Genomic DNA, 55,889 nt, shown 5'->3' with positions numbered 1-55,889 from the left:
TGGTCACCCGGAAGCGCGACCCCGTCGGCGCCGCTGATCGCGTAGGAGTCGGGGACAGGGGTGTCGCTACCCGCGACGATGAAAGAGGCCCCGGTCCCCCCGTCGTCCTCGATCACATAATGGAGTATCGCCCCCGCCACCCGCTCGCCATCCGCGTCGAACGCGATGAGCAAGAGCGACCCTCCTCCGCTGCCCGGATCGGAAATCGTATGTTGCGCGCCGGAAGTCGCCTCGAGTCGCGCGACCGTTCCCGTCGCGCCGCGAACTGCCTCCAGCGCTTGCAGGAACGCCGGATCGGCTTCCACCATTTCACCGAGACGACGCTCCGATCGATTTTCCGCATACCGTTCCATGGCCTGGCCTTCGCAAGCGGGCCGCCGGCCCGACCGTATGACTATATCCCCCTGCCATCACAGTGGATCGCGACGAGCGACAAGAACGACGCGCGGTACCGGCATGTTTCCCGCAGTAGGGGCCGCACTTCCCGTTCTTTCCGAACTTGCGTCATGGAACGTCACCGGTTAGCCTAATAGTTCACCAGCGAACTATTAGCCAGCGAAATGTCGAGTCTCAAACCTTGTGTCGACGCGCTCTACGAGGGCGTCGACCGCGTCGCGGAGCGCATACCGGAGCTACCCCGCTGCGAAGTGTTCCTCGTGCGCCTGCTCATGCTCAACGCCGGCGCCCTGCTGCGGGACTTCGAGAGCAAGCTCAAGCCGCATGGCATGAACGACAGCGATTTCCGCACGCTGATGATGCTTTACGCGTCGGAAGAAGGCGCGACGCCGGGCGAGCTCTGCCTGCTGGCGGAACAGAAGCCGACGAACATGACGCGCATCGCGAACGCGCTGGTCAAGCGCGACTTCATTTCCCGCTCGCATGCCACGCACGACCGCCGGCAGGTGGTGCTTCGCATCACGGCCGCCGGTCGCCGCTTCGTCAACAAGCTGCTGCCGCCCATGTTCCCTCCGCTGGTCGAGTCCTTCGCGTGTTTCAGCGCGGCCGAGCGGAAGACCTTCGAACGCCTGCTGAAGAAGCTCGCCCTGCACCTCGATCCTTCCGTCGACGCGGATGCCACGCCATGACACCGATTCCGATCCGATCCGCCCTGCTCGCCGGCGCGATGGCGCTGGCCCTCGGCGCCTGCCACATACCGGCGAAGATCGACCGGCCCGCGCTGCGCGACGAAGCCCCGCTGGCCGGGGTGGACGCGGGCCAGCGCGCGGGCTGGCCGGCCGCCGACTGGTGGCGCGTCTATGGCGACCCGCAGCTCGATGAACTGATCGCCCTGGCGCTGCGTGGCGCACCCGATCTCGCGCAGGCGCGCACGCGCGTCGAATCCGCGCAGCAGAACATCCAGGTGGCCGCGGCGCAGGCCGGCCTGCGCATCGACGCCAGCGCGCAGGTCGCGCGCCAGCGCATGAGCGAGAACGGGATCATCCCGGCGCAGTTCCTCGGCTTCACCTGGTACAACCAGGCCGATCTGGGCATCCAGGCACGGTACGACTTCGACTGGTGGGGCAAGAAGCGGTACGCGATCGAGTCCGCGATCGACAGCGCGCGCGCCGCCGAGGCGGAACGCTCGGCGGCGTCGCTGACGATCCAGGCGACCGTCGCCGACACCTATTTCGGCTGGCTCGCCGACGAGTCGCGCGTCGCCCTCGCCGAGCGCCTCGTCACCGCACGCGAGCGCGCCCTGCGCATCGCCGAGCTTCGCGTCAGGCAGGGTGTCGATGTCCCCGATACCGCGCAGCAGGCTCGCGGCGAACTCGCGGGCGCACGCCAGCAGCTTGTCGCCCTGCGCGGCTCCGCGGCGATCCGCCGCGCGTCGCTGGCCACGCTCGTCGGCGTCGCGCCGGCGGCGCTGCCGACGCTCGCGCCGCGACCGCTACCCGACGTCACGCCCGGCCTGCCCGCCAACGCCGGCTCCGACCTCATGGCGCGCCGGCCCGACATCGCGGCCACGCGCTGGCAGGTCGAGGCGGCGCTGCGCCAGACGGACGCGGCGCGCGCGCAATTCTTTCCCGACGTCAGCCTGACCGCGATGGCGGGGCTGTCGAGCATCGACATGGACAAGGTGTTCTCGGCCGACAGCCGCGTTTTCGGCCTCACGCCCGCGATCCACCTGCCGATCTTCGAAGGCGGCGCGCTCGAGGCCAACCACGGCGTGAGCCGCGCGCAGCTCGGCGCCGCCGTGGCCCAGTACAACGCCACGGTGGCCAGCGCCGCGCGCGAGGTCGCCACGCAGGCCCTCGGCGCACGGCAGCTCGTCGATCGCCGCGCCCAGCAGGACACCCAGCTCGACGCGGCGACCACGCTGCTCGCGAGCGCCCGCGCACGCGCGGCGCGCGGGGTCCGCGACGATCGCGAATCCCTCGCGACGGAAGCCGCGCTGATCCAGCAGCAGGACATGGCCGCCGAGCTGCACGGCCAGGCGCTGTCCACTGACGTCGCACTGATCAGGGCCCTCGGCGGCGGTTACCGCGCCGAGCCCATCGCCTCCTCATCCACGCCTCGCACGAACGGAGCCCCGAGCCCATGAGCGCCATCCCCAACGAAACGCCGCGCGCGCAGGACGAGAGCGGCAACGCGCCGAAGGACAAGCGCAAGCGTGGCCGCGCGCTGCTCATCGCCCTGGTCGTGTTCCTCCTCGCCGCGCTCACCTGGTTCCTGCTCTGGCTGTTCGTGTTCTCGACCCGCGAGACCACCGACGACGCCTACGTGGGCGGCAACCAGGTCGGCATCTCGGCACAGGTGCCCGGTATCGTGATTGGCGTCTACGCCGACGACACGCAGCGCGTGACGGCCGGCCAGGTGCTCGTCCGCCTCGACCCGACCGACGCCGACGTGGCGCTGCGCAAGGCCAGCAGCGGACTCGCGCAGGCCGTGCGCCAGGTGCGCCAGCAGACGCAGTCGGCGGCCGGCGCGGATGCCGCGCTGGTCGCCCGCCGGCAGGACCTGAAGCGCGCGCAGGACGACCTCAAGCGCCGCATCCCGCTCCTCGCCGAGAAGGCAGTGGCGCCCGAGGAAGTGCAGCACGCCCGCGACGCCGTCACCAGCGCGCAATCCGCGCTCGACGCCGCGCAGCGGCAGGCCGACGCGGCACGCGCGCTCGTCGACGGTGCCGATGTCGAAGGCAATCCGGCGGTGGAGCAGGCCCGGGCGAACTTCCGCCAAGCCTGGGTCGCGGCCCAACGCAACGCGATCGTCGCGCCCATCGACGGCTACGTCGCGCAGCGCGGCGTCCAGGTCGGCAACAGCGTGCAGCCCGGCCAGCAACTGATGACCGTGGTCCCGCTGCACGATCTCTGGGTCGATGCGAACTTCAAGGAAAGCCAATTGCGCCACGTGCGCATCGGCCAGCCTGCGACCATCGAGGCCGACATCTACGGAAGCGGCGTCGAGTACCACGGCAAGGTGATCGGCCTGGGCGCCGGCACGGGCAGCGCGTTCTCGCTGCTGCCCGCGCAGAACGCCACCGGCAACTGGATCAAGGTGGTGCAGCGCGTGCCGGTTCGCATCGCGCTCGAGCCGAAGGACCTCGACGCGCACCCGTTGCGGATCGGCCTGTCCACCGCCGTCACCGTGGACATCACCGACGACAAGGGCGACGTGCTGCCAAAGCAGCCGTCCACGGTCGCCGTGGCGCAGACCCGCGTGTATGACGAGGTCGCCGCCAAGGCCGACGCCGCCGCGGATGCCATCGTCCGCGACAACCTCGGAGCCTCCACGCCTTGAGCGACGCCGCCCTCCCCGACACGCCCGCCAACGGCGGACCGAAGCCGCTGCACGGCGGCCCACTCGTCCTGCTGACGATCGCCGTCGCGTTCTCCACCTTCATGGAGATCCTCGACATGACGATCGTGAACGTCGCGGTGCCGCACATCGCCGGCAGCCTCGGCGTCGGCGCCAGCGAGGGCACCTGGGCCATCAGTTCCTACGCGCTGGCCAGCGCGATCATGCAGCCGCTCACGGGGTGGCTGGCGAAGCGCTTCGGCGAGGTGCGCACGTTCTGCGTGTCGGTGGCGCTGTTCGTGGCGTTCTCGATGCTCTGCGGCCTCGCCACCAACATGCCCATGCTGGTGATCTTCCGCCTCATGCAGGGCGCCGGCTCGGGCCCGATGGTGGCGTTGTCGCTGTCGCTGCTGCTGGCCAGTTATCCGAAGACCAAACAGGGCATCGCGCTGGCGATGTGGGCGATGACGGTCGTCGTCGCGCCGATCTTCGGCCCGATCCTCGGCGGCTATCTGACCGACAACTTCTCCTGGCCGTGGATCTTCTACATCAACGTGCCGGTGGGCGCCGCCGCGGGCGTGGTGACCTGGAGCATCCTGCGCCATCGCGAGACGAAGATCGTGCGCGCGCCCATCGACTCGGTCGGCCTCGCGCTGCTGGTGATCGGCGTGGGGTCGCTGCAGTTCATGCTCGACAACGGCAACGACCACGACTGGTTCGCCTCGCCGATGATCCTCACGCTCGGGCTCATCGCGCTCGTGGCGCTCGTGTTCCTCGTGATCTGGGAGCTCACGGCGAAACATCCGGTCGTCGATCTGTCGCTGTTCGGGCGGCGCAATTTCGCCGTGGGCGTCACGGCGCTCTCGCTCGGCATGCTCGCCTTCTTCGGCATCAACGTGGTGTTCCCGCTGTGGCTGCAGACCACGCTCGGCTACACGGCGACGTGGGCGGGACTCGCCACCGCCCCGGTGGGCATCCTCGCCTTCATCGTCTCGCCCTTCATCGGCAAGAACATCCAGCGCCTCGAACTGCGGGCCGTGGTGACGTTCGCCTTCATGGTGTTCGCCTTCACCTCGTTCTGGTTCGCCGGATTCAACAGCGGCGCCTCGTACGGCGCCCTCGTGCTGCCCCGCTTCATCATGGGCATCGCGATCGCCTGCTTCTTCATCCCGCTCAACCAGATCTTCCTGTCCGGGCTGAATCCCGACCAGATCGCCGGCGCGTCCGGGCTGGCGAATTTCTGCCGCACCCTCGCTTCGAGCGTGTCGACCGCGATCACGGTCACCCTCTGGCAGCACAGGACGGACTCCCACCACGCCTCGCTCACCGAATACGTGACGCACGCCTCACCCGCGACGACGGCGTTCACCCAGCGGCTCGACACCCTGGGGATTTCCGGCAAACCGGCGTTTGGCGTCATGGATCAGATCGTGACCCGCGAGGCGGCCACGCTCGCGGTCAACGATGTGTTCTGGGGATGCGCGATCCTGTTCCTCGCGCTCATCCCCATCCTCTGGCTCGCCCGCCCACCCTTCGGCAACGCCGGCGGTGCCGCGGCGCATTAATTCAAGCCGAGCTAAATCGATCCAAATGGAATCGGCTCGGATGTAAACGATTACGCGGGTCCGCGGCAACTGGTGCGGCGCAATACCTCGTGGTAGCTTTCGCCGCATGGCACAAACCCTACGCATCATTAAGAAGTATCCGAACCGTCGTCTGTACGATACGGAAATCTCGAGCTACATCACGCTGGAGGAAGTCCGCCAGCTGGTCCTCGACGGGGAAACTTTCGAGGTCCGCGACGCCAAGTCCGGCGAGGACCTGACCCGTTCCGTGCTGCTCCAGATCATCGCGGAGCACGAGGAGCACGGCCAGCCGATGCTGTCGCCCCAGCTCCTCTCCCACATCATCCGTTTCTACGGCGATTCGCTGCAGGGATTCATGGGCCCGTACCTGGAGCGCAGCCTGCAGGTCTTCCTCGACCAGCAGCAGCAGTTCCGCAACCAGCTCAACAGCCTGATGGGCCAGACCCCCTGGTCGATGCTCAACGAGATGACCGAGCGCAACCTCGACGTGTGGAAGTCGATGCAGCGCGGCTTCCTCGACGCCGCGACGGCCAAGCCGGCGGAACCGGTCCGCCCGGCGACGCGACCGGGCAAGAAAGCGGGCTGAGCCCGTCCGGCCGCCCTGGGCTTGCCCACGGCGGCGCTGCGGCGCACGATGCGCTGCCCCGCAATATCGCGCACGGACACAGGCCTCCATGCCCCGTAACGACATCGCCGTAGTCGGCGCCGGACTGGTCGGCGCCCTCGTCGCCACGCTCCTCACCCAGCGCGGGTTCCGCGTCACCGTCTACGAGCGCCGTTCCGATCCGCGCCTCGCGGGTTTCGAAGGGGGCCGGTCGATCAACCTCGCCCTCGCCGAGCGCGGATTGCATGCCCTGCGCGCGACGGGCCTGGCCGAAAAAGTGCTGGATCAGGCCGTGATGATGCGCGGCCGGATGGTCCACGACCCCGCCGGTCACAGTGGCCTGCAACGCTACGGCGTCGACGACTCCGAAGTGATCTGGTCGGTGTCGCGTGGCGGGCTCAACACCTTGATGCTGGATGCCGCGGAAGCCGCCGGCGCCACGATCCATTTCGACCAGGGCCTCGTCGCCGCCGATCTCGACGCCGGAACGCTCACGCTGGGCGCGCCGGACGGCACGCGGCGCACCGTCGACGCGCCGGTCGTCATCGGTGCGGACGGTGCCGGTTCGGCCCTGCGCGCCGCCATGCACGCGCATTCGCCGCTGGGCGAACGCGTGGAAGAACTGGGCCACGGTTACAAGGAACTGGAGATTCCTCCCGGTCGCGATCCGTCGGCGCCTTTCGCGATCGAGCGCAACGCGCTGCACATCTGGCCGCGCGGTCATTACATGTCGATCGCCCTCCCCAATCGCGAAGGCAGCTTCACCGTGACGCTGTTCCTCCCGAACGACGGGCCGCATCCGAGCTTCCGCACGATCGCGGGCGTCGGCGCCGCCGAGGCGTTCTTCCGCGCGGATTTTCCCGACGCGCTCGCCCTGATGCCGGATTTCGCGGCCGACTGGGCGGCGCATCCGGTCGGCACGCTCGGCACGCTCTACCTCGATCGCTGGCACATCGGGGGGCGCGCCCTACTCATCGGCGACGCGGCGCATGCGATCGTGCCGTTCCACGGCCAGGGCATGAACTGCGGCTTCGAGGACGCGGCGGAACTGGCGGAACTCTTCGCCGCGACGCCCGACGATCCGGCGGCCGTGTTCGCCGCGTTCGAGGCCCGGCGCAAGCCGAACGCGGACGCCATCGCGACCATGGCGCTCGAGAACTACGTGGAGATGCGCGATTCGGTCGCGGATCCGCACTACCTGCGCAAGCGCGAACTCGGCGCGCTGCTCGCGGAGCGCTCGCCGACGCACTACCTCCCGCGCTACCGCATGGTCACCTTCACCCACCTCCCGTATGCGTACGCGCTGGAGCGGGGTCGGGCGCAGGACACGTTGCTGGAGCAGTTGCTGAAGGGTCATGACAGCGTCGCTTCGGTGGATATCGACGCGGCGGTGCGTGCGCTGGAGGCCACGTTGCCTCCGCTGCCGCTTTAACGGTCTGCTACTACCGCGGCGCAGGAGCTGTCGCGGCCAGGTCCGCTCCCACAGGGGGCGACCCGCGCGCCATGGACTTCCTTGGCGTACCTCGCAACAATCGCCGGATGCCTGCGTCCGCCGAACCGCCGATCCTCCTCGAAGCCCGCGCGCTGTCGTTCTCGCGCCAGGACGAGCCGGTGTTCGGGCCGGTCGACTTCGCGCTGCGCGCGGGGGAGATCGCGCTCGTCGAGGGCGACAACGGCAGCGGCAAGACCACGCTGTTGCGCGTGCTGACCGGCATGCTGCGTGCCGGCGAAGGCGAGGTGCTTCTGGACGGCCTGCGTTTCTCGCTCGACACGATGGCCGGCGCCGTCGTCTTTCTCGGCCATCATCTGGGCCTCAAGTTCGACCTGAGCGCGCGGGAGAATCTTCGCGTGAGCGCGGGCCTGTACGGCCTTCGCGCCGGCGCAGACGCCGACGCCGCGCTGGCGGACACGGGGCTCGCGGGGTTCGAGGACGAACCGGTACGCCGCCTTTCCGCGGGTCAGAAGAAGCGCGCCGCGCTGGCGCGGCTGCTGATCCTGCCGGCGCGCGTCTGGTTGCTCGACGAGCCCTACGCCAACCTCGACCGCGACGGCATCGCGCTGGTCAACCGCCTGCTCGATGGCCACGCGAACCGCGGCGGCGCGGCGCTCGTCACCAGCCATGGCGCGGTGAGCTTCGCTGGCGGCGAACCGCGGCGCATCCGGTTGCACGCATGACGCCGGGCAGCACTCCCGCCGCCTGCGCGGCCCTGCTCCGGCGCGACCTCACCCTGGCCTGGCGGCGCCGCGGCGACATCGCGATGCCCGTGCTGTACGCGCTGATCGTCGCCACGCTGTTCCCGTTCGCCCTCGGACCCGAGCCGCAGCTGCTCGCCCGCATCGCCGGCGGCGTGGTCTTCGTCACCGTGCTGCTGGCGGTGCTCCTGTCGCTCGACCAGCTCTTCCGCGCGGACATCGACGACGGCTCGATGGAGCAGCTGATGCTCGCGCCGCAACCGCTGGCGTTGCTCGTCGGCATGAAGATCCTCGCGCACTGGATCACCTCGGCGCTGCCCCTGATCGTCGTCGCACCGCTGCTCGCGGGCATGCTGAAACTGCCCGCCGCCGCCCTGCCCGCGCTGGTGATGGCCCTGGGCATCGCGACGCCGCTGCTCAGCCTGCTCGGCGCCGTGCTCGTCGCGCTGACGGCGGGATCGAGGCGCTCTGGTATGCTTCTGGCGCTCATGTTGCTCCCGTTGTGCGTGCCGGTCGTGATCTTCGCCGCCGGGGCCGTGGCCGCCGCGCAGGAAGGGCTGCCGTGGATCGCGCCGATCGCCTGGCTGGGCGCCGGACTGGTCATGGCGGTCGTCCTCGCGCCGCTCGCCTGCGCCGCCGCGCTTCGCATCGCCATGGACACCTGACGCACGCAGCCGTGCGGCCCGTAGGGGGACGCCCGGCTTACCGCACGCAACCCCTCGAGGATCGATGGCTAACTGGGTTCCGCTCTGGCTTCACCGCCTCGGCTCGCCGCCGGTGTTCTACCGTTTCGCCGGCGCCGTGCGCCCGTGGGCGCTCGGCCTCGCGCTCGCCCTCGGCGCGGTGGCCCTCTATGCCGGCCTCTTCGTGGCGCCCGCGGATTACCAGCAAGGGGACGCGTACCGCATCATCTTCATCCACGTGCCATCCGCCTGGATGAGCCTCTTCATCTACGGCGCGATGGCGGTGGCGGCCTTCGTCGCGCTGGTCTGGCGCATCAAGATCGCCGAGGTCGTGGCGATGGAATCCGCGCCCGTCGGCGCCGCGTTCACCCTGATCACGCTCGTCACCGGCTCGCTCTGGGGCAAGCCGATGTGGGGCACCTGGTGGACGTGGGACGCGCGCCTGACCTCCGAACTCGTGCTGCTCTTCATCTACCTCGGCATCGTCGGCCTGTATCACTCGTTCGAGGATCGTCGCCAGGGTGCGCGCGCGGCATGCTTCCTCGTGCTGGTCGGGGCCGTGAACGTGCCGATCGTGCACTTCTCGGTGAACTGGTGGAACACCCTTCATCAGGGCTCGACCGTTCGCCTCGTCGGTCCGTCGCACATCGAGGCGAGCATGCTTTGGCCGCTGCTGACCATGATGGCCGCCACGAAGCTGTATTACATCGCCAGCCTGTTCGCCCGCGTCCGCGCCGACCTCATCGCCTCCGAAGGCGGCAAGGCGTGGGTGCGCGAGCTGCTGGTCCGCGAGGGAGGCGTCGCATGAACCTCGCCATGGGCGCCTACGGCTTCTATGTGTGGAGCGCCGTCGCCGTCTTCCTCATCGTCCTCCTGATCGACACGCTGGCGCCACTCGCCAGGCGCCGCCGGAACCTGCGCGACCTGCGCGCACGGATCGCGCGCCAGGAAAACCGCCGCCGGCCCGGAACCTCGCAGAGCAATGAATCCAACGCGTAAGCGCCGCCTCGCCATCGTCATTTCCGTCGTCGTCGCCGCCGCGATCGCGGTGGGCCTCGTCGTGTTCGCCCTGCAGCGGAACATGAGCTACCTGTTCACCCCGAGCCAGGTGCAGGAAGGCCAGGCCACGCAGTACCCGACCTTCCGCCTGGGCGGCATGGTCAAGGCCGGCTCGATCCAGCGCGCGGCCGACACGCTGAAGGTGAGCTTCATCGTGGTCGACGACGCCGGCGCGATGCCGGTGGAATACACCGGCATCCTTCCCGACCTGTTCCGCGACAACCAGTCGGTGATCGCCACGGGCCGCATGGACAGCGGGCGTTTCATCGCCAGCGAAGTGCTGGCCAAGCACGACGAGAACTACATGCCGAAGGAACTCAAGGACGCCATGGCCAAGGCCCACGAGAATCGTCGGATCGACGACAAGGCCACCCAGGACGCCACCCCATGATCCCCGAGCTCGGCCAGTTCGCCCTCGTCCTCGCGCTGCTCCTGGCCATCGCGCAGGGCATCCTCCCCATCGTGGGGGCGTGGCGCGGGAACGCGGCGCTCATGGCCGTGGCGCGGCCCGCCGCCGCCGGTCAGGGCGTCTTCGTGTTCGCGGCGATGGCCATCCTGATCTACGCATTCGCGACGTTCGATTTTTCCGTGGCCTACGTCGCCGACAACTCGAACCTCGCGCTGCCCTGGTACTACCGCGTCACCGCGGTGTGGGGCGCGCACGAAGGCTCGATGCTGCTGTGGGTCACCATCCTCAACGTGTGGTCGGTGGCGCTCGCCGCGCTGAGCCGGCACCTGCCGCAGCCGTTCGTCGCGCGCGTGCTCGGCGTCCTCGGCCTGATCGCCGTCGGCTTCCTCGCGTTCATCCTGTTCACGTCGAACCCGTTCGTGCGCGAACTGCCGATGCCGGCGGACGGCGGCGACCTCAACCCGGTGCTGCAGGACCCGGGCATGACGTTCCACCCGCCCGTGCTCTACATGGGCTACGTCGGCTTCTCCGTCGCCTTCGCGTTCTCGATCGCCGCGCTCCTCGGCGGCGAGATGGAGCAGGCCTGGGTGCGCTGGGCGCGCCCGTGGACCAATGTCGCGTGGGCGTTCCTCACCATGGGCATCGTGGCGGGCAGCTGGTGGGCCTACGCGGAGCTCGGGTGGGGCGGCTGGTGGTTCTGGGATCCCGTCGAGAACGCGTCCTTCATGCCGTGGCTGGTCGGCGTCGCGCTGATTCACGCGCAGGCCGTGACGGAAAAGCGCGGCTCGCTCCCGGCGTGGACGGTGCTGCTGTCCCTGTTCGCCTTCTCGCTGTCGCTGCTCGGCACGTTCCTCGTCCGCTCGGGCGTGCTGACCTCGGTGCACGCCTTCGCGTCGGATCCGCGCCGCGGGCTCTACATCCTCGGCTTCCTCGTCGTGGTGATCGGCGGCTCGCTGCTGCTCTACGCGATCCGCGCGCCGAAGGTCGCGACCGGCAAGCCATTCGCGCCCCTGTCGCGCGAGACCGGGATCATGGTCGCCAACCTGCTGTTCACGACAGCCGCCGCCATGGTGCTGCTCGGCACGCTGTTCCCCCTGATCGGCGACGCGCTGAACCTCGGTCGCGTTTCCGTCGGCCCGCCGTACTTCGGCTTCCTGTTCGTGCTGCTCATGGCGCCGGCGGTGCTCCTGCTGCCGTTCGGGCCCTACCTGCGCTGGGGCCGCGCGGAGGGCCGCCAGCTCACGGCGATGGCCCTGCGCGCCGGCGTGGCCGCGGTGGTCTGCGCCGTCGTCGCGGCGTTCTTCGCCCAGGGCCAGCTGCGCGCCATCGCGGGCGTCGGCGGCGCGGTATGGGTCGCCGCCGGCACGCTCGCCTACGTGATCAAGCGCTGGCGCGAGATGCCGCGCGGGCGGCGCTACCCCGCGGAAATGGCCGGGATGCTTGTCGCGCACGCGGGCGTGGCGATCTTCCTCATCGGCGTGATGCTTTCCGAATCCCTCAGCGTCGAACGCGACGTTCGGTTGGCGCCGGGTACGAGCGCGTCGATCGGCGGCTACGATTTCCGCTTCGACGGTGTCGAGGAAACCGAAGGCCCGAACTGGCGCGCCGACGAAGGCATCGTGACGATCCTCCGCGAAGGCAAGCCGGTGGGCACGATGCATCCGCAGAAGCGCACCTATTCGCGTGGGCAGGTGCAGACCGAATCGGCGATCGACGCGGGCCTGTTCCGCGACATCTACGTCGCGCTCGGCGAGCCGATGGATCCGAACGACGTCCAGGGCGCCTGGGCGCTGCGCCTGTACCACAAGCCCTTCGTGCGCTGGATCTGGCTGGGCGGCCTGTTCATGATGGCGGGCGGCTTCTTCGCCGCGGCCGAACGGCGTTTCCGCGCGAAGAAGACGGCGGCGGCCGACGTGCCGGCCGCCGCGCCGAAGGAGTCGCTGGCATGAGCCGCCTGCTGCCCCTCGTCGCGTTCCTGCTGCTCGCCGGACTGTTCGGCTTCGGCATCTGGTGGAACACCGGTCACGATCCGCACGACATCGCCTCGCCCCTGATCGACAAGCCGGCGCCGGCCTTCGCCCTGCCCGTGCTCGGCGAACCGTCGCGCACGGTGGACAAGGCCTCGCTGCTCGGCAAGCCGTACCTGCTCAACGTCTTCGCCAGCTGGTGCGTCGAGTGCGTGCACGAACACCCGATCCTGATGACCGGCGTGAAGCGGCTGGGCATCCCGCTCGTCGGCTTCAATTACAAGGACGAGCCGCAGGCCGCGACCGCCTGGCTCGCCGAACACGGCAATCCGTTCGACGTCGTCGTGGCCGATCGCGACGGACGCGCCGGCATCGACTTCGGCGTCTACGCGGCGCCCGAAACGTTCCTCATCGATGCGAAGGGCGTCATCCGCTACAAGCGCATCGGCCCGATCACGCCCGACGTGCTCGAGAACGAGATCCGCCCCGCCATCGCCGCGCTCGCGAAGGAAACGCCGTGATGCGTCGCGTCCTTCTGGTGCTCGCGCTGTGCATGCTGTCGGCCGCCGTGTCCGCGCAGGCGATCCAGCCGATGCCGTTCCGCGATCGCGCGGAGGAGGTCCGCTTCCAGAAGCTCAGCGCGGAACTGCGCTGCCCGATGTGCCAGAACGAGACGCTCGCCGACTCCAACGCGCCGATCGCGCACGACCTGCGCAGACAGGTGTTCGAGATGATGCAGGCGGGCCGGAGCGACGACGAGATCAAGGCGTTCCTGGTCGAGCGTTATTCGCAGTTCGTGCTGTACAAGCCGCCCGTCGAACCGTCGACGTGGCTGCTCTGGTTCGGCCCGCTGCTACTGCTCGCCGTCGGCGGCATCGTCGTCGCCGTGCAGGTTCGCCGCCGAGCGCGCCTGGCGCCCGCCGCTCCGCCGGCCAACGACAACGGGGACGACTGGTGACCCTCGCGTTCTATCTCACCGCCGCGGCCATGCTGGTCGTCGCGCTGGCCTTACTCCTCGTCCCGCTGGTCCGCCAGGGCCGCCGGGACGGTCGCTCGCGCGGCATCTTCGCGATCGTGGTCGCCATCGCGATCCTTCTGCCGACCGCCAGCGCCGCCCTGTACATGCTCGTCGGCACGCCCGTCACGCTCGCCGGTGTCGAGCCGCCAAAGGAAGTCACGCTCGACGACGCCATCGGCGAACTCGTGCGGCGCCTCGATGAGCGGCCCGACGACGCGCAGGGCTGGATGCTGCTGGGACAGGCCTACGGGATGGCCAAAAAGCCCGCCGCCGCCCGTGACGCCTACGGCAAGGTCCTCGCCATCGACGAGCGGAACGTGCCCGCCATGGTCGGCTGGGCGGAAGCCGATTCCCTCGCGCGCGACGACCACCGGATCGACGGGCGCGCCTTCGAGCTGCTGCAGCGCGCCGCCAACGCCGCGCCGGACAACCAGCGCGCGCTCTGGCTGCTCGGCATCGCGCAGTTCCAGAAGGAACGCTACGCGGACGCCATCGCGACCTGGCGCCAGCTGCAGCCGTTGCTCGACCCGGATTCCAACGTGGCCCACGCCGTCGCCCGGCAGATCGCCGTCGCCGAAAAACACATCGAAGCGGAGCCCGGCGCCCCCGCCACGGGTACCATCGACGTACCCCATTGAAGGAACGACCCATGGGCGACGCACGCCGCTATCACAGCCTCTCCTCGCCGTTCCGCATGAAGCGCGGCGGCGAACTGCACGGCGCGCGCGTCGCGTTCGAGACCTGGGGGACGCTTTCCGAAGCGCGCGACAACGCGATCCTGATCCTCACCGGCCTGTCGCCCAGCGCGCACGCGGCCTCGAACGCCGAGGATCCGACGCCGGGATGGTGGGAGCCCATGATCGGGCCGGGTCGCGCGTTCGACACCGACCGATTCTTCGTGATCTGCGTCAACTCGCTCGGCAGCGACAAGGGCTCCACCTGCCCCGCCTCGATCGATCCCGCGACGGGCGCGCCGTATCGCCTGACGTTTCCCGAACTCTCGCTCGAGGATGTCGCGAACGCGGCGTGGGAAGCGGTCACCGGACTCGGCATCGTCCAGCTCGCCTGCCTCGTCGGCTGCTCGATGGGCGGCATGGGCGCGCTCGCTTACATGCTGCTGCATCCGGGCGCCGCGCGCACGCACATCAGCGTGGACACCGCGCCGCAGGCGCAACCGTTCGCGATCGCGATCCGCTCGCTGCAACGCGAGGCGATCCGTCTCGACCCGCACTGGAACAAGGGCCAGTACGCGGGCGACGAATGGCCGGAACACGGCATGGGCATCGCTCGCAAACTGGGCGTCATCACCTATCGCTCGGCGATGGAGTGGAAGGGCCGATTCGCGCGCATTCGCCTCGATCCCGACGATCGCGACGAGACCTCGCCGTTCGGTTTCGAATTCCAGGTGGAGTCGTACCTCGAAGCTCACGCCAAGCGCTTCAACCGCCAGTTCGATCCGAACAGTTACCTGTACCTGTCGCGTGCCAGCGACTGGTTCGACGTGGCGGAGTACGGCGACGGCGACGTCATGCGCGGCCTGGCCCGGATCCAGGTGGAACGCGCGCTGGTCATCGGCGTGAGCACGGACATTCTGTTCCCGCTGGAACAGCAGGAAACGATCGCCAAGGGACTGGAAGCCGCCGGCGCGCACGTCGATTTCGTGGCCCTGGATTCGCCGCAGGGCCACGACGCCTTCCTCGTCGACATCGACAACTACAGCCGGGCCATCGGCGGGTTCCTGGCCTCGATCTGACCCCCGGTTTGCTATGATCGGGGTCGAAACGGGCCCCCACGTCTTCCCCACGAGGTTCCACCCATGATCACCGTCGACTTCCCGGGCAGCCGCAAGCTCATCGACGCCATCGACACCGCCGTGGCTCAGCCGAGCACCCCGGCCCTGACGGATTCCCTGCGCAACGCGCTGTGCCGCCTGATCCGCTCCCAGGAGGTCATCCTGCCCTCCTGCGTCATGGAGACCGCCGGCGACCACTACGCCCGCCGTGAACTCTACCGCAGCGACGAGCACGGCTACAGCGTCGTCGCCATGACCTGGGGCCCCGGCCAGGGCACCCTGATCCACGACCATTCGGGCATGTGGTGCGTCGAAGGGGTCTGGAACGGCGCCCTGGAGATCGTCCAGTACGAGCTGCTCGGCCACGATGCGGAGCGCTACCACTTCCGGCCGGTCGGCTCGATTCAGGCGGGCCCCGGCTCCGCCGGCAGCCTGATTCCGCCCCACGAGTACCACACCATCCGCAACCCCAGCGACGACGCGGTGGCCGTCAGCCTGCACATCTACTCGGGCCGGATGACCCAGTGCGCCGTGTTCAACCCCGAGGGCGACGACTGGTACCACCGCACCGAACGCAAGCTGGGCCTCGACCAGGTCCATTGATTGACGCATAATCGCGGGCCCCAGCCGAAATGGCGGAACCGGTAGACGCGGCGGACTCAAAATCCGTTTGTAGAGATACAGTGTGGGTTCGAGTCCCACTTTCGGCACCAAAGACGAAAATCAAGGAAGCCAGTGGCGTCCGCCGACTTTCGAGAACCCGCTCACAAGGCGGGTTTTTTATTGCCTGCCGTTCCTGGGGCGTCTCAGCGCGTCCAGCCGCAGCCGCTATTGCATGTGAGTAACTTTGTGCGTAAGGTATACCCGTACTCACCGCGAGCCCTCGGGTTACTCAAATGCTCACCGACGCCAAACTGCGCGCCCTCAAGCCCAAGGCCACGCTCTACCGCGTGACGGACTCAGGGGGACTGGTGATCGAGGTTCCGGTCAGCGGAGGTCTTCGCTGGCGCTTCCGCTACCGCTTCGAGGGCAAGGCGAAGATGCTGAGCCTTGGCACCTACCCCTCCGTGACGCTCGCCCAGGCTCGTCTCCGTCGCGATGCCGCTCGTGCCTCGCTGGCAAACGGGATCGACCCGAGCGCCAGCCGCCAGGAGGCAAAGCGCGCACGCTCCCTAGCCCTAGCCCCTACTCCCACCTTCCAGTCCGTCGCCGTGCTCTGGCTCGCCCGCCAACAGGTTGCCGAAGTCACGGCCAATAAGAACAGGTGGCTGCTTGAGAGCTTCTTGTATCCGGACCTTGGGCATCGTCCGATCAAGGAGATTACCGACCGGGAAATGCTTACGACCCTTCGGAAGATCGAGGACGCGGGCAAGCTGGAAACGGCCAAGCGGGCGAAAATCAAAGCGGGCCAGATATTCCGCTACGCCATGCTTGAGGGACTGGCTGAGCGTGACCCTACCGGCTCCCTCCGTGGCGCTCTCAAGGCACCCAAGGTCAAGCATCACGCGGCCATCGTGGACCCGCTCAAGATCGGCGAGCTTCTCCGTGCCATTGATGGGTTCTCGGGCCAGTACGTCACTCTCTGCGCCCTTCGCCTCGCTCCCCTCGTGTTCGTCCGTCCTGGCGAACTGCGTCGTGCTGAGTGGTCCGAATTCGACCTAGACGGGTCCGTGTGGCGTATTCCCGGAGAGAAGATGAAGATGAAGGCGGCGCACATCGTCCCGCTTTCGACGCAGGCCGTCGCCATCCTTCGCGAGCTTCAAGGCTTCACGGGGCACGGCCGCTATGTCTTCCCGTCGATCGCCAGCGGTGTCCGCCCCATGAGCGAGAACACGGTAAACAGCGCACTTCGCCGCCTCGGCTACACCGGCACGGAAATGACGGGCCATGGGTTCCGTAGCTTGGCCGCTACACGACTCAATGAAATGGGCTGGAACCCGGACGCCATTGAGCGCCAGCTAGCCCACGCCGAATCCAACAAGGTCCGCGAGGCATACACCCACGCCGCCCAATACCTCGATGAGCGCACGCGGATGATGCAAGCCTGGGCGGACTACCTTGACGGCCTCAAAGCCGGTGGCAAGGTCGTTGCATTTAAGTCGCAGGCGGGGTCTGCGGCGTAGGAATTCCGGCATGTGCCGGAAGTGGCGGGACGAGGTGCTGACACACCCCGCCCGCCTAACCACCACCACGACGATAGGAGTCGGGATCATGGCTACAAATAGTGTAACGGCACATTCGGATGCGTTGACGGCCCTTTCAAGGCCCTCCCCGGCAATTCAGGTTCTCTACGCCGAGACGTCGGATGAGCACGAACTGCTCGTCCTCTTTCGCCGGCTTTCGCGTTGTGATCAGCAGGCGGTCATGGCGGCGGTGCGTACGCTCGCCGCTGGCAACGTCAACAAGTCGAACTGAGGAGAGCCACCATGGGTAACGAACATGTCGCACTGAATGCCGCTGGCGTGCTTTCCGATCTCGCCAGCCTCTCTAACGTCGACCTCCGTGACCGCGTAGGCGAGTTCCTAAGCAAAGCCCGTGCTCTCTCCATGATGACCTGGGCAGATCAGGGAGAAACGTTCCGGAACCTCTCGCCGGACATCCAAGACGAGTTCATGTGGGCGCTGAGCGGGATGCTCGACGAAGTCAAAGCCGCGTGGGACCAACTCGGCGAACGTAAAGCCTTCAAATAGCCGATGCTCACGATGAGCACGGACCCGAGCCCGCCCTCACCGGCGGGCTTTTTTGTCACTGGGACCTGGCACGGATCGACCGTTGCGTGCGTCAACGTCAGAGTCTCGGCGTGTTATTTCCCCGCCTAATCCTATGATTTTCATAGGAAAGCAATTATCTGCGACAACCCCACAGGCATTACGTTGCCGGATGACCGTTGGGTGGCGGCATCTGATCGTCATCAGCGGCTCGATGCGCCGCAACGCCGCGCGCGGGCAGTTTTCGCAACTCCATGATAATACTACGGAAATGTGCCGTTCAGTATTCAGACAGGTGGGAAAACGACGGGGCTACTAGCGCGCAAGTGACTGCGCCAGTTCAGATAAAAAAACGAGAACGTAAACATTACCTACGGCGCCGAACGTTGTGGCCGTCCTGTCCACTCTTTACACCGACACCCTCTCGTCGGATCATTCCCCCCGCACACATCTGGACGCAATGCAACACAATATATAGTGGTTCGGTCGCATGTCGGCCACCAGATATGTGCTTATCGAGCAACCAGACCTCTCGGGGGCAATAAAAAGCCCCCACCGTTGGCGCGGTGAGGGCTGGGAGCTTTTTTCTACCGCTAAGTAGGCCGTGCTCTCCGGGCAACGGCGGCTTTATGGTAAGCACCCTAGCTTGCCTGCCGCAATACCCCGGACTGACGGCCGTTCATGAGGACTGCCCAATGTCTGAAGTTGCTTCCGGTTCGCCTAATTCCGTCGCTGCCGACGCCCCCATCCAATTTCTCCGGCTTCCTACGGTCTGTGCCCGTACCGGCCTTTCCCGTAGCCAAGTCTATCGCTTAGAGGCGGAAGGAAGGTTCCCACGCCGCGTAAAGCTGGCGCTCTCAACGTCAGCATGGGTGGAATCCGAAATCCAGCGGTGGTCGGCCGAGCGCATCGCGGCGTCCCGAGGTGGCGAATGAACGGCCGGTCACTGCGGTGCCCGCGCTTCGACTCCTGCAACGCGAACGTCTGCCCACTCGACCCGCAATGGCCGCGTGCCGAACACCGGCAGGGAGAGCGGGTGTGCGGGCTCCTGACCGAGTTGGCTAAGGTCGACGGTCAAGCTCAGGTGGCTACGGTCCTGTCATCTGAGCAGTTCGATACCTTGGTTCGCGAATGGCCCAAGGTCGAGGCTCGCTGGGGTGACATCCGTTATCGCCTAAAGAACGCGGCCAAGACGGGCTCCCGTATTGCCAACGCAAAGGCGCGTTTCCATACCCAACCACAAGGAACGCAGCCCGTACCCCTGCCCGATGTACCCCAGGACGTGCCGGGTCCTCACCGTGGGGCGCTAAGTGCACAGGAAGGTGCAGCATGAAGGAAGCCAAAAAAAGGGAGCGTAACAAGGGGCGAGGTAGAGGTGGTCAGCCTCCTTTCGCCATGATTCCCAACTACCTCCAAGATTCGGAAAATTGGCGAGACTGCGGGGGCACTGCGATCAAGCTTCTATGTGCGCTAGTACGCCAATATAACGGCCATAACAACGGCGACCTTTGTGCGTCGCTGCGTGTTCTCAGAGAACGCGGGTGGCGATCTTCGTCCACGCTTGACCGTGCAATTAAAGAATTGGAGCACTTTGGATTCATCGTGAAGATGCGCCAAGGCGGGCAGAACTGCGCCAGCCTGTTTGCAATCACTTGGCAGGTCATCGATGACTGCCCTGGAAAGCCATGGTCCCGAACCGTGCGTCCTTCGCATGATTGGAAGCAGCCTAAGGGACCGTTCAAGCCTAGCCGACGTGACTCCAAAAACGCGCCATCAAGTCCGCATTCCGGAGCGCCTAGGTACGGAATCCGGAGCAGTCGCATTTCTGTGGCAGCCTGATTGCTTCGAAATCCGAACTTGTTCCCGCATTTTTCGGGCTTTCCGTCACTCCGGAATCCGAACACCTATATAGATATCTACCAAGGGTACCGCGATATGAGCATCCACTATCCCCCCGGATACTACCCAACGGCCCCAATCGACGCGTCAGTTACGCGTCGGCACGCGTCGCTGCTGTCCGCATCGAACGCGGACAAGATGCGGACAGAAAATAACGCCCTAAGTAACGCTTTGACCGTTACTCAACGGTCGCCTGGCTGGAACAATCGCAAGCCGGACATCCAGCGCGTGCAGCTCGGTGCTTGCACGCTGCTAGCAGTCCCGTATCGCCGTTGGGCATGGCGTCGATATGAGCAGCGAGTCGCCGCAGAGCGACGGAAGGAAGCCTGATCCATGGCTGACGGCGGGCGGGCGGCCAACGACGAACTGGTAATCGAGGCGGTGGCGAGGCGAATCGTTGCCGCTTTCGGTCAAGGCAACCACTGGCAACCGGACTGGCATAGGGCATCCCCGTGGAGTGACAACGTCACGCAAGATCGCGCGGGACTGATGATCCTGCGACGTGGACGAACCGAGGAAAAGGCCGTCAGGGACAACGGCAAGATTCTCATCCCCGCCCACCGAACTTGGTCATCGCGTCATGTGCAGGTAGCTTTACCCAGGCGAGGCCAAGATTTCGACGCCCTAGCCGCCTTCGCATTCGCAAAGCTCGACGGGCCTCTAGAGTCCATGCTCATGCTCTACGCCACAGGGGATGTGCCTCGTTACTGGCCCACTGTCGAGCGGTATGCCCTGGCATGCGTTCGCAGTCCGTTCGCATCGGAGGCTGTGACGGACGCAGTGCAACGCATCCTGTGTGGGAGAGCGGAAATTTCTCAAGATGCGAGGGCGCGTACTCTCGGAGTGCGAGCGAGCACGTACCGAGCAGCTACAAGGCAAGCAGAGTCCAGGATGCGCCAATGGCTTTCCTTGGCAACTCGGAGTTACTTGGCGGCCTTGGGGTGACGTTTGACTAGAGCGGCCTGGTGCTTAGCTATCGCTTAGTCCGTATGCCAATCGGCGAACGTCGCCATCGAAACGTTGTAAGCAACGACGTGGGGCGACCCGGAAAGTGTGTCATCATCGTGTGAATACCGGCATCACACCGATCGCTCGCCTACTGCGCACCGTAGCCTGATATTTGATTTCCCCGTTGACAGACACGGTCGACGGCTTCGCGAAGGCGAAAAATTTATGCGCCCCTCCTGTCATCCTGCCCATGCGCGACCAGTCGTAGGGCGACGATCACATCCAGTTCGGCCTGACACCCGTATAGCTCGCACTCGCAACACGCTTGAGCATCGGGTTAGATCCAATGTCGGACCTTGAAAATAACGGTCGAACGGAACCAGTCTCTCCCGCTGACCCGATTGTCACTGGCGCCATTGATCATGTCGAACGGTGCCTATGTGCGGGTGATATCGCAGGAGCAGTTTCCGGCTTGGTAACAGTAGCCGGGCTCGCTATGGCGATTGGAAACGTCCAGGCCGCCGCGAAGGCCTATCGCATCAAGCTTCTCCTAGAGACATGGCCGCATCACAAGGCTGAGGTCGACTATCTTCTCGGGGAACTACGCTTCGACTTACGCTCGCGGGCGATGCCGCTTCCGTTGCCTAAGCCGTAACGCAAGATGGTGATCAGCAGGAGTTACAGAGGATCAAAGCCGACATCGTCGAGCGTACTCGCGAGCGCCAACATCGCCTCGCCGTAGCCGCCCGTAGGCTGGGTCCCAAGTGGCCCAAGCCGGTCAAGGACTCTCGCCGCCGCGATCACAACATCAACGAGCCCTGCCGCGTCTGCCTTGGCGACGACGAGTTGCGCACGAAACCTCGCCTCGTCGAAGTCCACAGCCAGAGCAGCGTCATTCATCGCAGCTGACTCGTGCACGATCTCGGCGATGGTCAGGATTTGGGCTTCTCTGGCGTCCATGGTGGAAGTCTAGCGGGGCCAAGGGGTTGCCGTCGAAACCTCGTTTCGTGCTGGCGCTCCGTCCACATTCTTGAGACTGGTCGCGCGTATCGTCCCGCACCATGTCCACCGTCACCTGGTACAAGCCGCCCGAAGCCCTTAGCGCGCCCCTGCCGCAGATATACGGTGCGGCAGAGAACGGCGTGCCATTCGTGATGATCCGCGAGCTGGCGCACGGCACCCAGTGGAGGGTGAGCCTTTTCCCGGACGGGGACCGGGACGCGTCGATCGAGGCGCGCGCGGGCTCGGAGCGGCAAGCAAAACGCATGGTGGAGCGGTGGGCCGCCTGCCGGAGGATTGAGCCTAAGCCAGTGAGCCGGATACACCGTGCACCTCTAGGGCTACCGCCCCGGAAGCCTAAGGGCGCTGAGGATCGCTCGTAGCGCCAGCCTTGATCGCGCAGAGACAGCGGCGTAGCGTGGTCAGGGCCTTCCCACCAGTCGCCGTTTATGAGGCAGTCTCCCGCCCTTGGCAGGGCCACCCGAGCCACCCGCGTGGCCGAGTACGTACGCATGTCCACAGACATGCAGGAGCACTCCATCGCCAACCAGCGGTCGGCCATTGAGCAGTACGCGGAAGCGCACGGCATGGTCATCGTTCGGCACTACGTCGACGAGGGACGTAGCGGCCTTGCTCTAGAGGGTCGCAGCGGCTTGCAAAGGCTCTTACAGGACGTAACCGAATCTCCACCCTACTCTGCCGTTCTCGTGCTCGATGTGAGTCGATGGGGGCGGTTCCAGGACGCAGACCAAGCCGCGTTCTACGAGTACATGTGCGTGATGCACGGCGTTAGGGTGATCTATGTGGGCGAACCGTTTGAGAACGATCGGTCACCACTGACGGCCATCCTCAAGAGCCTGAAACGGCACCTTGCCGCCGAGTACAGCCGGGAACTGTCGGTCAAGGTGTACGCCGGACAAGCCCGCCTCGCCAGACTTGGTTACCACATGGGGGCGACGGCCGGTTACGGATACCGCCGCATGCTCGTCGACGCTTCGGGCAAACGTAAAGGGCTGTTGGGGAGTGGCGAATACAAGGCGCTACTCACCGACCGCGTGATCCTAGTCCCTGGCCCCAGCCACGAGGTGCGCCTAGTGCGCGACGTGTTCGAGCTGGCGGCTCAGGGAGTGTCCACGTACCAGATTGCGAGGGGCTTGAATGACGCTGGACGCTATACAGCCTCAGGGAAGCCATGGCGTGAGCAACGTATCCGCTCGATGGTACAGAACCCTAAATATGCTGGCGCTTGCGTGTACGGGCGAACCACCCAGGCCATCGACCGGCATCGTGGCGAGCTACAGACGGTCGAGACACCCAACGCGTTCAAGCCGCTGGTGTCCACTGAGCTATTTCAGAGAGCAAATGACGCCCGAAAGCACCGAGGGGCCAGACGAAGCGACGACGAAGTGCTCGCGGATGCCCGAAGAGTTCTTGAGCAAGAGGGTCGGCTAACCATTGGCATCCTTGATCGTGCTCCCGGCCTTCTGAGCGGACAGGCGTACATGAGGCGCTTCGGCAGCCTGCGCCGGCTATACGAGCTGCTGGGATACGTGCCAAAGCGGGACATCAGCCATGCAGTAATCAGGGACAAGATACGTCCCTGGCGGGAGTCGCTGGTGGGGTTCGTTGCCGAGCAGCTACAGGACCGAGGATCAGACGTAAAGCGCCACGGCTGGATACTCAAGGTCGACGACGCATGGACCGTCGCATTCGACACTATGCAATCGCGACGCGGATACGGGCATAGGTGGTGGGACATCCGGCAGGTAAACGACAGTGCCGATATGACGGTCTTCGCTCGGATGGCTGCCGACGGGTCGGCCCCTCTCGATTTCATCGTCATGCCACGGGTTGCATTCGGTGGGATGGTGACCATAGGCAAGATGCTTGTAACGGTCTCGGCCTACACCTATCCCTCGCTGCGGGTGCTTCTTGACCTCGCGGAGATAACACGGAGGGACAGGCCATGTGGGTGAGCCAAGCAACCTTAGACGCCCAGCAAGCGGCCGTCCACGCTCGTGACCGGCACCTCGCATTCGAGGCAGCACATGCCGCTGATGAGCTGAGGGAGCTCTTGGAACCGCTCATCGAGGACGCGCGTTTCCAGGCCCTCCCGCTACACCATCCGTTCCGAGAGCAATGCCGATTGGCAAAGACGCTAACCAACTATCAGCAGCCGTCGACGCGAATCATGGAATGGCTGGCCTTATCCGGTGCCGTCAACGCTCTGCTGGCCCAGCCTGCTGCGACACGATGGCTTTCCACCCGACGACCCGACGCCTTGGCAAAGATGCGCCAGCTGCTAGCCCAACGGGACGGAAAGACACCCTGAAAACGACTATATAGGTAGGGACCTTGCCGCCCCAAGGCCCTACCTCGCCCGACGCCGTGCCGGGTAATGCACGGCTTTTCTTCCACGGTTGGGCGGACCGATCTTTCACGAGGCAACACTATGGGCGGCGGAAGCTCTCAACCCAAGAACACGACCACAACGACCAAAACGGAACTCCCTCCGTTTCTTCAGAACGCCTATCAAGGCTTCTTCCAGTAGACCAACGACGTAAACGCGAAGCCGTACCAGTCCTACGGCGGCCAGCTCAATGCAAACCTGTCCGATGGGCAGTACGCAGCGCTCGCTAACGCGGCTAACAACGCGCAATGGAACCCGCAGCAATTCGGGGTTCTCTCGTAGCTTCTGAACGGGAGCCAGACGGTATACGCCGGGGCTAACCCGTACGCGGGAAGTGGCAATCTCGATCAGGTCATCAACCAGTCGAACTCCGACATCCTGAGCGCCTACAACAAGTCGCAGGCACCGCAGCTTGCCGCGCAGTTCTCGCAGGGTGGTGCGTTCGGTGGCTCGGCCATGAACCAGGCCGTGCAGGACAGCCAGTAGACCCTTGCGGACCGTCTCGCAGCGAACACGACGAACCTGCGCTATCAGGACTTGCAGAACCAGCAGCAGCTTTGGCAGCAGGGCTTCCAGAACCAGCTAGCCGCCTCTCAGAACAACACGCAGAACATCCTCGGGGCATCCAATGCCCTTAACGGTGCGCAGGCCCTACAGGCTCAGTGGAACAGCCAGCTTGCGGGGCTGGGTCAGGTTCAGCAGGACTACGCGCAGGGCAACATCGATCAGGCGTACAACGACTGGTATCAACGCAATTACGGCTACGACCAGCAGCGTCTTGCGAACTACGGCAACGCGCTTAACTCGACGGCTGGGCAGTTCCAGGGCTCGGCAACGTCTGGCCTGAATCCGGCGTACAAGCCCCGCACGACTGGCGGTGCCATCGCTGCGGGTGCTGGCGGTGCTGCTGCCGGTAGCGCAATCGGTGCTGCCATCGCGGGCGGTTCAGCTGGCTCGGCAGTCCCCGGTTGGGGCACGGCCATCGGTGCGGCCGCTGGCCTCGCCTCCTACTACCTCTGAGGTCGCCCATGGAATACGTACTGGTGCTCGATGCTGGCGCTCCGTCAGCTCGTCTCAATGCGGGCTACGGAGTCATCGGCAGGGATGCTCCCGACGCCCCTCCCCGCTTCCTGTTCGTGACTTGCAGCGAGGTCGATACCTCGCATAACCAGTTGCTTCGGGTGAAGGTGAAGGAACAAGACCAGCCTGTTGTCTGGCTGCCGTACTCGCACGTCGTTGCGATCCAGGAAGGGCCGGGGACGGCTAAGGGGCCGGTCGGGTTCGGTCCGCACTAAAGAGTTCTGGCTGTGCCAAGCGGTGGGCGGGAGGATGCACTCGGATACCTCCCGCCCTGCACGTAACGTCGTCTGAGTGGACCGTTAGAAGCGAAGTGGAGGCGCGAACGTGCCATACCTCAGCAACAGGTAGATCGCTACACCGCATAAGACAATAGGAAAGATATAGCTCTGGAGCCAAACGTAATAGCGAGCGAACCACGACAGGGCGCTGAATCGCTGTCCGGCATGTTCTAAGCGTGTGATGTACAACTCGACGTTTTTTTCGAAGTCTTTGAAGTCCCGACGGTCCTCGTCTGTCATAGAGGCATAGTCTGTGGGCCAAGCTTGATCCTTCTCAAGTGCCCTTAAGCGCAGTAGGAGCCTGATTCCGCCGCCTAGGAAAATGCCGTCAAGATCCACATTGCTGCCAAACCGCGACCAGATGGATGCTTCCGAGAACCAGAGCCGGAAGGCTGCTAGATCTCCGACCCAGTTCACGGTTAGTGAGTAGGCGTGGTAGATGACCAGAACGAACAACACGGAATCGAAGAGGGAGGCGGGTAGCTCCATTCCAAGGACCTTGAGGTCATTGAGCGGGACATCGTACAGCTTCACGACGATAGAAGTAGCCGAAATTGCGACGGTTCGCGCGATGACCTTTTCAGTGGTCGGGGATATCAACTCCTTACCGCTAACTCGTGGCATCCCTATTCCTCGTCGTCGTGATTTGTGGCGTGGGTGCACGCTCGCCCGATCCCGCAAATATCTCTCTACCGTCAGCCCGAGCTACCTAAAATAGGCCCCGATAGGCCGACATGTCAGCGACATCAATGTCGTCGACACAGGAGGCATCACGGTTCCCTGGCTGCCCAGCGTAAGCCGCACTAACCTCCCTAACCTACCTATCAGACCGGCCTTTTGCCGGTCCCTAGCCTACCGCGCACGTACGAAGCACGGGTGACCCTATGGGTAGGTTGCACCAGCAGGTGCATTCCTTGTGGTGGGTACCTTCTACGCGGTCCTAGAGGCATATCTAAAGTAGAGTCGGATAGAGCAGCATGGCCGCACCATTGCTAGAGTAGTGACGGATAGTGTAGCGAGCCAGGGTCATCCTCTGGATGCTTCGAGTTTGTCCTTCTCTTGCTGAGCCAGCATGGCCTCTACCATTGTTGCTGATCCTTCACCCAGTTGCGCATCTAAGACAACGGCAGGGACACCGTTAACCTTGCGAATGCTTGCGGCGTACTCCCACACCTTATTGCTAAGCTCCGAAAACCTCTTTGCGTACTCGTAAATGGCGGCAGAGGAATAGCGGTACCGAGCCCTGGTGATAGCGAAAGGATCATCTAAGCTCGCGATCCAAGGGAGCGTACGCTCTGTGTTGTACTCAGCAGGATACAGAAAGGCCCCCACCGCCTTCCCGTCAATCGACATGGGATAGGCGACCCCATGGGCAATCTCATCCCGGCGACTGGAGCCACCCTCGAATGCCTTCGTGAGTTGGTCGAATGGCTTCCGAAAGCGAGGCTCGCTCCAGTAGTTGCCAAAGTAGATTTCTGCCGCGGCTTTCAGGGCGCGTCGCCTGCCTGCACTGCTCTCCACTGAACCAAACGCGCGACGGATCGCATTCACGCCGTTAGCATCTGTGACATTCGACACGACCAGAAAAAGCGCAGCAAGTGCAGACTCCGCAAGTTCCCATGCTGTCAGGGCAAAGCCCACGGCGTGGAAGATTTGATCAACGCTCGCGTCAACTGGTTCTCCGGGGCTGGTGGTGATCCGATCCCAGTACGACGGCGGGAAGAGAGCGGGGTGGGATTTCTTATCATTCATGCAGTTTCGAGATTCCTATTGATTTAAATCAAAGAATCAAACAGTGCCGGTCGTCGCACCTTCGTCGTCGCACAGTGAGCCAAAGTGCCACCACGTACAAGGCGCGTACGCTACCCCTGCACGCCCCAACCACTCGGCCGCCTATCCCTTGTAGATGGGTATATGTAGGCGTCCCAGAGGCAACGGCCAGGACTACTCTGATTAAATATCAAAGCAATCGGTCGACTGAGAACAACGTGTAAGAATAAACGACGCGAAGTACTCAGCCCCGCCACAGATTCGGGTCACATGGCCTTAGCGACCTTCTTAGCCATGCCTTCGAGGATGGCATCTGGTGTGCTGAGGTTGTTCGCCTCCCCTCTGTCACTGAAGAACGCCACCACTGAGGCGTCAGAGGCCCGAAGCACGCGAATCGAGACCCCTGCGCGTTCGCTTCGGAAGGTGAATGGTGCAACCCTGTAGTAATCCTGCACTTCGCCGTTGACCACGTACGCGTAGCCTTTTTCCTTGGCGTAGCTTGCAGCCTCGGCATCAGTGAACGGGGCCTTGGGGGGCACTGGGCGGTCTAGAGGGACAGCTTTCCTTCCTGGGGTGCCCGCTATAACCCGTGCAAAGATCGACCCAGCCGCGAGGCCGGAGCCGTCGCAATCTTCTTGTCCCTGAATCACGCAGTCCTTAAACATCACAACCGCAACGTCGGATGACTGAGGCACCTTGTCGCGCACCGTGACTGGCACGCCTGCACAACCACTCAATATCACCGACGCAGCCACGGCGCTGAGCAATCCCCTGTTCATTGCTTGCACTCCACCTTGAGAGTCTTTCGGTTGAATCCGGGTTCTTCGGAAACCATTCTGTAGCCTGATGGGCACTCTTTCTCGGCCCTCTTGTAGCAGACCGAAAACGACGTGCTAGAGCCGCATTCGATCATGACCACGGGCTGCCCCTGCTGATCACTGATGCGGGTGGCGGTTGAACAGCCGCCAAGGGCGAACGCGCACAATGCGACAGCGGCCCTCATCGGACAGGGGCCACAATGACAAGGCTGTTGGTTGCGGGATTCTGGCGGACGACGCCGGGACCGTAAGACACTACCCGCCCGTCCTTTAGCAAGACTTGATAGTCGGCCCGGTCCCATGACCAGCCACTCATGAGGCGGTTCTTATAGGTGAGCACCTGATAGCCGTCCTGCTCGCTGTAGCCGTCCGGCTTGCCCATCTGGCGTTCCACGGCCTGCCGGTCCATCCCGGGGTCGAGACGGCGCATCTTCTCCCCGGTGGCACAGGCAACCAGCCCGACCGCGACCAGCGCAACGAATGCGACTCTTCGCATGGTTAATCCTCCCCTGTTGACTCACCCCGAACGGATTCTAGACCCAGGCCACAACCGCGTGTTGTGAGTAATTTTGGGAGTAAGATACGACCGCGTTGCTCCGAGGCGTTGGGAGCCAACGTCGTTTAAGTCCCACTTTCGCACCAGAAACGAAAAACCGGGCAAGCCCAAGGCTTTTCCCGGTTTTCGAAAGACCCGCCCGCGAGGCGGGTTTTTTGTTGCATGGCGTAAGCACGCCTTCCGCCTTGTCCGCTAAGGCTCTAGCGCAACATGTGTCAGAGATGCCCGAGTAAATGCAGCGCGACACCTCCCAGGCAGCAGAGCGCGAGCGTGGCGATCATGCCCGCCTTGAACCGAAACAGCAGGATCGCCGCGAACACGGATAACAGCAGTGACGCGCGATCGAGACTGGCGAGGTCCGGTATCTGCAGCACGAGAGGTCCGAGCGAACGCGCTTCGACCTTCAAGAACAGCGTATGCAGGCCGAACCAGACGGCCAGGTTGAGGATCACGCCGACGACGGCCGCGGTGATGGCGTTCAACGCGGCCTTCAGCGTCTGGTTGTTGCGCAGCGCTTCCATGTAGGGCGCGCCGGCGAAAACGATCAGGAACGACGGAGTGAACGTGACCCATTTCGCCAGGAGTCCGCCCAACGTACCCGCGACGACCGGCGACAGCGCGCCGGGATGCCGATAGGCCGCCATGAAACCGACGAACTGGACGACGCTGATGAGCTGACCGGGTGTCGTTTCCGCCATGCCCAATCCCGCGAGCATTTCGCCCGGAGCCAGCCAGTGGTAATGCTCCACCGCCTGCTGCGCCACGTACGCCAGGATCGCGTAGGCGCCTCCGAACGTCACCGCCGACATCTTGGTGAAGAAATACGCGATATCGGTGAAGACGTCACCCGCTCCCGCCCACGCCAGGAGCACGACGAGTGGAGCAAGCCAGACGGCCAGCGACACCGCCAGAACCTTGAGTATCCGGCGATGGTGCGGCAGGACGTGCGTTGGAACCTCCACCGCGAAGGCGGCGTCGAGAGCCGGCAGCGGGCCGCTGTCCGGCGTGTCCATCGCGCTACCGGCCGCACCGCCTTGCAACCCCGCGATACGCAGACGGTGGCCGGCCCAGCCGATGGCCGCCGCGGAGGCGATGATCAGCGGGAACGGTACACGTAGGAGGAAGATCGCAACGAACGACAGTATCGCCACTGCTACCAACGCCCTGCTCTTGAGTGCACGCCGTCCCACGCGAAGCACCGCTTCGAGGACCACTGCCAACACCGCGGCCCTCAGTCCGAAGAACAGCGCGTGGACGGGACCCACGTCGCCATAGCTGGCATAAACCCAGCTCAACACACCCAACGACAGTAGCCCCGGCACGATGAACAGCAGGCCGGCGACGAGGCCTCCGCGCATCCTGTGCAAAAGCCACCCCATATAGATGGCCAGCTTGTGCGCCTCGGGTCCGGGAAGCAACGTGCAATAGTTGAGCGCGTGCAGGAACCGCGTTTCGCTAATCCAGCGTTTTTCTTCCACGAGGATACGGTGCATCACCGCGATCTGCCCGGCCGGGCCGCCGAAGCTCAAGGCAGCGACGCGAACCCATACCCATGACGCTTCGCGAAACGATATTCCGTGACGCAGGTGGGCGGGTGCTTCGGGCATGGCATCCTCGATCGAGCGGGTGGCATGACGTGGATGAACTCGGGTTCGACCATCGTAGTCAGTTGCGCGATGCCTGGCACCACGAAGGCGTCGCGACCTTCACGCCACGCCTGCGCCACGCGTCAGAAGGTATCTTCAGAAGGAGGACGAACCGATGACGACGAAAAGTAAGCAAAGCCTTTTCACGCGCATGGCCATGGCGGTCTCCAAAGCCGCCGGAAAACCGGCGACGTTCGCCGCAGCCGCGGGCATCGTGGTGCTCTGGGGCGCAAGCGGCCCGGTCTTCGGCTTCGGGGACACCTGGCAACTGGTGATCAATACCGGAACCACGATCGTCACCTTCCTGATGGTTTTCCTTATCCAGAACACGCAGAACCGCGACACCGAAGCGATGCAGATCAAGCTCGACGAGCTGATCAATGTGATGAAAGGCGCCAACGCGGCCCTGCTCGACCTGGAACAGCTCGACGAGAAGACGCTCGATGCGATCCGCCGGAATTACACGAAGCGAGCCGCCGAGGCGCGCAAAAACCTGGGTTGCGAGGATCGTCCGGGCCATGAAGCGGACGGGATCACCCACTGACTCCGGCGGCGCGGTGCGCTGACGAACCTCGTATGCGTCGGCGCCGCGCACCGCCACTAGCGCGTGGTCGCAGGCCGCAAAACGCCGCCTGCGAAGTCCTTCGGCGTCATCTAATCCCTCTGCACATGCCACGCGATGGGCATGTGCTTCGCGTCGCAGCCGCGCGAACAGACGAGGGCGTTGTACTGTCCGGCGAATTCGAGCTTCGTGCCGTCGGCAAGTTGCAGAACCAACGCGCCGCCGGCGGCCGGGAGGGGATCGCCGATCAGCTCGTTGCTGACGACGGCGACATCGACCGAGTGGGCATCCGGCCCCCACGTCCAGCTCGCGTCGCCGCTGTCGCCGCGTATGCGTATGTCGGCGGGGTTGCCCTTTTCAACGCTGATCAGGTGCCATTCGTCGCGATGACACGCGGTCGCGCCTAGCGCGAGCGCCGCCATTGTCAGTCCTGCGATGAGCCTCACGACATTCCTCCCCACGGTCGATCTCATCTCATCGGCCGTGCAGGCGGGAACTGAAGCGGTTCCGTCGGTCACGCCCACGTAACTCGTAAGAGTCCAAGGTCGTGACATGACTCCGGGGGGAGTGCTCGGTGGCGATCCACTAAGGCATTCCCGTGAAAACTGATGAAATCAGTGAATGTGTCAGACCGCGCACGCTTCGACGCCGGGCGCTGTCACCGCCGTATTGGCAGACCCAGACCTTCCAGGTGACGCTACGTCGCGAGACATTCGAGTGCGATGTCACCTACTGTCGCGTCGGGGCATCGCTTCGCTGGACACTGCACGCGACCGGCGACGGGCGGTTTCGCTCCGGCATCGCCCGGACGGGCGCCACGTCGATCCTGGGCGTGCCGCCGGACGACGTATCGCGCATCCTGCGCAACGACGTCACCGTCGCGCTTCAGGCCGAGGTGCTTTTTCACGCGACCACCTGGGATCGTTGAGCCGCCGTCGGCTCCCACCAGATTCTCGTGGCGGCTGCTACCGGAGGGGTGGGAGCGGATCGCATCCTCGATGGGTGCTTGCGGCGAGCCCGCCCGCTGCCGCGGGATCGCCGATGCGATCGATCAGGCGATGAAGCCTCCATCGATGTCGATGCTGGCGCCGTTGATGTAGCGGGCGTTCGGGCCGGCGAGGAAGGCGACCAGCGCCCCGACCTCTTCCGGCTTGCCGAGACGGCCTACCGGGATCATCGGCACGAGCATCTCCGCGTAGCCTTCGGTCATGTCGGTGGTGATCGGGCCCGGCTGCACGTTGTTCACCGTGATGCCGCGCGGACCGAGGTCGCGCGCCAGACCGCGGGTCATCGACTGCACGGCCCCCTTCGAGCTGCAATAGAGCGCCGCGCCTTCGACGCCGGCACGCTCGGCGCTGATGCTGCCGATGCTGATGATGCTGCCACCCTCACCCATGAAAGATGCGGCGGCTTTCGCACCCACGAATACGGCGCGCACGTTGACCGCGAAGAGGCGGTCGTAGTCGTCGACGGAAGTCTCCGCCAGCGGGGCATGCACGAGCAGGCCGGCGCTGCTGACGAAGATATCGAGGCTGCCGCTCTGGCCGGCGGTCTCGGCGATCGCCGCCACCAGCGCCTTGTCGTCGGCGCTGTCGACGCGCACGGCGCGAGCGCGGAGTCCACGGCCCGCTAGTTCGCCGACAAGGGCGTCCGCCGCGGCCGAGGCGCTGGCATAGGTGAAGGTGACGTGCGCGCCCGCTTCGGCGAGGGAGCGAACGATGCCCGCGCCGATGCCGCGGGACCCGCCGGTCACCAGGGCGGTCTTGCCTTCGAGAAAACGAATGGTCATGGTATGGCTCCAGTTATGGAACGAACAGTCAAGTAATGTGTGTAAAAAAGGGGCGTCGCCGCCCTGGGTTTCATAACGTCACCGTCCTTGATGGAAGGCGGGGCTTGGTCAGGCCCATGAACAGAGCGTAGCACTTACTTGACTGTTCAGTCCAGTTAATTATCGCAAGGCGCGCATGGCGATCCCGACGATGCCCTGGAGCGTGGACAGGTCGGAGCCCGCGCGGGCCGCGATCTTCAGACCCGACAGCGTGGCGAGCAGGAACTGCGCGGTGGCCGCCGCGTCGAGATCGGCCGCCAGCTCGCCCCGCGCGATGCCCTCGCGAATGCGGCTCTCGAACGCGAGGACCGTCCGGCCCGCGATCTCGTCCGTCACGGCCTTGACGTCGCTCGCAAGCGTGCCGAACTCCGTGATGGCGTGGATGCCGAGACACGCCCGGGCGGTGGTGACGGAGGTCGCGCTTTTCGCGAATCCGAGCAGCGCTTGTTCGATGCCTTCCCGCACGGAGGTCGAAGCGAACATCGCCGACAGCGTCATGCCGACGCTGTCGTTCGAATAGGTGCGGAGCGCTTCGAGGTAGAGGCTGCGCTTGTCGCCGAAAGTATCGTAAAGGCTCTGCCGGCCGATCTTCATCGCGTCGAGCAGCATGGGCGTCGAGGTACCCTCGAAGCCGTGCATGGCGAACGTGTCGATCGCCCGCTGCAAGGCGGTGTCCCTGTCGAACTCGCGGGGGCGCGCCATGGCATCACCGTTTCTGGAACGAAAAGTCCACAAAAGCATAGCACCGGCGACGCGGTGCCGCGAGGCTACAGCTCGCGCACGATCCGAAAACCGACGCGCGCGTTGCGCAGATCCGCCGGCGCGCCCTGCCGGTACGCCGAGCGAACCATGTCCGGCGCGCTGCCCCACGAGCCGCCGCGGATGACGTGACGCCCGCAGCCCGGATTGACCCATGCCTCGCCGTTGCGCGGTGCACGGATGTAGTTGTCGTGCCAGCAGTCGGCGACCCATTCGGACACGTTGCCGCCCATGTCGTACAAGCCGAAGGGATTGGCGGCGAAGCTCATCGTCGGCGCCGGGCCCCAGTAGCCGTCCTTGTAGCCGCCGAACGCGTTGCTCCAGCGGCGGCCGGAGCCGGAGCGATCGTTCCCGCCGGTCAGGTTCTCCAGCCGGGACGACGGTGCGCCATCACCCCACCAGTAGCGCGACGTGCTGCCGGCGCGCAGCGCGTACTCGAACTCGGCTTCGCTCGGCAGCCGGTAGGTCTTGCCGGTGCGCTTGGACAGCCAGTCCGCGTACGCCTTCGCGTCGTTCCAGGAAACGTTGATGACCGGGAGGCGATCCTGGCCGGGCTTGCCGGCGTAGTCGTCCTGCCAGGTCACGGTCGGATCGTCCCGCAGTCCACCGCTCTGCTCGTCGTAGATGCTGCCGCCGCCCTTCGACTGCGATTCGGGCACGTAGCCCGTGGAGCGCACGAAGTCGCGGAACTGACCGATGGAGATCGCGCTTCGCGCCATCGCGAAACCCTTGTCGATCGTGACTTCGTGCGCCGGCGCCTCGTTCGCGTCGTGCCCGGCCTCGCCGTCCGGGGAGCCCATGAGGAACTTGCCGGTGGGAATCACGACCATGGCGGGCGCCTGTCCGGCGGAGTCGACGAAGCGGTCGGCGAAGACCTGCCCCGGCTTGTAGCTGGCATAGAGGCGCGCGTTGGTCACGCGTTCGTTGAAATCGTCGATGCCCGCCAGATCCGGGCTGATCTTCTGCGCGTTGGCCGCCAGTTGCTGGGCCAGTTCGATGTTGCCTGCGTCGAGCGCGGAGCGCGCCTGGGCGAGCATGCCCGCGGCGTTCTGCCGGCGCATGCCCTCGATGCGGCCACGCGTGTCCTGCAGGGCTTGCGATTCGGGCTCGATCGCGGCGGCCTCGGCCAGCGCCGCGTCGGCCGTGCCGAAGTCGTTCTGCGCGACCGCGGCGAGCGCCCTGTCGAGCACGGTGCGCTGGACGTTGGTGATGCCCTGCTCCGCCACCGCGTTCTGCGGATCGATCTCGAGCACCTCGCGATACGTGTCGAGCGCGCTGTCGCCGCGCGGCTGCGTGGCCTTGCCTTCCTGCAGTTGCGACGCGGCCTTGCCGAGCATAGGCCGCACCTTGTCGAGCACCGCGAGCTTCTGCTGCAGCGGCGCGGCATCGGTGGACGAGGACGGCAGCGCCTTGAGCGCGCCGAGGGATTCGCGCGCGGCGTCGGCGTCGCCCAGCGCGATGTCCTGCTCGATTTCCGCCGCGAGTCGCGCGCGAACCTCGCTCAGGCCGGCGAGCGCCCGCTGGCTATCCGATTTCTCTTTCAGGGCGAGTTCGAAGAGCGCCGCCGCGCTGTCCTTGCCGCCCACCAGCCGGTCGCCCGCCAGCGCCTTGTCGCCGCGGTCGAGCAAGGCGGTGAGCTCCGGCGAATCCGGGGTCTTCTGCGCCGGCAGCTCGACATCCTGCGTCTTCTCCCTGCGCCGTGCCGCGATCACCGAGGCCGGCGCCAGCATGATCGGCGGCCCCGCGTCGATTTCGGAAACCTGCGACGGCGGCGCGGCCTGCGGACGCTGGTCGAAGCCCATCACCGTCGGTTGGCCGCGCAGGGGCGTGCGCGCCGTGCGCTGGGTGGGCTGGACGTGCAGCGCCTGCGGGAAGAAGTGATAGAAGAGCCCGAACGCGAGCACGGCGACGCCCAGCGCGCCGCCAATGGCGCGCTGTCGGCGGACGGTCTCGGTATTCGGCATGGTGGGCGGTTCCGTGCGGGCCTGCTATCGTGCGGTGCCACCTTAGGGAATCGCGCGCGACAGGGCAACACGCACCATCGGCGCGGCCCGAGCCTCACAAGGATCCTGCATGACATCGAGCGATCTCGCTCCCCACGCTCCCTGGATCGACAGCCGCGAAGCGCTGGACGCCTGGCTGGCACCGATCGGTCCGGGTACCGTCGTCGGCCTCGACACCGAGTTCATGCGTCGCAACACGTTCTATCCACAGCTCGCGCTGCTCCAGCTCGCGCACGACGGGCGCTACGCGCTGATCGACCCGCTGGCCGTGCCGCTCGGCGACGCGCTGGCGCCGACCTTCGCGGCGCAGCCGGTCGTCACCGTGATGCACAGCGCGGGTGAAGATCTCGAGGCGATGTCGCCTTTCCTTCCCGATGGTCCGCATACCCTGTTCGATACCCAGATCGCCGCCGCCTTCGTCGGCATGGGGCTGGGCATCAGCTATCGCGCGCTGGTCGCGGAGCTCGTCGGCGCGGAACTCGACAAGGGCGAGACGCGCAGCGACTGGCTGCAGCGTCCGCTCACCGAATCGCAGAAGCTGTACGCCACGCTGGACGTCGTCCACCTTCACCCCGTGCACGCCATCCTCGCCGAGCGCCTCGCCGAACGTGGGCGCACCGGCTGGCATGCGGAGGATTGCGCGCGCATGAAGCGCCGGGCGAGCCACCGCGAAGGCGATCCTCAGCCGCAGCGCGGCGTGAAGCCGGCCGCCGAGTGGCCGATGGAACGCCAGGCGCTGCTGCGCCGGGTGCTGCGCTGGCGCGAGACCACCGCGCGCGAGCTCGACAAGCCGCGCTCCTGGTTGCTCGAGGACGCGCAGGCGGTGGATCTCGTGGGGCGCCTTCCCGAGACGCCGGCCAGCCTCGACGAACGGACGCGCGGCACGCGCGCCCTGCGCTCGCCGCAGCGACAGGAGCTGTTCGATCTCCTGCACCGTCCGGTCGAGCCGGACGAAGTCGCCGCCACGGCGCCGATCGTCGGTCACCCGCTGGGCGACGCCAAACGCGCCATCAACGAGATGCGCAGCGCCGTCGATACCCTGGCCACCCAGCTCGATCTCCCGCCCGGCCTGCTCTGCGCCCGTCGCTCCATGGAAGAGTTCGTGATGACGAAGACATGGCCCGAGGCGCTCGAAGGCTGGCGCCGCGAGGTGCTGTTCGACCGGCTGTCGCCGCTGCTGCCGGACTGATGCATCCGACCCGTTGGCAGACGCGTTCGCCGCTGATATAGTTCGCGCTTCGTGGGGCGGTAGCTCAGCTGGGAGAGCGTCGCGTTCGCAATGCGAAGGTCGGGAGTTCGATCCTCCTCCGCTCCACCAATCATCCCGCCAGGAAAGCGTGCTCCGCGTCGTCGCGTAGCGCGCTTTCTTGCTTTTGGGCCGAAGGAACACCCTCGGGCGCCCGGTTCGTCCAATACCGCCCAGCGGCGCGGCGCGAGACTCGCGCCACCCCCAACTGCCGAGCCGCCCCATGACCGCGTACGTCGTCTTCATTCGCGAGAGCACCCAGGATCCGGACGAACTCGCCACGTACAACGCCACGGTGAAGCCGAGCTTCGAAGGCCACCCGATCGCGTTCCACGCGCTCTATGGCGATTACGAGGTGCTCGAAGGTCCACCGGTCGAGGGCGTGGTGATCGTGTCGTTCCCGACGATGGACGAGGCCCGCGCGTGGTACCACAGCCCGGCGTACCAGGCCGTCGCGCAGCACCGCTTCAAGGGCGCGACGTACCGCTCGATCCTCGTCCAGGGCGTCGACTGATCACACGGAGCCAGCCATGAGCACATTGCTGCCAGCAAGCGCTGAAGGGGAGAAGTTCGGACCCCTCCCCTTTCCCGTCACCTTCGAGATCGTCGTGATCCCGGTCGCGGACGTCGACCGGGCGAAGGACTTCTACGCGCGGCTCGGCTGGCGATTCGACATCGATTACCGGGACGAGCACGGCTTTCGCGTGATCCAGTACACGCCGCCGGGTTCGGGCTGCTCGCTGATGTTCGGTGAGAAGATGACGACCGCGACACCGGGCTCCGTGCAGGGCCTGCACCTGGTCGTTCCGGACATCGTGCGTGCGCACGACGAGTTCGCGCGCCGTGGCGTCGACGTGAGCGACATCTTCCACGACGCCTACGGTGTGTTCCACCGACCCGCCGGCGAGAACCGCATCAGCGGTCCCGCCGAGGGTCGCAAGAGCTACGGCTCGTTCCTTTCCTTCCACGACCCCGATGGCAACGAGTGGATCGTGCAGGAAGTCACCGACCGGCTGCCCGGTCGCATGTGAGTCGCGAACCGCTCACCAGGGAAGCGTCTTGCCCAGGTGGGTGAACGTGCCGGTCGGGCCATCGTCGGCCAGCAACGCCATGCCGACGCTGCTCTTCGCGCCGGTCGGCACGTCGATCTCGCCCTGACCGCCGTTCATGTCGGTCTGCACGTAGCCCGGGTGGATGGCGTTGACCTTGATCGGCGTGTCGCGCAGTTCGTAGGCGAGATGGATCGTCCACGCGTTCAGGGCGCTCTTGGAGGCGTCGTACGCCGGCACCTTGAAGCCATAGACCGGCGACGCGGGGTCGACGTGCATGGCCAGCGAGCCCAGCACGCTCGACACGTTCACGATACGTGCCGACGGCGACTTCTTCAGCAGCGGCAGGAAGGCCTGCGTGACGCCGACCACCGCGAAGAGGTTCGTGTCGAACGTCTCCCGCCACGTGGCCAGCGACTGTTCCGAGGGCGCCTTGCCGATGTCGTCGAGGAAGATGCCCGCGTTGTTGACGAGGATGTCCAGCCGTCCGAACCGGGCCTCGACGTCCGCGACGGCCTGCGCGATGCTCTTCGGATCCGCGACGTCGAGCACCAGCGCCTCCACGGGAAGGCCCGTCGAGGCCAGCGCCGCGACGGCCTCGTTCGTGCGTCCCGGATCGCGTCCGGCAAGCAACGTCAGCACCCCGGCTTCGGCGAGCTGCTTCACCGTCTCGCGGCCGATGCCGCGCGTGGCGCCCGTGACGAGCGCGATCTTCTGCGATGTGTTCATGCTGATCCTTCTCGGATGGGTTCGGGAGGAACGGCCGGAACGGCCGCCACCACCGGTCGACATTGGGACAGCCGTGTCACGGATAAAGTGGGCCGGAATCACCCCAGGTAAGGACGCTCCGCCGCGAACAACACGCGGCTGGCGAACGTGCGCCACGCCTGTGGCGCCCTCTCGCCGAGCACGGAGAGGCCGGCGAGGTACGCACGCGCGCGCAACTGCATCGGCACGCCGTCCAGTTCCGCCTCCGCCGAGGTCGCGCCTCCCTTGCGCACCGCGGCGATGAAACGCTGCACCTTGCCGACGGCGCCCGGCGTATCGAAGCCTTTCTCGACACCCTCCAGGACCTTGGCTACCGCGGGGTCGGCCGCGCTCACCCCATCGGCCAGCGCCAGCCATACCGTCTGCTCGTCGAGGCCATCGGCGGGCGCCAGCTTCGCGACACGTTCGCGCAGCGCCGCCGGCGCGCCAAGGGACGCGGCGGCCATTCGCAGCACATGGGCCTCGATCGGCGTCCCCCTGGCGGCCGTTACCGCGTCGTCGAGGCGGCCCCCGGCGAGAAGCACGAGCGAGCGATAATCGCCATCGGGCACGTGGACGGTGTCTTCGAGTCGCAGCATGGTGCCGATCCACGGCGACATGCGCGCGAATGCCTCTCCGTCACGCGCGGCGGCCGCCGGCTCGACCAGGCGTTCGACGCGGAATGCCTCCGGTGCGATCGCCTGGCGCAAGGCCGGGCTCCCGGCGAGGGCGACCCGGTACGCCGCGAGGGACTCGGTGTATTTCCCGTGCTGGCTGAAGCTGGTAGCCGCCGCGTTGGCGTACCACGGCGACGCCGGCCAACGAGTGAATCCCGCTTCGAACGCGGTATCCCGCGCGTCGCCATCGGGCAGGCAGCGCGTGGCGAGGTAGGACAGGTCGGCGGCGTCCGGCGACGCGTCGGCGAGCGCACGATGCTTCGCGCACACGGCGTCGCGCGCGGCACCCTTCGCGAGGTTCTGCTCGGCGCGCATCGCCACGATGTCCATCGGAAACCGCGCCCGGCGCGCGGCGAAGGCATCGCCGAAACCGGGCAGCTCTGCACCCAGCGCAAGCCAGTCGAGCAGGTACGTCGAATCCGGCGTGTCGTGGCGCACGTGCGCCAGGACGAGCGTCGCCAGCTCGCTCTTGTTCACGACCTGGTCGGCGTACGTCTCGGGCGTGAGATCGCTCGCGGCATCGAGCACGCTGCGGCTGCCGCCGCCGGACTTCGATTCGATACGCTGCGGCGGCGCTTCGAACAGCACCTCCGCCGACGTCGGCATCCAGCGCTGCGGCGTGGGAATGGCCGGAGGCACCGGGGCGACATTGCCATAGACGGCGGTCCATGCCCGCAGCATGCCCGCCTGGGCGACGTTGTAGACGACCTGCTCGGCGGAGCGGTCGACCGTCGCGGTGAACGATTCGATCGGCTGTCCGTCGAGCGCGTGCGTCTCGACCTGCACGTCGCCACCGCCGCGCACCGTCACCACCGCATGCGCACCCGGCTGAACCTCCGCGCGGTGGCCGTCGATCGTAGTCACGACCGTTCGGGCCAGACCGTTGTAGACGGTGATTTTCGCGCGGTCGACCATCCAGCCGAAGACGAGCACGGAACCGACGATCGCCACGGCGACGACGGTGCGGGCGAGCGCCGGCACGAAGCCGCTCGCGCCGAGAAAGCGGTCCCAGAAGCCTGGCTTGTCGACGCGCTGTCCGCGCTCGGTGCCGACGCGCAGCGTGTCGTACGCCGGTGGCGCGGAAGGAACGACGTCCGGCGCGGCCGGTGGCGCGACGCCGCGCGTCGCATCGGCGACGACGGCTTCGGCGCGCAGCAGTTCGTCGAGCGCCGCGCGGCGCAGGGCGCCGATCGTTCCGGCCACATGGCCGACCCAGCCATCGACGTGACGCAGCCAGTCGTTGATGTTCTCGCGGCTCGGCGCGTTGAGGCCCAGCTCGCCGAGCGCGACCGACCAGCTCTCGGCATCGAGCTCGCGAAGGATCGCCGCCCCCGGCTGCACCTGCGCGGCGATGTCGTACGCTCCATAAAGCGCGCGCCAGACATCGTTGGACGCCGCCATGATGATGCGCGCACCCTTCTCGTCGATGGCGCCACGCACGGTCGCCCGTCGCCATGCCTGTCCGAGGCCCGCCTGCGCATCGCGCAGGTTCGCTTCCGCGTGTTCCGCGTAGAGCAGGATGCCGAGCACGCCCAGCAGGTAATCGCGCCACGCCGCGGAGATTCGCCCCGCCGCCGAGACATGCAGGCTGCGCACCGACTTCATCGCGTCTTCCAGACGGGCGCGGAGTGCCTTGCGCTCCGCATCCACCGCGGCGATCGCGTCGGGAAGCTCGTTGCGCCGAAGGATCCTGCCGCGATGACGGATCACGCCATCGGGCGCGTCGTAGACGCGATCGCGCAGGGAACACAGCAGCGCGTGCTCGCGATCGACGGAGCGAAGGCGCTCCAGATCGTCACCGATCGCCGAGGGATAGAGTTCGTCCCGTTGCAGGGGACGCGACACGGGCACTTCCGCGTGCAGCTCGTCCACCCGGGTCACGTGCCGCGTGACGGGGAACCCGAGGTAGATCCCCCGGTAGTGGGCCTTGAGATGTTCGCGTTCGAATTGCGAATCGAGGCGATCGACCGTGACCTGCGACGCGACCGCCGATTCCGCTTCGCCGACCAGCTCCCGGGTCATGCGTTCGCGCAGGCCGGGCGCGTCGTCGAACACCGTCCACGCGCTACGGTCGTCGACCGGCGCGTGCAGGTAGACGCGCTTCGCATTGTGCTCGCGCTCGTGGTTCATCGGATGCGTCGACCACATGCGCGGCGGCTGCGCCAGTTCGCCTTCGAACACGCGGAACGCGGCGGCGCCGTCCACCGGGACGACGGGACGCGTGCCGTAGGCGGGATCGTTGTAGATCCGGCCCAGCCGCTCGGCGATGGCGTGGTGCACGGCGAAGAGATCGGCGGGCGGCAACTTCGCGGCGGCTTCGCCCCGCGCGAAGTTCACGGCGCGGTCCCAGGCGTCGTCGGCCACCTGCAGGCGATGCAACGCGCAGATCAGCGCATCGCTTCCCGTCAGCGACACGGCCACGAGGTCCGCCTGCATCTCCATCTCGCGGGAGAGCGCGCGCTGGGCCACGACGACGAGGCGGAAGGCGACATCCACGACCGCGCGCAACGCCCAGATCACGGTACCGAGCACCCAGCCGATCCAGGCGATGCGGAAGTCGAACCGGGACAGCTGACGCAGGAACGTATCGAGCGCGTCTCGCCGGCCGACGATGTGCGCCGCGATCTGCTGCGTCGTGTACACCCAGCGGCCGACCGCCATGGAGCGCTGCGCGAAGTGACCGAACTCGTGCGCGAGCACCGCCTTGAACTCGCTCATGTTGAGCATGTTCACGAGCGCCAGGCCGATCTCGAGGTTCTTGCGCGAGGGAAACAGGAGGTTGAGCAGCGACAGATCGTAGAAGACCGCCGCGTTCACCCTGCCCGACGCGAACACGCGATGCGCACGTGGCGCACCCGCGTCGTCCGCGATCCGGTCGAGGAACGCGAACAGGCGCGGCTCCTCCGCGCGGGTCAGTTCGATACCGTTGTTTCCCGAGCCGCCCTTCCTGACGAAGAAGAGCCCCTTGATCATGAAGAAGGCGAGGAAGAGGCTCGACGCTCCCACGCCGAAACGGAGCACTCCGTTTCCGCCGCCGATGCGGCTCAGCTCGTTGACGCCGATCAGGACGAACCACGCCGTGAGCGCGAGATACACCGCGATGAACAGCACCAGGCTGCCCACGGCGATCCACGCATGGCGTCGGTACGACGCGCCAGGACGCGTGAAGGCCGCCGGCACCTCGGCCGGCCCGGCCGGATAGATCGTTTCCATGATTGCCCCCCGACAATGACGACCGGAGTGTGCGGCGGCCCCACGCGCGCCGTCAATCACCTGCCCCGACAGCTATCGGTCAGGACAAAGCGGCTTCGAGCAGGGGACGGGCCCAGACCGGCGTGCGTCCGAGCGTCGCCACGTCCTCGGGCCATTGAAGTTTCCCGTGCCTTACCCGAGCCAGCAGGAGCGGATCGGGAACCGCGGCGCCGTGCGGAACATCGACGCTGTTGTCGTAGATCTGCAACGAGGCGATCGACGGCATGAGGGCGATCAGGTTCTCCATGGCGGTGAGGTATCGCTCGCGGATCTTCGCCTCGGGAATGTCGTGTCCGCCCGCCGCGACGCGCGCCCGCACGCGTGCGATGTGCTGTTCCGGCGAAGAAAGGCCACAAAACCACATGAGGACATCGTGCGTCCGCGCGGCTGCGGCGATGCGACGCGGGACCGTATTGCCGCCCAACGTCGTCTCGAAGGCGTAGGCGCTTCCCGTCGCCACCGCGTGGTCGAGCCGTCGCATGCCTTCCTGCCACGCTTCGGCGTTCGCGCGAACCTGATCGTACCCGCCCAGCGACAGCAGTTCGCGCGCGAACGTGTCGGGGTTGAACCAGTCGAGGCCGGCCTGCCGCAGCCGGTATCCGCCGATGGAACTCTTGCCTGCGCCGTTGACCCCCGCCAACACGTAAAGCGCCGGACGTCCGGTCAATGGCTATCCCCCGCCTTCACCTGGCCATCCAGTGTCGTGACGCCATTCATCAGGGCGCGCAGGCGATCGCTCGCGTCGGCGGCCTGCAACGACGCCAGCCGTTCGTCGAAGCGCAGACGCAGCGTGTCGAGCGCGGACGCCTGACGGACACCGGCATCCTCGAGGGCGTGGAGAATCTGACTGTATTCGTCGGCCGAAAGGATCACGGCCTCGGGTTCACTGTGGTTGGTGACCACCACCTTGCCCTTCCGTGCGATGGCGCGCATGACGCCACGCCATCCCAGCTTCTTGACGTCCGAAGCGGGCGTACGGGGCAGATCTTCGATCGCATCGAGCTTGAGCGTCAGTGCCATGGCGGCCTCCGCGTGACTTGAGGCCATTATACCCATAAAGGCCAATCTGGCCTATCGACACAGGAACGACGCCGACGGGGGCAGGCTCCGCTGCCAACGACCGGAGTACCGCCATGACGCCACTCGACAAACCCCTCAAGCGCGAACTCGTCGTCGACGGCGAGGTGTACACGCTATCCATCGATCCGGAGGGGTTGAAGCTGGTGCCGAAAGGAAAACGGAACGGCGTGGCGTTGGCCTGGAAGGACATTCTCAACGGCGACGCCGGCCTCGCCGCCGCCCTGCAGGCGTCCGTGGGCGGCTGACGCTATATCATCCGGCCTAGGCCCCATGGCCGATGGCCTGTCATGTCGCCTTGGCATGGTGTTTGCGGCGACAATATCAGGCTTGGCCGAGACTTCGAGATGAAGACGGCCTGACTTTTCAATGCCGCTGCCGGTCGTGCGCGTCCGGTAGCCGCCAAGGGTGAAGTTGGCAGGATGGGACTGATGTCGTTGATACCGCCGCGCGCCGCGCGCGCGCCCCGAGGGAAGCTCTGCCTTGCCCTGCTGCTGGCCCTGCAGGGTCCGCTGGCCCACGCCGTCGATGCTCCGGTCGGCCGCGACGCCCTGATGGCGCAGATCCGGCAGGAGCGCGATGCGGGGCGGCGCGTCGACGCCCTTGCCCATTGCCAGGCCCTGCTCGACCGCTGGCCGGACGATACGGAGGCACAGGCGCTCAACGTCACTTTATTGACGGAATTGGGCGCTTCGACGCGCGCCGGGGAACTGGCCTCCGCGCTCCGGCCGGCACCTGGCGTCGCGGAACGCTTCCACCTGGATGCCGACCATGTCGCCCAGGAGATCCGCTGGGCGGAGGGAGAACCCGCCGATCCGAAGCACCCTTACGCGGAAGCGGACCGCGCCGTCGCCGACGCGCGCCAGCTGGTCGACGATCCGCTGCTACCGGCCGACCTGCGGCAGCGCGCCGAATTCGACCTGCTCGTGGCGCTCGACCGCGCCGGCAGGGCCGAGGAGGCCGTCGCCCGTTACGATGCCCTGAAGGCGAAGGGCGTCGCCCTTCCGCCGTACGTCGAGCGCGCGGTCGCCGACGCGCTGCTGGTCAGGCGTCGCCCGGCCGAGGCCGCTCGCCTGTACGAAGACAGCATCGCGAAGGACCCGGGCCCCTACGACGTGACCGAGAGCGAGCCGCGCATCGGCCTCATGTACGCGTACCTCGAGTCCGGCCAGACACGGAAGGCGATCCAGACGATCGACGAGCTGGCCGCCCGGGAACCGACCTGGAGGCGTATCCCGGGTATCCGGCTACCCCTGCAGAACCCGCGCAAGGTCGACGCCGACCTCAACGCGGCGACGCTGCGCGAGTACGTGGACATGCCGGCGGAGGCCTATGCCCGCCTCGAGCCGATGCGTCGCGAAGCGCCGGCGAACGCGCAGATCCGCCGCGAGCTGGGCATGGTGGAACTCGCCCGCGGCTGGCCCCGCCGCGCGCAGGACGATTTCAACATCGCGGCGACGCTGGATCGCCGCGACCTCGGCGCGTACATCGGCGAGGCCGATGCGGCGCGCGTGCTCAACGACTACGAAGGCGTCGACGAGAACCTCGCCATGGCGCAGACCCTTGGCGACCGCAACGGCCGCGTCGACCGAGCCGTGAAGGCGTGGGACCGCGAGCGCGGCTGGCAGTTCGACCTCGCCACCGAGCAGGGCAAGGGCTCGAGTCCGGATTTCGGCGACCGCGACGGCACCACGCAGGCCACCATCGCCAGCCCGCTGATCGACGATCACTGGCGCGTGCTCGCGCTCGGTCGCTATTCGACCGCCGACCTTCCCGAAGGCGACGTCCGCCGCAGTCGCGTGGGCCTCGGCGTCCGTGGCTACGCGCGTGGACTCGAAGCGTACGTGCAGGCTCTGCCCGCCACCGACCGCTACGTCGGCAAGACCGCGCTCGAAGCCGGCTTCGACTGGTCCATCACCGATCACTGGGCCTGGGCCGCCGACTTCAGCACGGCGGGCGAAGACACCCCGCTGCGCGCGCAGTACTACGGCATCTCGGCGAAGACGCTCGACACGGCGGTGACGTGGCGCGCGAGCGAGCTGACCCAGGCCCGCGTCGGCCTGTCGCGCGATCGCTTCAACGACGGCAACACGCGCACCGGCTGGCTCGCCAACGTGATCCAGCGGCTGCATACCGTGCCCAACCTCACGATCGACGGCGGCGTGGAACTGGGCGGCTCGATGAACACGCGCACCGATCGCCCGTACTTCAATCCACGCCGCGACTACAGCTACGCGCTGACCGGCCGCCTCGAGAACCTGCTCGGCCAGTTCTACGAGCGCAACGTGACCCAGCGCGTCGACGTCGCCGTCGGCCAGTACGCCGAGAAAGGCTTCGCCACCGACTGGATGGCGACCGTGCGCTACGGCCAGACCATCCAGACCGCGCCCGGCTTCCGCCTCGGCTGGGGCCTGGGCTGGCACAACCAACCTTACGATGGCAGGCGCGAACACCGTGTCGTCCTCGACCTGACGCTGCACTGGGGAGAATGAGTACGATGCGCCCGCTGTTGATCCTGCTTGCCCTCCTCGGGCTCGCGCTTCCCGCGTTCGCGCAGTCGTCGCCGGAGGCGCCGGCGCGCCCGGCCCTGATCGTGCTCGGCTACCACGACGTCCGCGACGACGTGCGTACCGGCATCGATCGCGATCCGGATGCCCTGAGCACCGACCATCTCATCGCGCATTTCGACTGGCTCAAGGCGAACGGTTACAACGTCGTCAGCCTCCAGCAGGTCGTCGACGCGACCAACGGCGGCGCGCCGCTGCCGCGCGACGCCGTGCTGCTCACCTTCGACGACGGCCTCGTCAGCTTCTACACCCGCGTCTATCCCCTGCTGCGCGCCTACCACTATCCCGCCGTGCAGGCGCTGGTCGGATCGTGGATGGACATGCCCGCCGGCCAGCGCATGCCGTACAACGGTGCCGACTGCGACCGCTCGTGCTTCCTCAGCTGGGAACAGGTCGAGGAAATGCAGAAGTCGGGGCTGGTGGAGTTCGCCTCGCACTCGTGGCAGATGCACCAGGGCATGAACGCGAACCCGCAGGGCAACCTTCTGCCGACGGCCGCCGCGCTCGCCTACGACGCCACGAAACAGCGTTACGAGACGGTCGACGAGTACAAGGCACGCATCCGCGCCGATCTTTCCCGCAGCGCCGATGAAATCGAGAAGCACACGGGCGTGCGGCCGCGCGCCGTCGCCTGGCCGTACGGCGCGTACACGCAAATCGGCCGCGATGTCGCGCGCGACGTGGGCATGCCGGTGACCTTCAGCCTCGGCGACAGACTGCCCACGCTCGTTCCCGGCAAGACGATCCCGCGCATCCTGGTCAGCGACAACGTCACCGCGAACCGCCTCGGCTGGCTGATGCGCCATTCCACGCGTATCGATCCGGTGCGCGCGGTCCAGATCGACCTCGACTACGTATACGACCCGGACCCGGCGCAGCAGGACCGCAACCTGTCCAAGCTGCTCGACCGCATCAAGCGCCTCCACCCCAGCCAGGTCTGGCTGCAGGCGTACTCGGATCCGGACGGCGACGGCGTGGCCGATGCCGTGTACTTCCCGAACCGCCACCTGCCGGTGCGGGCCGATCTCTTCTCGCGCGTCTCGTGGCAGCTGCGCACCCGTGCGGGCGTACGCGTGTACGCCTGGATGCCGGTGCTCGCCTTCCGCTTTCCGCAAGGCCGGGACCTGCCGTCGCTCGGCGGCGAGCCGAAGGCCGGCGGCGACCACTTCCGCCTCGCGCCTTACGATCCGAAGGTCCGCGCGATGATCGGCGACGTCTACGAAGACCTCGCCATGCATGCCGACGAAGCCGGCGTCCTCTTCTCCGACGACGCGTACATCCGCGACACGGACCGCCTCGGCCCGTGGGCGAAGAACACGCCCGCCCAGAACACGCAGGCGCTGATCGACTTCACGCTCGAACTCGCCACGCGGATGAAGCGGTGGCGTCCGCAGTTGCTGACCGCCCGCAACATGTTCACCCGTCCGATCGTGCAGCCGAAGGCGGAGGCCTGGTTCGCGCAGAGCCTGCCGGCGTTCAACAAGGCGTACGACATGACCGCGGTGATGGCGATGCCGCAGCTGGACAAGCAGGCCGACACGCTCGCCTGGTATCGGAAGCTCGTCGACGCCGTGGCCACGACGCCCGACGCGCTGGAGCACACGCTCTTCGAATTCGCCACGCAGGACTGGCGCACGAAGCAACCGATCCCCGACGCGACGCTCGCCGAGCGCATGCGCGCCGTTCAGGCGAAGGGGGCTCGCCACATCGGCTACTACCCCGACGACTTCATTCGCGACCACCCTGGCCTCGAAGCCATACGCCCGACCATTTCGGCGTCCGACTATCCCTACCCGGAGCCCGCGCGATGAACGGCGGCCTTGTCCACGCGTTGCTCGAGTTCGCGTTCTATTACCCGCTGGTGATGTCGCTGATCTGGATGAGCGGCGGCGTCATCTACTTCATCCGCTGGGAGCGCCGGGAACCCTCGCGCGTGCGTCCGCGGATGCTCGGCGAATACCCGATGGTCAGCCTCGTCGTGCCCTGCCACAACGAGGGCGAGCAGGTGCGCGAGACGATCGCGCACCTCGCCTCGCAGCAGTATCCGAACTTCGAGATCATCGCGATCAACGATGGTTCCACCGACGACACGGGCGCACAGCTCGACCAGCTGATGGAGCAGTACCCGGCACTGCGCGTGATCCACATGTCCAGCAACCAGGGCAAGGCCATGGGACTGCGCGCCGCCGCGCTGGCCTCGCGTGCCGACTTCCTGGTGTGCGTGGACGGCGACGCGTTGCTCGACGACTACGCCACGCACTGGATGATGATGCACATGCTCGAGAGCCCGCGCGTCGCCGCGGTGACGGGCAACCCGCGCATCCGCAACCGGTCGACGCTCCTGGGCAAGCTCCAGGTCGGCGAGTTCTCGTCGATCATCGGCCTGATCAAGCGCGCGCAGCGCGTCTACGGCCGCATCTTCACGGTCTCGGGCGTGATCGCCTGCTTCCGCAAGAGCGCGTTGCACGATGTCGGCTACTGGAATACCGACATGGTCACGGAAGACATCGACGTGAGCTGGCGACTGCAGATGCGCCACTGGGAGATCCGCTACGAGCCCAACGCGCTGTGCTGGATCCTGATGCCCGAGACGCTCCGTGGCCTGTGGAAACAGCGCCTTCGCTGGGCCCAGGGTGGCTCGGAGGTGCTGTTGCGCTACACGACGAAGCTCTTCAAGTGGCGCCAGCGGCGCATGTGGCCCGTGGCGTTCGAGTACGTGATGAGCCTGCTGTGGTCGTACACGATGGCGATCATCGTGACGCTCTGGGTGCTGGGCCGGCTCATGCCCCTGCCGCCGTCGCTGTACATCGACACGCTGCTTCCCCAGTGGCACGGCGTGGTGCTCGGCGCGATCTGCCTGCTGCAGTTCCTCATCAGCCTGCTCGTCGATCGCCGCTACGAAACGCGCATCGGGCGCAACTACTACTGGATGATCTGGTACCCGCTGGTCTACTGGGTACTCAACACGGCGACCTCGATCGTCGCGATGCCCAAGGCGCTGATGAAGCGCAAGGGAACGCGTGCGGTATGGGTCAGCCCGGACCGGGGCCTGCGATGAAAGCCGAAGCCATCCTCATCCAGCGGCCCGAGCGCCAGTCGAAGGCGCAGAAAGCCGTCTTCGCCGCCATCACCGTGGTCGCGTGGCTCTTCTGGGCGTTCCTCTGGCTGCCGCTGGTGACGCTGGGCGCCTGGGCCTTCGGCCTGCGCAACGCCTACGTGCAGCTGCACGTGCTCTCACCGATCAGCGACGGGGGCGACATCAACGTCATCCTCATCGTGGCGATCGTCTGTGCCGTCGTGTTCACCGGCTGGTCGAACTACAACCGGGCGCGGTTCTCGGGCAAGCAGAAGCGCCGCGGCAACAAGCCGGTCGGCGTGGTGGAAACCGCCGCCGCCATCGGAGCGACGACGGAAGACGCCACCCGCCTCCTGCATCACCGCCGCGCGGTGATCAGCGTTTCCGACGCCGGTTTCCTCTCGGTCGACGACGTGCGCTGATCCAGACGGGCTGGCCGCGTGCCTTGTGGGAGCGGCCCTGGCCGCTCCCACAAGGCATCGAGTCAGTCGATCGCTTCCAGCAGATAGACCCCGAACGCCGGATCCGCCGAGATCCACTCGCGCTCGACGCGCCACCCGCCACGGGCCGCGAGCCGCGCGAACGAGGCGGGCGTGAACTTGTGCGAGTTCTCGGTGTGGATGGATTCGCCCGCCGCGAGAGGGAACGTTCGCCCGGCGATCGTCACATGCTGGTCGACGCGGCTGACGAGATGCATCTCGATGCGTTCGCGTTCCGCGTTCCACAGCGCACGGTGCTCGAACGCGTCGACGTCGAAGTCGCCGCCAAGCTCGCGGTTCACCCGCACGAGGACGTTGCGATTGAACGCCGCGGTGACGCCTTCGGCATCGTCGTACGCCGCCAGCAGCACGTCGATGTCCTTGACCTGGTCCGCGCCGACGATGAACCGCGCCCCCTCACCGAGCCGTGCGCGCACCGAGCGCAGCAGATCGGCCGCCTCGTCGTGCGTGAAGTTGCCGATCGTCGAGCCCGGGAAGAACGCGACCACGGGCCGGCCGGCGAACGCCTTGGGAACCTCGATGTCGCGGGTGAAATCGGCGACCAGCGGATGCACGGTCAGCGACGGATACGCGGCGCGAAGACGCTTCGCCGCGCCATCGAGCGCGTCGGGGCTGATGTCCACCGGCACGTAAGCGGATATCCAGGGCGCGGCGTCCAGCAGCATGCGCGTCTTGTCGCTCGCGCCGCTGCCCAGTTCCAGCAATACGGCGTCTTCGGGGATCGACGCCGCGAGCGCCGGTGCGATGTCGCGCAGGAGCGCGGTCTCGGTGCGCGTCGGGTAGTACTCGGCGGTCCGACAGATCGCTTCGAAGAGTTCGGAGCCCGTAGCGTCGTAGAAGTATTTCGGCGAGAACGTCTTCGGCGCCGAGGACAGACCGGCGAGCGTGTCGCGCAGGAAGGCCAGGCGATCGCCGTCCGGCGCGGTGCCGCCGTCGCGTGCGAGCCGCACGCCGGAGAACATCCATCGCTGCGCCGGACGGTAGAAGTTCCGGTATGTCGGACGCGCGTGGCCGGCCGGCGTCACGCAGCCGCCGCCCCGCAGCACCATCTGGCCGCTCATGAACTTGCCGTTGTACTCGCCCACGGCGTCGTCCGCAGGTTTGAAGCCGGGGTACGGCGCGTACGCGCTCGCGGTCCACTGCCAGGCCACGTCGTCGATCTGGCGCAGGTCGTCGCGCGTGCGGACGGCGTGCTCCCATTCGGCTTCGGTCGGCAGCCGCGCGGCGGCCCAGCGGGCGAACGCGTCGGCCTCGTAATAGCTGATGTGGATGACGGGGGCATCCGGATCCACCGGACGCCAGCCGCCGGGGGTCATGTGCGACCAGGCGGTGCCGTCGTGCTGCCAGTAGAGCGGCGCGTCCCAGCCTTCCTCCTGGCATTGCGCCCAGCCATCGGACAGCCACAGTTCCGGACGCCGGTAGCCGCCCTGCGCCATGAAGGCCAGCCACTGACCGTTCGTCACGAGGCGATCGGCGATCTCGAAGGGCTCGAGCCAGACCGTATGCGCGGGACCTTCGTTGTCGAAGGCGAAGGCCCCGTTCTTCACGCCGATCGGCACCGGCCCTCCACCGACCGGGCGGAACCCCGCGACGCCCTCGGAGGGAAGCCCCGGCCACGCCGGATCGAACGCCGGTTTCAGTGGCGATTGCGCGAACAGGTGCTGCACGTCCATCACCAGGAGCTCCTGATGCTGCTCCTCATGAGCGAGGCCCAGCTCGAAGAGCGCCGCGAGGTCCGCGGACAAGCCCTGTGCCAGAAGCACGCGCATGTGGGCGTCGACATGCTCGCGATACGCCAGCACGTGCTCCGTCGCCGGACGCGTGAGCAGCCCGCGCATGGGCCGCGGGTGGCGGGGGCCCACCGCGTCGTAGTACGAGTTGAAGAGGTAGCCGAAGTCCGGATCGAAGACGCCGTAACCCGGAAGGTTCGGACCGAGCAGGAAGGTTTCGAAGAACCACGTCGTGTGCGCCAGGTGCCACTTCGCCGGACTGGCATCGGGCATCGACTGCACCACCATGTCTTCCGCCCCCAGCGAGGCGACGAGGGCGAGCGTGCGGGCCCTGACCGCGTCGAAGCGGTCGGCCCTCGAGGCGGCGGCGGGTCCTGGCCGCGCGGCGGCGGCGCCGGGCGGCGCGGGGGTGTCGAACATGGCGTGCATGGGGAACTCCGTGGTGCGGCGAGGCATCAGTCCGGCGTGTGCTCGATGCTGACGCGGTCCGCGTAGAAGGCGAGGTGGTCCCGGATCGGCGCCACGGCGTCGTAGGGGGCCTCGTAGGTCCAGATGGCGTCGGTGGCGCCGGGCGCGTCGCCCGGGAGGCTGAAATACGACGCCTCGCCCTTGTACGGGCAATAGGTGTGGGTATCGCTGCGGCGCAGCGCCTCCATTCGCGCGTCGTCGCGCGGCAGGTAGAAGACGGGGCGATAGCTCGCCTCCTGCAACACGAGGGCGGCGCGGGAGTCGACGATCACCTCGTCACCGTAGCGGACGACGACACGGCCACCGGCCGGTTCGACGGTGATGGGATGATCGGGACCGGGAATCCTGCGGGGACGTTCGGGCATGGCGCGTTCCTCTTTCCTCAGGGGGGTCTCCCCATCCTGCGACCCATGGGCGGCGAATCCAAGTCGACTGCCCGGAACAGGTGAGATTACCGATTCGCATGAATCGCGATCTTGTACGGTTTTCGCCGTTTCCGCGGCATGCTTGCCGGACTTCTTCACACATGGCCACCCCGCGCCTTTACCATGGCGCTGCGTCCTCCGGGGGGAGGCGGATGAGCCCGCGTGCCTAAACATCCCGACGAGCCGGCCGATATGACTACCAGGTTGCAGGTGGCGGGAGGCTCGCCATGAAAGCCCGGGTCGCCGCGGTCGCTCTCGTCGCGGCTCATGCGTTGGCGTTGCTCACCGTGCCCCTCCCCGGCATGGCGATTTCGTATGTCTTCTTCTTCGGCGTCGCCGCCCTCGCGATGGGCAGCGTCGTGTACGCCTGGACGCGCTCCGGCACCCCACGGGACAGGCGCTGGTGGCTGCTGCTGGCCAGCCTCGCGCTGTGGATGACCGGCATGGCGTTGTCGGCGCGACAGAACTACGTGCTGGACAACTCGAATCCCGCGCCCGGCGACAGCATGTTCTTCTACATCCTGTACGTGCTGCCGGTGCTGGTTTCCGTTTCGTCCGCGCCGGTGGCCGCGCGAAAGCGCTGGGCGATGTCGATCGACCTCGTCCTGGCGACGCTCCTGGGCGTGCTGTTCTACGTGCGCACGTTCTCCATCGTCTCCGTGCAGGGGGCCATGGGCACGCAACAGGCGACCGACGTCGCCTACATGCTCGATTTCGAGAACGCGTGCCTCGCCATGGCGGCGCTGCTGCGATACGTCGCCACCGATCGCAAGGACGATCACTTCTTCTTCCGCGGCGTCACGGCGTTCTTCGTGACGTATGCGATCTGCGGTTACGTCTACAACCACCACGTCGCGCTGGCCGGTCATCCGGAGTTCGGCACATCGCCCTTCGACGCCCTGCTCGACCTGCCCTTCCTCGCGCTGTTCATCGCCGCGGTCACGCGCCAGCCGCAACGCCACTGGCACCCGCCCGTCTACCTCGTGCGCTTCGTGCAGAGCGCCAGCCCCACGTTCCTCGCCATGAGCGTGCTCGGCTTCGGCCTGATGGTGATCCCCGGCTATCCCACGCTGGGCATCGTCGGCGCGATCGCCGCGGTGATCGGGATCGGCCTGCGCGGCACGCTCGCCCAGGTCGACCTCGTCGAGGAGGAATTCCGCCTTTCGCGCAGTCGCGACGAGTTGCAGGGCCTCGTCTTCGTCGACAGCCTCACCGGGCTCGCCAACCGTCGGGCGCTCGACGAGCGCCTCTTGCGCGAATGGCACCGCCAGGGCCAGCAGGAGCCGATCGCGCTGCTCATGATCGACGTCGACTTCTTCAAGGAATACAACGACCGCTTCGGCCACCTCGCCGGCGACGAATGCCTGCGCGCCCTTGCCGCGGGCATGCTGGCGCATGGCACGCGCGCCGGCGATTTCATCGCGCGTTTCGGCGGCGAGGAGTTCGCCGTCGTGGCGCCCGGGACGCGTCCCGGGGAGGCGCTCGCGCTGGCCGAGTCGCTGCGCGCGCACGTCGAGTCGTTGCAGATCGCGCACCCGGCGAGCCCATTCCAGCGCCTGACGATCAGCATCGGGGTCGGCCTGGCGCATCCAAGCTCCGACGGCGGCCCCCTGGACCTGCTCAATGCCGCGGACCGGGCCCTGTACCGGGCCAAGCAGTCGGGTCGGAACCGGGTCGGCGCACCCGACGGCCCGCGGCTTGGCGCCGCCCGCGCCGACACCCGGCGCATGAGTTAACCCCGTTTCGTCCCCTGCTCCGTTTCACCGTCATGTCCCCCACGAGGTCATGCACGATGAACACGCTCCGCGTCACCCTCCCCTTGCTCTTCGCCGGCCTGGTCGCCGCCGCCGGCATGACCGCGCCCGATCCCGCCACCGCGTCGCAACGCGCCGTCGCGCCGCGAGAACCCGATGCGGCGGTCGATTGCATGCCCGACGGCCGTTACCCGCATCCGCATCCACTGCCGATACGCGCATTGGCCGCGCCGCCACCGCCACCCTCGCCGCCGGCGGCGATCGTCGAGCAGGCTCCGATGGTCGCGGCCCTGGCGGCGCCAGCGTCTCGCGACATGGCCTCGCCTCCCGTGGCAACGCGCGGGAAAATGTCGCTGCCCGCGCCCTACGCCCCGGTGGACCGCGACAACTACACGCATCGCGAGCAGAACGCCGTGCACCTCGCGGCCACCGATCCGGTCTCGACCTTCGGCCTCGACGTGGACACGGGCTCGTACACCAACGTGCGGCACATGCTCTCCGAAGGGCGACTGCCGCCCGCGGATGCGGTGCGTAGCGAGGAGTTCATCAACTACTTCGACTACGGGTACGGGAAGCCCGCGTCGCGCGAGCAGCCATTCTCGGTGACGACCGACCTCGCCCCGGCCCCGTGGAACGCGGAACGCCAGTTGCTGCTGGTGGGCGTGCAGGGCTACGACGTGCCCGCGGCGGATATCCCGGCGAGCAACCTCGTCTTCCTCGTCGACGTCTCCGGCTCGATGGATTCGCCCGACAAGCTGCCGTTGCTCAAGGCGTCGCTGAAACAGATCGTGCCGAAGCTGCGCGCACGGGACCGGATCTCGCTGGTCACGTACGCCGGCGCGACCTGCGTCGCCCTGCCGTCCACGCCCGGCGATCGTCATGCGACGATCCTCGCGGCGATCGACGCGCTCGGCGCCGGCGGCTCGACCAACGGCGCGGCGGGCATCGACCTCGCCTACGCGCAGGCGGCGAAAGGGTTCATACCGCACGGCGTGAACCGCGTCATCCTCGCCACCGACGGCGACTTCAACGTCGGCACGACGGGCATCGAGGCGCTGAAAGATCGTATCGCGCAGAAGCGCCGCGGCGGGGTCGCCCTGACCACGCTCGGCTTCGGCGAGGGCAACTACAACGACGCGATGGCGGTCACGCTCGCCGACGCCGGCAACGGCAGTCACCACTACATCGACAGCCTCGAGGAAGGCCGCCGCGTGCTCGTCGACGAGATGTCCGCGACATTGATGACCATCGCGAAGGACGTGAAGGTGCAGGTGGAGTTCAATCCGGCGGTCGTGACCGAGTACCGCCTCATCGGCTACGAAAAGCGCGCGCTCGCGCGCGAGGACTTCAACAACGACGCCGTGGACGCCGGCGACATCGGCGCGGGCGCCAACGTCACGGCGCTCTACGAAATCACGCTGCGGGGGTCCAAGGGAGCGCACGTCGATCCGCTGCGTTACGCCGCGGATGCGCCGCGCGCCGTCGAAGCGTCGCGGCCGTCGGGCGAACTGGGCTTCCTGCGACTGCGCTACAAGTCGCCCGACGGCGGCCCGAGCCGCCTGATCGAACGGCCGCTGTCCGCCGACGCGGCGGCCGCGCCGAGCGAACGCCTGCGCTTCGCCGCGGCGGTGGCGGCCTTCGCGGACCACCTGCGCGGTGGCAAGTACAGCGACGGCTTCGGCTACGACAACGTCGCCGATCTGGCACGCGGCGCACGCGGCACGGACGAGCACGGCTATCGCGCGCAATTCGTGCACCTGGTCGAAATGGCGGGGGCGATGCCGTAACCTTCCGCGCCATGGATGCACGTTCGGCCGACGATGGCGTACTGATGCTCGCCTGGGCGAGCGGGAGCGCGGCCGCCTTCGACGAGCTCTATGCGCGTCACAAGGGGCCGCTCTACCGTTTCCTGCTGCGCACGGTGAAGGACCGCGGCACGGCGGACGAGCTGTTCCAGGAAACCTGGAGTCGCGTGGTGGCGGCACGCGCGCGCTACCGGCCCGAGGCGAGG

At 66.6% G+C, this 55,889-nt stretch carries 54 protein-coding genes and 2 tRNA genes (2 of these 56 only partly in view); 39 read left to right on the top strand and 17 right to left on the bottom strand.

What is annotated here, in order from left to right; genetic code table 11:
- On the bottom strand, nt 1-353 hold the beginning of the coding sequence (locus J2X58_RS04040) for a hypothetical protein (protein WP_310046528.1). The gene continues 448 nt to the left of window position 1, outside the view; only the first 353 of its 801 coding nucleotides appear in the window; its start codon is at nt 351-353; the stop codon falls past the left edge of the window.
- A gap of 207 nt (nt 354-560) precedes the next feature.
- On the opposite strand from J2X58_RS04040, the gene J2X58_RS04035 reads away from it, so the two are divergent.
- The 22 genes from J2X58_RS04035 to J2X58_RS03930 all read left to right on the top strand — a co-directional run bounded on the left by J2X58_RS04035 (nt 561) and on the right by J2X58_RS03930 (nt 18,689).
- Nucleotides 561-1,085 carry a MarR family transcriptional regulator gene (locus tag J2X58_RS04035; protein WP_090053761.1) on the top strand — a complete coding sequence of 175 codons (525 nt, stop codon included), beginning with the start codon at nt 561-563 and terminating at the stop codon, nt 1,083-1,085.
- Entirely contained in the window at nt 1,082-2,542 is a 1,461-nt protein-coding gene (locus J2X58_RS04030; RefSeq protein WP_310046527.1) for an efflux transporter outer membrane subunit, read from the top strand. The genes J2X58_RS04035 and J2X58_RS04030 overlap by 4 nt, the downstream gene beginning before the upstream one ends.
- Complete coding sequence (locus tag J2X58_RS04025; protein ID WP_310046525.1) at nt 2,539-3,738, top strand: HlyD family efflux transporter periplasmic adaptor subunit; 1,200 nt, start codon at nt 2,539-2,541, stop codon at nt 3,736-3,738. Before J2X58_RS04030 ends, J2X58_RS04025 begins: the two co-directional genes overlap by 4 nt.
- Nucleotides 3,735-5,300, top strand: a complete 1,566-nt coding sequence (locus tag J2X58_RS04020) for a DHA2 family efflux MFS transporter permease subunit (RefSeq protein WP_090053766.1) — start codon at nt 3,735-3,737, stop codon at nt 5,298-5,300. Before J2X58_RS04025 ends, J2X58_RS04020 begins: the two co-directional genes overlap by 4 nt.
- Before the next feature lie 106 nt (nt 5,301-5,406).
- Nucleotides 5,407-5,907 (top strand): polyhydroxyalkanoate synthesis repressor PhaR, encoded by a 501-nt coding sequence (phaR, locus tag J2X58_RS04015; protein WP_090053768.1) that lies wholly within the window; start codon nt 5,407-5,409, stop codon nt 5,905-5,907.
- 88 nt (nt 5,908-5,995) lie between these two features.
- A complete protein-coding gene (locus J2X58_RS04010) occupies nt 5,996-7,357 on the top strand; it encodes an NAD(P)/FAD-dependent oxidoreductase (protein WP_090053770.1) in 1,362 nt (453 codons plus the stop codon).
- Nucleotides 7,358-7,464: 107 nt separating this feature from the next.
- Entirely contained in the window at nt 7,465-8,100 is a 636-nt protein-coding gene (gene ccmA / locus J2X58_RS04005; protein WP_090053772.1) for a heme ABC exporter ATP-binding protein CcmA, read from the top strand.
- Nucleotides 8,097-8,783 (top strand): heme exporter protein CcmB, encoded by a 687-nt coding sequence (gene ccmB, locus J2X58_RS04000; RefSeq protein ID WP_090053774.1) that lies wholly within the window; start codon nt 8,097-8,099, stop codon nt 8,781-8,783. The genes ccmA and ccmB overlap by 4 nt, the downstream gene beginning before the upstream one ends.
- Nucleotides 8,784-8,847: 64 nt before the next feature.
- Entirely contained in the window at nt 8,848-9,609 is a 762-nt protein-coding gene (locus J2X58_RS03995) for a heme ABC transporter permease (protein ID WP_090053776.1), read from the top strand.
- Nucleotides 9,606-9,800, top strand: coding sequence for a heme exporter protein CcmD (gene ccmD / locus J2X58_RS03990; RefSeq protein WP_090053778.1), 195 nt, complete (start codon nt 9,606-9,608; stop codon nt 9,798-9,800). The genes J2X58_RS03995 and ccmD overlap by 4 nt, the downstream gene beginning before the upstream one ends.
- On the top strand, nt 9,784-10,251 hold the full coding sequence (gene ccmE, locus J2X58_RS03985) for a cytochrome c maturation protein CcmE (RefSeq protein WP_090053780.1): 468 nt from the start codon (nt 9,784-9,786) through the stop codon (nt 10,249-10,251). The genes ccmD and ccmE overlap by 17 nt, the downstream gene beginning before the upstream one ends.
- The gene (locus tag J2X58_RS03980; RefSeq protein ID WP_310046522.1) at nt 10,248-12,218 is read left to right on the top strand and encodes a heme lyase CcmF/NrfE family subunit; all 1,971 of its coding nucleotides are present in this window, start codon (nt 10,248-10,250) and stop codon (nt 12,216-12,218) included. The genes ccmE and J2X58_RS03980 overlap by 4 nt, the downstream gene beginning before the upstream one ends.
- On the top strand, nt 12,215-12,757 hold the full coding sequence (locus J2X58_RS03975) for a DsbE family thiol:disulfide interchange protein (RefSeq protein WP_310046521.1): 543 nt from the start codon (nt 12,215-12,217) through the stop codon (nt 12,755-12,757). Before J2X58_RS03980 ends, J2X58_RS03975 begins: the two co-directional genes overlap by 4 nt.
- Entirely contained in the window at nt 12,757-13,194 is a 438-nt protein-coding gene (locus tag J2X58_RS03970) for a cytochrome c-type biogenesis protein (protein ID WP_090053786.1), read from the top strand. The genes J2X58_RS03975 and J2X58_RS03970 overlap by 1 nt, the downstream gene beginning before the upstream one ends.
- Complete coding sequence (locus J2X58_RS03965) at nt 13,191-13,892, top strand: tetratricopeptide repeat protein (protein WP_310046520.1); 702 nt, start codon at nt 13,191-13,193, stop codon at nt 13,890-13,892. The genes J2X58_RS03970 and J2X58_RS03965 overlap by 4 nt, the downstream gene beginning before the upstream one ends.
- Nucleotides 13,893-13,903: 11 nt before the next feature.
- Entirely contained in the window at nt 13,904-15,007 is a 1,104-nt protein-coding gene (locus J2X58_RS03960; protein ID WP_090053789.1) for a homoserine O-acetyltransferase, read from the top strand.
- A 63-nt stretch (nt 15,008-15,070) separates the two neighbouring features.
- A complete protein-coding gene (locus J2X58_RS03955; protein WP_090053791.1) occupies nt 15,071-15,649 on the top strand; it encodes a cysteine dioxygenase family protein in 579 nt (192 codons plus the stop codon).
- A 23-nt stretch (nt 15,650-15,672) separates the two neighbouring features.
- Nucleotides 15,673-15,759, top strand: a tRNA-Leu gene (locus J2X58_RS03950).
- A gap of 183 nt (nt 15,760-15,942) precedes the next feature.
- Nucleotides 15,943-17,169 (top strand): tyrosine-type recombinase/integrase, encoded by a 1,227-nt coding sequence (locus tag J2X58_RS03945; RefSeq protein WP_310046519.1) that lies wholly within the window; start codon nt 15,943-15,945, stop codon nt 17,167-17,169.
- 88 nt (nt 17,170-17,257) lie between these two features.
- Complete coding sequence (locus J2X58_RS03940; RefSeq protein ID WP_310046517.1) at nt 17,258-17,461, top strand: hypothetical protein; 204 nt, start codon at nt 17,258-17,260, stop codon at nt 17,459-17,461.
- Between the two features lie 11 nt (nt 17,462-17,472).
- Nucleotides 17,473-17,736 carry a hypothetical protein gene (locus J2X58_RS03935; RefSeq protein WP_310046516.1) on the top strand — a complete coding sequence of 88 codons (264 nt, stop codon included), beginning with the start codon at nt 17,473-17,475 and terminating at the stop codon, nt 17,734-17,736.
- A gap of 647 nt (nt 17,737-18,383) precedes the next feature.
- Nucleotides 18,384-18,689 (top strand): AlpA family transcriptional regulator, encoded by a 306-nt coding sequence (locus tag J2X58_RS03930; RefSeq protein WP_310046514.1) that lies wholly within the window; start codon nt 18,384-18,386, stop codon nt 18,687-18,689.
- Nucleotides 18,690-21,279: 2,590 nt separating this feature from the next.
- Here J2X58_RS03930 and J2X58_RS03925 read toward each other — a convergent pair.
- The gene (locus J2X58_RS03925) at nt 21,280-21,561 is read right to left on the bottom strand and encodes a hypothetical protein (RefSeq protein ID WP_310046513.1); all 282 of its coding nucleotides are present in this window, start codon (nt 21,559-21,561) and stop codon (nt 21,280-21,282) included.
- A gap of 533 nt (nt 21,562-22,094) precedes the next feature.
- On the opposite strand from J2X58_RS03925, the gene J2X58_RS03920 reads away from it, so the two are divergent.
- The 3 genes from J2X58_RS03920 (at nt 22,095) to J2X58_RS03910 (ending at nt 25,305) form a co-directional block, all read left to right on the top strand.
- Nucleotides 22,095-23,576 (top strand): recombinase family protein, encoded by a 1,482-nt coding sequence (locus J2X58_RS03920; RefSeq protein ID WP_310046512.1) that lies wholly within the window; start codon nt 22,095-22,097, stop codon nt 23,574-23,576.
- Nucleotides 23,577-24,547: 971 nt separating this feature from the next.
- The gene (locus J2X58_RS03915) at nt 24,548-25,030 is read left to right on the top strand and encodes a hypothetical protein (protein ID WP_310046511.1); all 483 of its coding nucleotides are present in this window, start codon (nt 24,548-24,550) and stop codon (nt 25,028-25,030) included.
- Nucleotides 25,031-25,038: 8 nt separating this feature from the next.
- The gene (locus J2X58_RS03910; RefSeq protein WP_310046510.1) at nt 25,039-25,305 is read left to right on the top strand and encodes a hypothetical protein; all 267 of its coding nucleotides are present in this window, start codon (nt 25,039-25,041) and stop codon (nt 25,303-25,305) included.
- A gap of 84 nt (nt 25,306-25,389) precedes the next feature.
- Here J2X58_RS03910 and J2X58_RS03905 read toward each other — a convergent pair whose 3' ends face one another.
- The 5 genes from J2X58_RS03905 to chrA form a co-directional block, all read right to left on the bottom strand.
- Nucleotides 25,390-25,992 (bottom strand): hypothetical protein, encoded by a 603-nt coding sequence (locus J2X58_RS03905; RefSeq protein WP_310046508.1) that lies wholly within the window; start codon nt 25,990-25,992, stop codon nt 25,390-25,392.
- Nucleotides 25,993-26,394: 402 nt separating this feature from the next.
- Complete coding sequence (locus J2X58_RS03900; RefSeq protein ID WP_310046507.1) at nt 26,395-27,120, bottom strand: hypothetical protein; 726 nt, start codon at nt 27,118-27,120, stop codon at nt 26,395-26,397.
- A 284-nt stretch (nt 27,121-27,404) separates the two neighbouring features.
- Nucleotides 27,405-27,917 carry a hypothetical protein gene (locus J2X58_RS03895; protein ID WP_310046506.1) on the bottom strand — a complete coding sequence of 171 codons (513 nt, stop codon included), beginning with the start codon at nt 27,915-27,917 and terminating at the stop codon, nt 27,405-27,407.
- A 220-nt stretch (nt 27,918-28,137) separates the two neighbouring features.
- A complete protein-coding gene (locus J2X58_RS03890) occupies nt 28,138-28,452 on the bottom strand; it encodes a hypothetical protein (protein WP_310046505.1) in 315 nt (104 codons plus the stop codon).
- 275 nt (nt 28,453-28,727) lie between these two features.
- The gene (gene chrA, locus J2X58_RS03885) at nt 28,728-30,119 is read right to left on the bottom strand and encodes a chromate efflux transporter (protein ID WP_310046504.1); all 1,392 of its coding nucleotides are present in this window, start codon (nt 30,117-30,119) and stop codon (nt 28,728-28,730) included.
- 154 nt (nt 30,120-30,273) lie between these two features.
- Here chrA and J2X58_RS03880 point away from each other — a divergent pair, with 154 nt between their 5' ends.
- Complete coding sequence (locus J2X58_RS03880; protein ID WP_310046503.1) at nt 30,274-30,702, top strand: low affinity iron permease family protein; 429 nt, start codon at nt 30,274-30,276, stop codon at nt 30,700-30,702.
- A 110-nt stretch (nt 30,703-30,812) separates the two neighbouring features.
- Here J2X58_RS03880 and J2X58_RS03875 read toward each other — a convergent pair whose 3' ends face one another.
- Nucleotides 30,813-31,142 (bottom strand): hypothetical protein, encoded by a 330-nt coding sequence (locus J2X58_RS03875; RefSeq protein WP_310046502.1) that lies wholly within the window; start codon nt 31,140-31,142, stop codon nt 30,813-30,815.
- Nucleotides 31,143-31,411: 269 nt separating this feature from the next.
- Between J2X58_RS03875 and J2X58_RS03870 the strand changes: the two genes are divergently transcribed.
- Nucleotides 31,412-31,648, top strand: a complete 237-nt coding sequence (locus J2X58_RS03870; RefSeq protein WP_310046501.1) for a hypothetical protein — start codon at nt 31,412-31,414, stop codon at nt 31,646-31,648.
- A gap of 123 nt (nt 31,649-31,771) precedes the next feature.
- Here J2X58_RS03870 and J2X58_RS03865 read toward each other — a convergent pair whose 3' ends face one another.
- The 3 genes from J2X58_RS03865 to J2X58_RS03855 form a co-directional block, all read right to left on the bottom strand.
- Nucleotides 31,772-32,509, bottom strand: a complete 738-nt coding sequence (locus J2X58_RS03865) for an SDR family oxidoreductase (RefSeq protein WP_310046500.1) — start codon at nt 32,507-32,509, stop codon at nt 31,772-31,774.
- A 159-nt stretch (nt 32,510-32,668) separates the two neighbouring features.
- Complete coding sequence (locus J2X58_RS03860; protein WP_310046499.1) at nt 32,669-33,250, bottom strand: TetR/AcrR family transcriptional regulator; 582 nt, start codon at nt 33,248-33,250, stop codon at nt 32,669-32,671.
- A 65-nt stretch (nt 33,251-33,315) separates the two neighbouring features.
- Nucleotides 33,316-35,271, bottom strand: coding sequence for an SUMF1/EgtB/PvdO family nonheme iron enzyme (locus tag J2X58_RS03855; protein WP_310046498.1), 1,956 nt, complete (start codon nt 35,269-35,271; stop codon nt 33,316-33,318).
- 109 nt (nt 35,272-35,380) lie between these two features.
- On the opposite strand from J2X58_RS03855, the gene J2X58_RS03850 reads away from it, so the two are divergent.
- The 4 genes from J2X58_RS03850 (at nt 35,381) to J2X58_RS03835 (ending at nt 37,587) form a co-directional block, all read left to right on the top strand.
- A complete protein-coding gene (locus J2X58_RS03850) occupies nt 35,381-36,499 on the top strand; it encodes an HRDC domain-containing protein (RefSeq protein ID WP_090053807.1) in 1,119 nt (372 codons plus the stop codon).
- Nucleotides 36,500-36,552: 53 nt separating this feature from the next.
- A tRNA-Ala gene (locus J2X58_RS03845) sits at nt 36,553-36,628 on the top strand.
- Between the two features lie 151 nt (nt 36,629-36,779).
- Entirely contained in the window at nt 36,780-37,070 is a 291-nt protein-coding gene (locus tag J2X58_RS03840; protein WP_090053810.1) for a DUF1330 domain-containing protein, read from the top strand.
- 16 nt (nt 37,071-37,086) lie between these two features.
- Complete coding sequence (locus J2X58_RS03835) at nt 37,087-37,587, top strand: VOC family protein (protein ID WP_310046497.1); 501 nt, start codon at nt 37,087-37,089, stop codon at nt 37,585-37,587.
- A gap of 12 nt (nt 37,588-37,599) precedes the next feature.
- Here the strand turns inward: J2X58_RS03835 and J2X58_RS03830 are convergent, their stop codons facing one another.
- From J2X58_RS03830 to J2X58_RS03815, 4 genes are all read right to left on the bottom strand, one after another.
- Complete coding sequence (locus tag J2X58_RS03830; RefSeq protein WP_310046496.1) at nt 37,600-38,334, bottom strand: SDR family oxidoreductase; 735 nt, start codon at nt 38,332-38,334, stop codon at nt 37,600-37,602.
- 98 nt (nt 38,335-38,432) lie between these two features.
- Nucleotides 38,433-42,242 (bottom strand): M48 family metalloprotease, encoded by a 3,810-nt coding sequence (locus tag J2X58_RS03825; protein WP_310046495.1) that lies wholly within the window; start codon nt 42,240-42,242, stop codon nt 38,433-38,435.
- Between the two features lie 79 nt (nt 42,243-42,321).
- Complete coding sequence (locus J2X58_RS03820) at nt 42,322-42,948, bottom strand: hypothetical protein (protein WP_310046494.1); 627 nt, start codon at nt 42,946-42,948, stop codon at nt 42,322-42,324.
- Nucleotides 42,945-43,301, bottom strand: coding sequence for a type II toxin-antitoxin system prevent-host-death family antitoxin (locus J2X58_RS03815; RefSeq protein WP_310046493.1), 357 nt, complete (start codon nt 43,299-43,301; stop codon nt 42,945-42,947). The genes J2X58_RS03820 and J2X58_RS03815 overlap by 4 nt, the downstream gene beginning before the upstream one ends.
- A 113-nt stretch (nt 43,302-43,414) precedes the next feature.
- On the opposite strand from J2X58_RS03815, the gene J2X58_RS03810 reads away from it, so the two are divergent.
- The 5 genes from J2X58_RS03810 (at nt 43,415) to pgaD (ending at nt 49,423) form a co-directional block, all read left to right on the top strand.
- On the top strand, nt 43,415-43,606 hold the full coding sequence (locus tag J2X58_RS03810; protein WP_090177173.1) for a hypothetical protein: 192 nt from the start codon (nt 43,415-43,417) through the stop codon (nt 43,604-43,606).
- Between the two features lie 183 nt (nt 43,607-43,789).
- On the top strand, nt 43,790-45,850 hold the full coding sequence (gene pgaA, locus J2X58_RS03805; protein WP_310046491.1) for a poly-beta-1,6 N-acetyl-D-glucosamine export porin PgaA: 2,061 nt from the start codon (nt 43,790-43,792) through the stop codon (nt 45,848-45,850).
- 5 nt (nt 45,851-45,855) lie between these two features.
- Nucleotides 45,856-47,736, top strand: coding sequence for a poly-beta-1,6-N-acetyl-D-glucosamine N-deacetylase PgaB (gene pgaB / locus J2X58_RS03800; protein WP_310046490.1), 1,881 nt, complete (start codon nt 45,856-45,858; stop codon nt 47,734-47,736).
- Nucleotides 47,733-48,983: a poly-beta-1,6-N-acetyl-D-glucosamine synthase gene (gene pgaC / locus J2X58_RS03795; RefSeq protein WP_090053829.1), complete on the top strand. Its 1,251-nt coding sequence runs from the start codon at nt 47,733-47,735 to the stop codon at nt 48,981-48,983. Before pgaB ends, pgaC begins: the two co-directional genes overlap by 4 nt.
- Nucleotides 48,980-49,423 carry a poly-beta-1,6-N-acetyl-D-glucosamine biosynthesis protein PgaD gene (gene pgaD / locus J2X58_RS03790; RefSeq protein ID WP_175472786.1) on the top strand — a complete coding sequence of 148 codons (444 nt, stop codon included), beginning with the start codon at nt 48,980-48,982 and terminating at the stop codon, nt 49,421-49,423. Before pgaC ends, pgaD begins: the two co-directional genes overlap by 4 nt.
- Before the next feature lie 62 nt (nt 49,424-49,485).
- On the opposite strand, the gene egtB is transcribed toward pgaD, so the two are convergent.
- Both egtB and J2X58_RS03780 read right to left on the bottom strand, forming a co-directional pair.
- Nucleotides 49,486-51,660 (bottom strand): ergothioneine biosynthesis protein EgtB, encoded by a 2,175-nt coding sequence (egtB, locus tag J2X58_RS03785; protein WP_310046489.1) that lies wholly within the window; start codon nt 51,658-51,660, stop codon nt 49,486-49,488.
- A gap of 26 nt (nt 51,661-51,686) precedes the next feature.
- The gene (locus tag J2X58_RS03780; protein ID WP_310046488.1) at nt 51,687-52,064 is read right to left on the bottom strand and encodes a DUF427 domain-containing protein; all 378 of its coding nucleotides are present in this window, start codon (nt 52,062-52,064) and stop codon (nt 51,687-51,689) included.
- Nucleotides 52,065-52,351: 287 nt separating this feature from the next.
- On the opposite strand from J2X58_RS03780, the gene J2X58_RS03775 reads away from it, so the two are divergent.
- The 3 genes in view from J2X58_RS03775 to J2X58_RS03765 are tightly spaced (at most 56 nt apart) and all read left to right on the top strand, a layout consistent with a single transcriptional unit that may run on beyond the window.
- A complete protein-coding gene (locus J2X58_RS03775; protein WP_310046487.1) occupies nt 52,352-53,860 on the top strand; it encodes a GGDEF domain-containing protein in 1,509 nt (502 codons plus the stop codon).
- Nucleotides 53,861-53,916: 56 nt separating this feature from the next.
- A complete protein-coding gene (locus J2X58_RS03770) occupies nt 53,917-55,665 on the top strand; it encodes a VWA domain-containing protein (RefSeq protein WP_310046485.1) in 1,749 nt (582 codons plus the stop codon).
- An 11-nt stretch (nt 55,666-55,676) separates the two neighbouring features.
- Nucleotides 55,677-55,889, top strand: partial view of an RNA polymerase sigma factor gene (locus J2X58_RS03765; protein ID WP_090053839.1) — the 5' end (the start) only. 348 nt of this gene lie beyond the right edge of the window; the window shows 213 of its 561 coding nt (coding positions 1-213); its start codon is at nt 55,677-55,679; its stop codon lies beyond the right edge, outside the window.

This window comes from Luteibacter sp. 3190 (genome assembly GCF_031456385.1).
GTDB lineage: Bacteria > Pseudomonadota > Gammaproteobacteria > Xanthomonadales > Rhodanobacteraceae > Luteibacter.
The sequence above is the reverse complement of the archived record's forward strand: the minus strand, read 5'-3'. Positions and strand labels throughout refer to the sequence as shown.

Excerpts from the sequence above, each read along its gene's own strand:
- J2X58_RS03960 (WP_090053789.1), top strand. The coding sequence starts at position 13,904 with ATGGGCGACGCACGCCGCTATCACAGCCTCTCCTCGCCGTTCCGCATG.
- J2X58_RS03865 (WP_310046500.1), bottom strand. The coding sequence starts at position 32,509 with ATGACCATTCGTTTTCTCGAAGGCAAGACCGCCCTGGTGACCGGCGGG.
- J2X58_RS03780 (WP_310046488.1), bottom strand. The coding sequence starts at position 52,064 with ATGCCCGAACGTCCCCGCAGGATTCCCGGTCCCGATCATCCCATCACC.
- J2X58_RS04025 (WP_310046525.1), top strand. The coding sequence starts at position 2,539 with ATGAGCGCCATCCCCAACGAAACGCCGCGCGCGCAGGACGAGAGCGGC.
- ccmD (WP_090053778.1), top strand. The coding sequence starts at position 9,606 with ATGAACCTCGCCATGGGCGCCTACGGCTTCTATGTGTGGAGCGCCGTC.
- J2X58_RS03940 (WP_310046517.1), top strand. The coding sequence starts at position 17,258 with ATGGCTACAAATAGTGTAACGGCACATTCGGATGCGTTGACGGCCCTT.
- pgaB (WP_310046490.1), top strand. The coding sequence starts at position 45,856 with ATGCGCCCGCTGTTGATCCTGCTTGCCCTCCTCGGGCTCGCGCTTCCC.
- J2X58_RS03775 (WP_310046487.1), top strand. The coding sequence starts at position 52,352 with ATGAAAGCCCGGGTCGCCGCGGTCGCTCTCGTCGCGGCTCATGCGTTG.
- pgaC (WP_090053829.1), top strand. The coding sequence starts at position 47,733 with ATGAACGGCGGCCTTGTCCACGCGTTGCTCGAGTTCGCGTTCTATTAC.
- pgaA (WP_310046491.1), top strand. The coding sequence starts at position 43,790 with ATGTCGTTGATACCGCCGCGCGCCGCGCGCGCGCCCCGAGGGAAGCTC.
- J2X58_RS03995 (WP_090053776.1), top strand. The coding sequence starts at position 8,848 with ATGGCTAACTGGGTTCCGCTCTGGCTTCACCGCCTCGGCTCGCCGCCG.
- ccmB (WP_090053774.1), top strand. The coding sequence starts at position 8,097 with ATGACGCCGGGCAGCACTCCCGCCGCCTGCGCGGCCCTGCTCCGGCGC.
- J2X58_RS04030 (WP_310046527.1), top strand. The coding sequence starts at position 1,082 with ATGACACCGATTCCGATCCGATCCGCCCTGCTCGCCGGCGCGATGGCG.
- J2X58_RS03970 (WP_090053786.1), top strand. The coding sequence starts at position 12,757 with ATGCGTCGCGTCCTTCTGGTGCTCGCGCTGTGCATGCTGTCGGCCGCC.
- J2X58_RS03810 (WP_090177173.1), top strand. The coding sequence starts at position 43,415 with ATGACGCCACTCGACAAACCCCTCAAGCGCGAACTCGTCGTCGACGGC.
- J2X58_RS03860 (WP_310046499.1), bottom strand. The coding sequence starts at position 33,250 with ATGGCGCGCCCCCGCGAGTTCGACAGGGACACCGCCTTGCAGCGGGCG.
- J2X58_RS03840 (WP_090053810.1), top strand. The coding sequence starts at position 36,780 with ATGACCGCGTACGTCGTCTTCATTCGCGAGAGCACCCAGGATCCGGAC.
- egtB (WP_310046489.1), bottom strand. The coding sequence starts at position 51,660 with ATGCACGCCATGTTCGACACCCCCGCGCCGCCCGGCGCCGCCGCCGCG.
- ccmE (WP_090053780.1), top strand. The coding sequence starts at position 9,784 with ATGAATCCAACGCGTAAGCGCCGCCTCGCCATCGTCATTTCCGTCGTC.
- J2X58_RS03815 (WP_310046493.1), bottom strand. The coding sequence starts at position 43,301 with ATGGCACTGACGCTCAAGCTCGATGCGATCGAAGATCTGCCCCGTACG.
- J2X58_RS03835 (WP_310046497.1), top strand. The coding sequence starts at position 37,087 with ATGAGCACATTGCTGCCAGCAAGCGCTGAAGGGGAGAAGTTCGGACCC.
- J2X58_RS03825 (WP_310046495.1), bottom strand. The coding sequence starts at position 42,242 with ATGGAAACGATCTATCCGGCCGGGCCGGCCGAGGTGCCGGCGGCCTTC.
- J2X58_RS03895 (WP_310046506.1), bottom strand. The coding sequence starts at position 27,917 with ATGAACAGGGGATTGCTCAGCGCCGTGGCTGCGTCGGTGATATTGAGT.
- J2X58_RS03900 (WP_310046507.1), bottom strand. The coding sequence starts at position 27,120 with ATGAATGATAAGAAATCCCACCCCGCTCTCTTCCCGCCGTCGTACTGG.
- J2X58_RS03890 (WP_310046505.1), bottom strand. The coding sequence starts at position 28,452 with ATGCGAAGAGTCGCATTCGTTGCGCTGGTCGCGGTCGGGCTGGTTGCC.
- ccmA (WP_090053772.1), top strand. The coding sequence starts at position 7,465 with ATGCCTGCGTCCGCCGAACCGCCGATCCTCCTCGAAGCCCGCGCGCTG.
- J2X58_RS04010 (WP_090053770.1), top strand. The coding sequence starts at position 5,996 with ATGCCCCGTAACGACATCGCCGTAGTCGGCGCCGGACTGGTCGGCGCC.
- J2X58_RS03975 (WP_310046521.1), top strand. The coding sequence starts at position 12,215 with ATGAGCCGCCTGCTGCCCCTCGTCGCGTTCCTGCTGCTCGCCGGACTG.
- J2X58_RS03880 (WP_310046503.1), top strand. The coding sequence starts at position 30,274 with ATGACGACGAAAAGTAAGCAAAGCCTTTTCACGCGCATGGCCATGGCG.
- J2X58_RS03945 (WP_310046519.1), top strand. The coding sequence starts at position 15,943 with ATGCTCACCGACGCCAAACTGCGCGCCCTCAAGCCCAAGGCCACGCTC.
- J2X58_RS04035 (WP_090053761.1), top strand. The coding sequence starts at position 561 with ATGTCGAGTCTCAAACCTTGTGTCGACGCGCTCTACGAGGGCGTCGAC.
- J2X58_RS03855 (WP_310046498.1), bottom strand. The coding sequence starts at position 35,271 with ATGCCGAATACCGAGACCGTCCGCCGACAGCGCGCCATTGGCGGCGCG.
- J2X58_RS03850 (WP_090053807.1), top strand. The coding sequence starts at position 35,381 with ATGACATCGAGCGATCTCGCTCCCCACGCTCCCTGGATCGACAGCCGC.
- J2X58_RS03910 (WP_310046510.1), top strand. The coding sequence starts at position 25,039 with ATGGAATACGTACTGGTGCTCGATGCTGGCGCTCCGTCAGCTCGTCTC.
- J2X58_RS03830 (WP_310046496.1), bottom strand. The coding sequence starts at position 38,334 with ATGAACACATCGCAGAAGATCGCGCTCGTCACGGGCGCCACGCGCGGC.
- pgaD (WP_175472786.1), top strand. The coding sequence starts at position 48,980 with ATGAAAGCCGAAGCCATCCTCATCCAGCGGCCCGAGCGCCAGTCGAAG.
- J2X58_RS03875 (WP_310046502.1), bottom strand. The coding sequence starts at position 31,142 with ATGGCGGCGCTCGCGCTAGGCGCGACCGCGTGTCATCGCGACGAATGG.
- J2X58_RS03980 (WP_310046522.1), top strand. The coding sequence starts at position 10,248 with ATGATCCCCGAGCTCGGCCAGTTCGCCCTCGTCCTCGCGCTGCTCCTG.
- J2X58_RS03955 (WP_090053791.1), top strand. The coding sequence starts at position 15,071 with ATGATCACCGTCGACTTCCCGGGCAGCCGCAAGCTCATCGACGCCATC.
- J2X58_RS03905 (WP_310046508.1), bottom strand. The coding sequence starts at position 25,992 with ATGCCACGAGTTAGCGGTAAGGAGTTGATATCCCCGACCACTGAAAAG.
- J2X58_RS03930 (WP_310046514.1), top strand. The coding sequence starts at position 18,384 with ATGGTAAGCACCCTAGCTTGCCTGCCGCAATACCCCGGACTGACGGCC.
- chrA (WP_310046504.1), bottom strand. The coding sequence starts at position 30,119 with ATGCCCGAAGCACCCGCCCACCTGCGTCACGGAATATCGTTTCGCGAA.
- J2X58_RS03770 (WP_310046485.1), top strand. The coding sequence starts at position 53,917 with ATGAACACGCTCCGCGTCACCCTCCCCTTGCTCTTCGCCGGCCTGGTC.
- J2X58_RS03925 (WP_310046513.1), bottom strand. The coding sequence starts at position 21,561 with ATGGACGCCAGAGAAGCCCAAATCCTGACCATCGCCGAGATCGTGCAC.
- phaR (WP_090053768.1), top strand. The coding sequence starts at position 5,407 with ATGGCACAAACCCTACGCATCATTAAGAAGTATCCGAACCGTCGTCTG.
- J2X58_RS03935 (WP_310046516.1), top strand. The coding sequence starts at position 17,473 with ATGGGTAACGAACATGTCGCACTGAATGCCGCTGGCGTGCTTTCCGAT.